Genomic DNA, 52894 nt, shown 5'->3' on the forward strand with positions numbered 1-52894 from the left:
CCCACCCACGCGTGAGCGTGGCCGGCATGGGTATCCCCGAGCGGATACCGATGGTGGGCCGGTTCACCCATGGCAACAGACCTACCCGGAACACGCATCAACGTGGAGACTTCGATCCGATGCCGACATCCTCCTCGCCCGGCGGACTGCCTCCGTATCACCAACACAACCCCACCCGGTGGTCCCACGCTGTTCACGTTGGGGTGCCTCCGACTGGTACAGGAGAGGCGGATTATCAAGGGGTGGTTCCCCTCGATAAGGTCGCGGCGATGATCGGACGCTCAATAGGCCGGGTTGTCATCTCTGACATCAGCCCCGCCGTATCATGTGGACAGTGGCCGTCGCGGGCGGTAGAGGGTGAGATCCTCACCGTCGCCGCGACGGTGTTTCGGGATGGGCACGATCTGATCGGTGCCAATGTGGCACTGTCAGGTCCGGATGGCCGCGGCACGCCGTTCACGCGGATGCAGCCGGTCGACGTGGGGACCGATCGGTACCAGGCCGAGGTACGTACCGACTCGGAGGGCCTGTGGGGCTTTCGCATCGAGGCATGGGCCGACCCCGTGGCAACCTGGCTGCACGCCGTCGAGATCAAAACGGCGGCCGGCCAGAGCCTGGACGAACTGGCGGTCGACCTCGAAGACGGGGCTCGACTGCTGCTCCGGGCGCTGCCCGGGGTCCCCGAAAGCCGCCGTGCGGACATCCAGCGGGCGGTCGACGCGTTACGCAATGACGCCCTCACAGACCCGCACGGTCGGATAGCCGCGGCATGCGACCCAGCAGTGGTAGCCCTACTCAATCGATTCCCGCTGCGGGAGCTCATCACCCGTTCACCGTTCTACCGGATCTGGGTCGACCGTCCCCGGGCGCTGTTCGGCAGCTGGTATGAGTTCTTTCCGCGATCCGAAGGGGCGAGTCTGGATCCGCCACGCTCGGGAACCTTCGCGACCGCGACGCAGCGGTTGCCCGCCGTCGCCGCGATGGGCTTCGACGTGGTCTACCTGCCACCGATCCATCCCATCGGGGAGATCAACCGCAAAGGTCCGAACAACACCCTGATCGCAGGCCCCGACGACCCCGGTTCACCATGGGCGATCGGCAGTGAGGCCGGCGGCCACGACGCCGTACACCCGGACCTGGGCACGATCGAGGACTTCGACGAATTCGTCGCCCGGACCCGGGCGCTCGGTATGGAGATCGCTCTCGACCTCGCCCTGCAGTGCGCCCCGGACCACCCGTGGGCAAAGCTGCACCCGGAGTGGTTCTCGGTGAAGAGCGATGGGTCCATCGCCTACGCGGAGAACCCGCCCAAGAAATACCAGGACATCTACCCGCTGAACTTCGACACCGATCCGGTCGGTCTTTATCATGAAGTGCTTCGCGTAGTCCGGTACTGGACCTCGCACGGTGTCCGGATATTCCGGGTTGACAACCCCCACACCAAGCCGGTCCAGTTCTGGGAATGGCTCATCGCCGAGGTGAAGTCGACCGAACCGGACGTGCTGTTCCTGTCCGAGGCGTTCACTCGGCCGCACATGATGCAGGCGCTTGCCAAGGTGGGCTTCACCCAGTCCTACACCTACTTTACCTGGCGCAACACGAAGGCGGAGTTGGAGACATACGGGCGGGAACTGCTGGAAACCGCGCACTACATGCGTCCGAATTTCTTCGTGAGCACTCCCGACATCCTGCCGGGGTATCTCCAGGACGGCAGCGATGCCGCTTTCAAGATTCGTGCGGTCCTGGCGTCGATGATGTCCCCGACTTGGGGGGTCTATGCGGGGTACGAGCTGTTCGAAAACGTTCCCGTCCGGGTCGGCAGCGAAGAGTACCTCGACTCCGAGAAATACCAGTTCCGACCCCGGGACTGGACCGGCGCCGAAGCCGCGGGACGTTCACTGGCGCCCTATCTGGCCACGCTCAACCGAATACGGAGAGATCATCCGGCCATGCACTGGCTGCGCAATCTCCGCTTTCACCACGCGGACGGCGACGAAATCCTGGCCTTTTCCAAGCGGGTCGGGCAGGCACCCGACGACGACCGCGTTCTGATCGTCGTCAATCTTGACTCCCACAACATCCGGGATACGACGGTTCGTCTCGACATGCCCGCCCTCGGCCTGCAGTGGTGGGACACATTCGATGTTCACGACGAGATCAGCGGGGCGAACTACAGGTGGGGGCACGAGAACTACGTCCGACTGGATCCGGCGACGGAACCAGCCCATGTCTTCACCATCCGGCGCCGAGGATGAGCGCCGACGACTCCCGCGCCGACGGCGTGACCGCTGACCGCGCGGCTTCCGACACCGACGCCGAGGAGCCATCGCGTGACCCGCTGTGGTTCAAGCGGGCGGTGTTCTACGAGGTCCTTATCCGTGGTTTCGCCGATTCCAACGGCGACGGCACCGGCGACCTTCGGGGAGTCACCGGCAAGCTCGACTACCTGAGCTGGCTCGGAGTCGACTGCCTGTGGCTGTTGCCGATCTACGACTCACCGTTGCGGGACGGCGGCTACGACATCGCCGACTACTTCCGCATCCTGCCGGAGTTCGGCGACCTCGGGGACTTCGTCACCCTGGTGGACGAGGCCCACCGGCGCGGCATTCGGATCATCGCGGACCTGGTCATGAACCACACGTCCGACCAGCACCCCTGGTTCCAGGCGTCCCGCACCGACCCGGACGGCCCCTTCGGCAACTTCTACGTGTGGTCGGATACGGACGACAAGTTCCCGGACGCGCGGATAATCTTCGTCGACACGGAGAAGTCAAACTGGACGTGGGACCCGGTGCGTGGGCAGTACTACTGGCACCGTTTCTTCGCCCACCAACCTGATCTCAACTACGACAACCCCGACGTCCAGGAGGCGATGCTTGAGGTCCTGCGGTTCTGGCTCGACCTCGGGCTCGACGGATTCCGCCTGGACGCGGTCCCTTACCTCTATGTGCGGGAGGGGACGAACGGCGAGAACCTGCCGGATACCCATGAGTATCTGCGGCGGATCCGCAAGGAGGTAGACGCGAAGTACGCCGATCGAGTCCTTCTTGCCGAGGCGAACCAGTGGCCCTCGGACGTGGTCGAGTATTTCGGCAACGACGACGAGTGCCACATGGCATTCCACTTCCCGTTGATGCCGCGTATCTTCATGGCGGTCCGCCGGGAGTCCCGTTATCCCATCTCGGAGATTCTGGCACAGACCCCGGAGATTCCGCCGAACTGCCAGTGGGGGATATTCCTACGCAACCACGACGAGCTGACCCTGGAAATGGTCACCGACGAGGAGCGCGACTACATGTACGCCGAGTACGCGAAGGATCCGCGTATGAAGGCGAACATCGGGATACGCCGCCGGCTTGCGCCGCTGCTGGACAACAGCCGTGACCAGATGGAGCTGTTCACCGCGCTGTTGCTGTCACTACCCGGCTCGCCGGTCATCTACTACGGCGACGAGATCGGGATGGGCGACAACATCTACCTGGGCGACCGCGACGGCGTCCGAACTCCGATGCAGTGGTCGCCAGACCGCAATGCCGGTTTTTCGACCGGCGATCCGGCCCGACTGTACCTGCCACCCATCATGGACCCGGTATACGGCTACCAGGCGCTCAACGTCGAGGCCGAGCAGCGGATGCCGACATCCTTCCTCTCCTGGACACGCCGGATGATCGAGGTGCGGAAGAGACATCCCGTCTTCGGCCTCGGTACATATGAAGAGCTGCCCGCATCGAATCCGTCCGTCTTCGCCTTCGTGCGGGAGTTCGGTGACGACCGGGTGCTGTGTGTGGCCAACCTGTCGCGTTTCGCGCAGCCGGTCGAACTTGATCTGCGCCGGTTCGTCGGACTGGTTCCGGTCGAGTTGCTGGGCGGCGTGCACTTTCCGCCGATCGGTGAACTGCCCTATCTGTTGACCTTGCCCGGTCACGGACATTACTGGTTCGCGCTCACCCGAGCGGGGGAATTCACTCCCTGACGAACCAATGCCTAAGATCGATGAATCGGATGAGGACGCACGGGAGAGCGATGACGGTGGGCGATGATTCTGACCTGGTCGACCTCCTGACCTCCTGGCTACCCCGGCAACGCTGGTTCGCGGGCAAGGGGCGAGCCTGGGGCGGCCTGCGCGTCATCGGGGACGTGCAGCTGTCCGACCTTCTCCGGCACCTGGTCGTGGAGGTCCGCTACGCCGATCGCGGACCGATCGACCACTACCAGGTGCCGCTGGTCACGAGGCAGGACGCGCCCTACGGGCACGAGAGCTTCCTGCTCGGAAAGGCCGCGGACGGTCTGGTGTACGACGGCCTGCACGACCCGGATGGCAGTGCTGCCCTGCTGGCGTTCATCCAGGGGCAGACGGCCCACGACGGTCTTGTGCCGCACACGCTGGAGGAGCTGGAGACGTTACCCGCCCACGCGGTCGGGGCCGAGCAGTCCAACACCTCGATCGTCTACGGTGACGCCTACATCCTGAAGGTCTTCCGGCGGCTGTGGGTCGGCGGCAACCCGGATCTGGAGATCACCCGTGCCCTCGCCGATGCCGGCAGCGTCCATGTGGCCCGCCCGGTCTCCTGGCTGGACGGCGCCCTCGACGGTGTCACCACCACCTTCGCGTTCATGCAGGAGTTCATGCGCAGCGGCACCGAAGGCTGGCGGCTCGCCCTCACCAGCGTCCGCGATCTCTACGCCGAGGCGGACCTGCATGCAGACGAGGTCGGCGGCGACTTCGCAGCCGAGTCCGAACGCCTCGGCGCCGCCACCGCGCAGGTGCACGATCTGCTCGCGGACGTGCTGCCCAACGCGGTCGGCGACGCTGGGAGCCTGCGGGCGGAAGCGGCGCAGATGCAGCGCCGGCTGGATGCCGCGATCGAGGCCGTGCCGGAATTACGATCATTCGAGGCGGGGTTGCGCGAGTCGTTCGACGAGCTCGCCCGTCGCCGGCATCCGGTCACGCTGCAGCGCATTCACGGGGACTACCATCTGGGTCAGGTCCTACGGGTCGACTCGGGCTGGGTACTGTTCGACTTCGAGGGGGAACCAGCGCGGCCGGTTGCCGACCGGACAGCGCTACAGTCCATTCATCGGGACGTCGCCGGCATGCTCCGGTCGTTCGACTACGCGGCCCAGTCGATGCTGTTGGAACGGGAGGGCGAGTCGGCGCTGAGCTATCGCGCGCAGGAATGGGCGACGCGCAACCGCGACGCCTTCTGCGCCGGGTACGCCGCCGTCGGCGGGCATGACCCACGCGAGGACGCGGTTCTGCTGCGGGCTTTCGAGCTCGACAAGGCCGTGTATGAAGTCGTCTACGAGGCGCGGCACCGACCGTCGTGGCTGCCGATTCCGCTCAGTTCGGTCGAACGACTGACGTCCACGAGCGGATGATTGTTTTTTCCTAAGGATGGCGTGTTGTCCATGATCATATCTGACGACGCGGTGGGTGGCCCCGGCCGGGATCATCCGCACGATCTTTCTGACAGCGACTCCACCGGCACCGACTCGCGGCGCGTCGCGGTAGCCGAGCATGCCCCGACAGCCGGGCATGGCCTGACAGCCGAGAACGACAAGCGCCCTCCCGCGTCCCTGCTCGTCGACGATATCGATCTTGATCGGCTCGTGAGCGGCGCGCATCATGATCCACACAGCGTGCTCGGCGCCCATCCCCACGGTGATCAAACGATCGTGCGGGCGCTGCGACCGGACGCGGTGGGAGTCGTCGTCCTCACCGGTGGTGAACGCCACGAATGCACCCGGCTCCACAGCGGCGGGGTGTTCGCCGTGGCACTGCCTACCAGCACGGTCCCCGACTACCGGCTCGAGGTCAGCTACTGCGACGCGACGCACGTCGTCGACGATCCCTACCGGTACCTGCCGACCCTCGGGGAGATGGACCGCCATCTCATCGGTGAAGGCCGTCACGAGCAGCTCTGGCAGGCGCTCGGCGCGCGGGTGCGACGCTACCCGAGCGCTGCCGGCGACATCAGCGGTGTCGGTTTCGCCGTGTGGGCACCGAACGCGCGCGGCGTCCGGGTGGTGGGCGACTTCGACTTCTGGGACGGCCGGGCCTACCCGATGCGCTCGCTGGGTGCCGCGGGCGTGTGGGAGCTGTTCGTGCCCGACATCGGCAGCGGCTGCCGCTACAAGTACGAGATCCTCGGCTTCGACGGAGTCTGGCGGCAGAAGGCCGATCCGCTCGCGCTGCACACCGAGATCCCGCCAGCCACGGCGAGCATCGTCTTCGAGTCGGAATACACCTGGGGCGACCAGGAATGGCTTGAGCGCCGCGGCAGCACCCCGTGGCATGCCGCGCCGATGTCGGTCTACGAGGTACATCTGGGCTCCTGGCGCCGGGGGCTGTCGTACCGGGATCTCGCCGACGAGCTGGTGGACCACGTGCGTGAGCTGGGGTTCACCCACGTCGAGCTGCTGCCGGTCGCCGAACATCCCTTCGGCGGGTCCTGGGGCTACCAGGTGTCGGCCTACTACGCCCCGACGTCACGGTTCGGTGACCCCGATGACTTTCGCCATCTCATCGACCGGCTTCACCAGGCCGGCATCGGCGTCATCGTGGACTGGGTACCCGCGCACTTTCCCCGCGACATCTGGGCGCTGGGCCGATTCGACGGCACGCCGCTGTATGAGCACCCCGATCCACGGCGCGGTGAACAGCCCGACTGGGGAACCTACGTCTTCGACTTCGGCCGTCCCGAGGTACGCAACTTCCTGGTCGCGAACGCGGTGTACTGGTTCGAGGAGTTCCACATAGACGGGCTGCGGGTCGACGCTGTCGCGTCCATGCTCTACCTGGACTACTCCAGACCCGACGGCGGTTGGGTACCCAACATCCACGGCGGCCGGGAAAACCTGGAAGCCGTGTCGTTCCTGCAGGAGACCAACGCCACGGTCTACCGGCGCGTACCGGGCGCGATCATGATTGCCGAGGAGTCGACGGCATGGCCCGGCGTCACCCGGCCGACCCATCTCGGTGGTCTGGGTTTCGGCTTCAAGTGGAACATGGGTTGGATGCACGACACGCTGGACTATCTCTCGCGAGCGCCGGTGTTTCGCGCGTACCACCACCATCAGCTGACGTTCTCCATGATGTATGCCTACTCGGAGAACTTCATGCTTCCGCTCAGCCATGACGAGGTGGTACACGGAAAGGGTTCCCTGGTCGCCAAGATGCCCGGTGACCACTGGCAGCAACTGGCCAACCTGCGCGCGCTCTACGGGTACATGTGGGCGCACCCGGGCAAGCAAGTGCTGTTCATGGGCGGCGAATTCGGCCAGGACGCCGAGTGGTCCGAAGCCCGGTCCCTGGACTGGTGGCACCTCGACGATCCACCCCACCGCGGTGTGTCCACGCTGGTGCGGGATCTGAACCGGATCTACCGGGCCACACCCGCCCTGTGGGAACAGGACACCTCACCCGACGGCTTCTCCTGGATCGACGCCAACGACGCCGAGGACAACGTGTTCTCCTTCCTGCGGTGGGCCGACCGAGGCTCGGCAGCCGAGCGCAGGCCGGCCGGTACGGTGCTTGCCTGCGTCACCAATTTCGCGGGTGTCCCGCACCGTGACTACCGGCTCGGCCTGCCGTTCAGCGGCCGCTGGCGCGAGGTTCTCAACACCGACGCCACCGACTATGCAGGCAGCGGTCTGGGGAACCTGGGTTCGGTGGTCGCCGCCGGTACCACCCACCACGGCCAACCCGCATCCGTCACGCTGACCGTGCCCGCTCTGGCGACCCTCTGGCTGGCCTACGAACGCGACGACCGGCCCTGATCCCCGGGGTCGGCGCCACGCCCCGCCGCATCACGAGTCGGGCGGTGGGGCGTGGCGGCGCTCCAGAACCGGCTGCGCACCACAGAACCGGCGGGACGCCAGACACCAACCGGCGGTCAGCTGACAGCTGATCAGAAAAGCGCGGCTGACAGCGCTCGACGCGCGGGTGCGACCGCCGGTTCCGCATCACCGAGCGCCTCGAACAGGCTGACCAGATGTGCTCGCACACGTTCCCGCTCGTCGCCCGCGGTCCGCCGGACAACGCCGACGAGCCGGGTCAGGCCCGTTTCGATCTCACCCTTCGCGACCAGGACGTCGGCCAGCATGATGGCCGCCTCGACATCATCGGGGTCGGCCGAGAGCCGGCTGCGCAACGCGGCGACGTCGATCGTGGCCACCCGTTGAAAGAGCTCAACCCGGGCGAGCCCGAGTGTGGCGTCCACGTCACCGGGGGCCTGCGCCAACCGGCGGCGGTAGGCCGCGGCCGCGGTGTCAAGGTCGCCCTTGGCAAGTGCCTCCTCGGCGGCGCTGTGGTCTTGGTCCCCCGCGACGTCAGCCGGCCCGCCGTCCAGGCCCGCGGCCGCCTCGTCGACAAGTGTCAGCAGCTGGTCGAGCCAGGAGCGAACCTCGGCTTCGGGAACCGCCCCGGTGAACTCGCCGATGATCCGGCCCCCGACGACCGCCTTGACCGCGGGGATGCCCTGGACGCCGGCTGCCTGCGCAAGCTGTGGGTTCGCGTCCACATCGATCTTCGCGAGCACCCAGCGCCCGGCGTCGGCCTCGGCGAGGCGCTCAAGGATGGGGCTGAGCTGCTTACACGGGCCGCACCACGCTGCCCAGAAATCGACCACGACCGGGACCTGTAGGGAGCGTTGCAGGACCTCGGCCTCGAACGTCTCCTCGGTGACGTCCAGAACGACGGGTTGCCCCGCGGACCCGTTGCGTGCCGGGCCTGACCCGGCGCCCGCGGCAGTCGCAGGTGATCGCGTCGGCGCGGGTTTGGGGTCGAGCGGGACCGCGCCGGCAAAGCGGAGACTGGCGAGCTCGTTGGGAACCCGGGGATCCCCGGCCGCTGCGTTCCTCGACCCGGGCGGTACCGATCGTGGCGAACGGGACCCAGGTGACATGGTTGACCTCCGTGGCATGGCTCCATCGTTGCATCTGAAGAGCGAAACCGGGCACGGCCTACGCGGACCGGATGCCTACGATGCGTGCATTTCGTGATTGCGACCCGGTTGGAACGCTGGGCTCGACTGGAACGCTGGGCTCGACCAGGGCCGGGCTCCGCCAGCGCTCCGGGGACTGCGGCCTCCGGGCGCGCGATCTACGCACCCCAGCCCCGCGCCGGCAGACCCTGGACGAACTTCCGGCGCCGACCACTTAGCCCTCCAGACGCCGTTCGATCGATGCGACCTTCGCCCGCAGCGCATCCGTGACCCCTGGGCGGATGTCGGCCTTGAGCACGAGGCTCACCCGCCCGGATCGGGCGGCAACCGCATCCACCGCCCGCTGTACGACGGCCATGACCTCCTCCCACTCCCCCTCGATCGTGGTGAACATCGCCGTCGTCTCGTTGGGCAGACCGCTGGCACGTACCACCCGTACGGCTTCGGCGACCAGGTCGCCGACGTCCTCGCCGACCCCGATCGGTGTCACGCTGAAGGCCACAAGCATGCCTCACACCTACCACACACCCACCACGGCACCGGCACGGCCCGTCGCCCAGGGGCACCCGCCGGCGCGCGGGGGCACACGCTGGCACCCGGGAGGAACGTCAGGATCTCGCATGCTTTGGGCCATCCGAAAAATGACACCCTCCGCAACAACATACATCCGTAAACGACACAGTCGGGCCTTCAACCAAACCCGGGACAACGCTCTCTGACGGCACGCCCTACCATTGCCCGCCGTGGAGTGGACGACGCGGGACGACGAGGCATAGGTGGTTCCACGGACCCTCCTTGACGCACTGACCAGCCTGGTGATGGTGGTCGGTGCGGATGGTCGCGTGCTCGATGCCGGGGTCGCGGCCAGGACCTTCCTCGGCGAGCGGCTGGCTGGAACGGAACCGGTCCACCTCGGGGACCTAGCCGACGTGGTCGAGCCCTCGACACGGGTCCGGCTGCGCGATGTCGTGCCGCGCGCGCTGGCCCGCACCGGGCAGTGGCGGGGAACCGTCGACCTCCTCGACGCCGCGGCCAACGTGGCGCCGTTCCAGGTGTCGGTACGGGTCGACCCGTCCGGCGCCATCGTGATCGTCGCTCATGACACCGAGGACGTCCGCGCCCGGCAGACCGCCGAACGGGAATCCCGGGCCAAGGACGAGTTCATCGCACGCCTCGGCCACGAACTGCGCACCCCTCTCAACGCCGTGCTGGGCTTCGCCCAACTGCTGGAACTCGAACCGCTACCGGCAGAACTGCATGAGGACGTCGAACGCATCATCACCGGTGGCCGGCACATGCAGGCCCTCATCGACGACGTGCTCGATCTCGCCCGGCTGCAGGCCGGGCGCGGTGACATCAAAAAGGGACCCGTCAACGTCCTGGAGATCGTTCATGGTGTCGTCGAGTTGGTCGAACCGCTCGCGGAGCAACGCGGCATCCGCCGGGTCATCTCGCCGGCCGAACCGCTGGTCGCCGACGCCGACCGCCGCCGACTGTGGCAGGTCCTGCTCAACCTGGTCGGCAACGCGCTGAAGTACGGCCGCGAGGGTGGCACCCTGCGGGTGGGCATCGTGCCCATCACCGGAGCCCGGGTCCGGATCGAGGTCGAGGACGACGGCAACGGCCTCCCGCCCGAGGCCATGGACCGACTGTTCCGGCCGTTTGAACGGCTCGGAGCCGAACGAACGGGCATCGAGGGTAGTGGACTAGGTCTGGCGCTGTCCCACGCTCTGGTCACGGCGATGGGAGGTGTTCTGACGGCGGCCAGCCGTTTCGGGGTGGGCAGCGTCTTCGCGGTCGTCCTGGACACCGTCGACGTCCGCTTCGATGACGATGACGATGACGATGACGACGGATTCGGACCGGGAAACGGAACCGGACCGGGAAACGGATACAGACCGGGATACGGATACGGCGGAGACGACGGGTTCGGTCCGGCCCAGAGCGTCCCGGCCGCCCGATCGGGTTCAGCGTCGCGCCATGTCGGTTATCCCCGGGTCGTCCACGTCAGTGGCGATCCCGCGACCCGAACGATGGTCACCCACGTACTACGCAACTCCCTCGGCGCGGACACCATCTCGGTGCCGCGGGCCGCGCTGGCCCTCGACGCGGTCCGGCGGTCCCGACCGTCGCTGGTGCTGCTGGACCGGGAGCTGCCGGACTGCACCGCCGAAGACCTGCTGCGGACCCTCGCGGCGGACGCTCAGGCGGGGCGGATACCCACGGTCGTACTCACCATGGACGATGACCCGCGCGACCTCGTGCGGCTGCGCCAGGCCGGTGCCGTGGACGTGGTGGGAGCGCCTCTGGACGTCGCCGCGGTGGTTGCCGCGGCCGGCTACCTCGCCGCCCCTGACACAGCTGACACCGCACCCTGACTGTCAGTCGTGCGGCCAGGTCAGGCGTGGCGCGGCTGCGTCGTGGCCAGACCGGCGACGACGCGGTCGGCGGCCGTGTAGGGATCGGTCAGGCCGGCGACGACGTCCGCGGCGAGACTGTGGAGCAGGGAACCGTCGCGCAGGTCACCCATGCGTAGCCGAAGCCGGGTGAGCGCGATCTGCTCGATCTCGTCAGCGGCACGCCGACGCCGGCGGGCGTCCAGGACACCGTGCTCGACCAGCCACGCACGATGGTCGGCGATCGCATCCACGACCTCGGCGATGCCCTCCCCACGCGAAGCGACGGCCTTGAGGACCGGAGGCCGCCATCCCCCCTGGGATGCGGCTGCCGGTCCGGCAAGGGCGATCATGTGCGTGAGCTCGCGGTAGGTGTTCTCCGCGCCATCGCGGTCGGCCTTGTTGACCACGAAGACGTCGGCGATCTCCAGGATGCCGGCCTTCGCGGCCTGGACGCCGTCACCCATACCCGGAGCCAACAGCACCAGTGTGCAGTCGGCCAGTGATGCGATGTCAACCTCGGCCTGACCCACCCCCACCGTCTCGACGAGCACCACATCGAAGCCGGCTGCGTCGAGCACCCGCAGCGCCTGCGGTGTCGCCCAGGACAACCCACCCAGATGCCCGCGCGAGGCCAGCGAGCGGATGTAGACCCCGGGGTCGGTGGCGTGCTCCTGCATCCGCACCCGGTCACCGAGCAGCGCACCGCCGGTGAACGGCGACGACGGGTCGATGGCCAGGACGCCGACCCGCAGGTCGCGCGCTCGAAACGCGCTGACCAGCGCGGATGTCGAGGTCGACTTGCCCACGCCGGGAGATCCGGTGAGCCCGATCACCTGCGCGTGACCGGCCCGCGGCGCGAGCAGGGCCATGATCTCGCGCAGTTGCCCGGACGCATCCTCGACCAGGGAGATCAGTCGTGCGACCGCCCGCGGATTACCGGCGGTGGCCGCGTCCACCAGCTCGGTGGCGGACGCGGCACGCAACCGGGTCGGGGCTGCCGCCGGTGGCGGGGTCGCCGCCGGGGCCGGGGCCGGGGCCGGAACTGCTGCCGGGGTCGGGGTCACGCCGGGACGCGCAGGATGAGGGCGTCTCCCTGACCACCGCCGCCGCACAGCCCGGCGGCACCGATACCGCCACCGCGGCGACGCAGCTCAAGGGCGAGAGTGAGGGCGATCCGGGTACCGGACATGCCGACCGGGTGGCCCAGGGCGATCGCGCCGCCGTTGACGTTGGTGACCTCCGGGCCGATACCAAGATCGCGCATGGACTGGATGCCTACCGCGGCGAACGCCTCGTTGATTTCATAAAGATCCACATCGGCAGGGGTCAGGCCCTCCTTGCGCAGCGCCGCCGAGATCGCGTTGGCCGGCTGGGACTGCAGCGAGGCGTCCGGGCCGGCGACGAAGCCGTGCTGGCCGACCTCGGCGAGTACGGTCAGCCCGAGCTCGGCAGCCTTCGCCCGGCTCATCACCACGACAGCCGCCGCGCCGTCGGAGATCTGCGAGGCAGAGCCGGCCGTGATCGTGCCGTCATCGCTGAAGGCGGGACGCAGCTTCGCCAGCCCCTGCGGGGTGGTGTCACCGCGGACACCCTCGTCCTGGCCGACGAGCACCGGGTCACCGCGGCGTTGGGGCACCTCGACCGGGACGATCTCGTCGTCGAACAGCCCGTTCTTGATCGCGGCGGCGGCACGCTGATGGGAGCGGGCTGCGAACTCGTCCTGTTCGACCCGGCTGATGTCCAGCCCCGCGTTGTACCGCTCGGTTCCCAGCCCCATCGCGATCTGGTCGAACGCGCAGAACAGGGCATCGTGTGCGGTGGCGTCCAGCAACTCGGCACTGCCGTAGCGGACGCCCTCACGCAGGGACGGCAACAGGTGCGGGGCACGTGTCATCGACTCCATGCCACCGGCGACGACGACGTCGAACTCGCCACTGGCGATGTAGGTGTCGGCGAGCGCGATCGCGTCCAGGCCCGACAGGCAGACCTTGTTCACCGTGATCGCGGGAACGGTCATGGGGACGCCGCCCCTGATCGCGGCCTGGCGGGCGGTGATCTGACCCTGACCCGCCTGAATGACATGCCCCATGATCACATAGTTGACCTGCTCACCACCGATACCGGCCCGCGCCAGCGCGGCCTTGATCGCAAAGCCGCCGAGCTCGACGGCGGGGAAGCCCTTCAGAGCACCGGACAGCTTGCCGATCGGGGTTCGCGCGCCGGCCACGATGACGGAACCAGGCATGGATGGCCTCCCGGGAGTGTGACTGCGTGTTCTGCAACGATAACGTGATCTTCATCAAGATGCTCCGGCGAGCGGGCACCTCGGAGTCGATGTGGGTGTCCGTGGGGAACGGGTATGGCAGCATCGCGTCCACACCTGCGAGAGAGAGGGCTCGAGCCCGCGATGTTCACAAGAATTGATCATGTCGGCATCGCCGTCCGGGACCTGGATACGTCCATCGCCTGGTACGAGACGACCTTCGGGCTCACCGTGGCCGCCCGGGAGGTCAACGAGGAGCAGGGCGTTCGCGAGGCCATGCTGCTCGTGGTCGACGCCGCCCCGGGTGGTTCATACGTGCAGCTGCTCGAGCCGATCCGGGAGGACTCCCCGGTCGGGAAGTTCCTCGCCCGCAACGGCGAGGGTGTCCACCACGTCGGCTACGGCGTCGACGACGTCGAAGGTGCCATGGCCGCCATCGCAGGGCAGGGCGTCCGTCTGGTCGACAAACGGCCGAGACACGGCTCGATGGGCGCGAGTATCGCGTTCCTGCACCCGAAGGACACCGGCGGCGTGCTCACCGAACTGGTACAAGCCCGTACCGAATAGCCGCTTCGCGACTATTCGGGGACCCCTGGCCCGATGGTCGGCCGCCTCAGGCGATCCCGCAGCCGGCGGTGAAGGGCGACGGCGTCGAGGCCAGGTCCACCGTGGTCTTCGCAGGCGAGCCGACCGCCGTGAAGCCCGTGCTCGCCACCTGCCATGTCGTCGATGTCACCTGGTAGATCCTGTCCGTGGTCCTGTCTCCCGCGGCGACCACGACTTTTCCGCTATCACAGCGGAAGCCATCACCGTGGGTATCGTTGACACCGGCACGCAGCGGACTGCCGGTGATGATCCGCAACTGCCCGGTCGAGGTCAGCCTGGCGACACCGTAGTTTCTGGTGTCGCCGCTGGTGTCGGTCTGGACGATCAACTCACCGTAACCGTCACCGTCAATGTCGAAGATCGAATAGGTGAACGGTGACACCACCGCCGGGAAGGTCACCGAGGTTGATCCGAACAGACTCAACGTGACCTGAACCGTGCTGTCGGACACGGTCGCCGAGTCCCTCACGCCATCCCCGTCGACATCGCCGGCCATCGCCGGGACGGACACCGGCGGCGGGAGCGTCGGCGAGTGGACGTTACTGGGCGTCCCGCTGGGATGGCTGGCCGACGCCGTCGGCGTTACCCCGTCCCCCGGGTTCGGGTTTGTGGGCGGCACCGAGGTCTCCAACCGGCTCGGCGTCACCGACGGCCGCACCTGACCGCCCCCGCCCGGCCCAGGGCGCCCCGGTGGCTGCGTGGCCGGATGGACCGCGGTCACCCCGGAAGTCGGCTGGATCAGCGGCGGCAGGGTCGGCTCGACCAGGATGGACGGGGCACGGGGTTCGATCGCCACATAGGCGAGGCCGATCAGACCGGCCAGCGCCAACCCGCCGACGGTCATCGCCGGCACCCGCATCCGCCGCCTGCGGACGACCCCGGCCCGGATCCGCTCGTAGCCTGCCGGGGAAGCCCGAACCGGATCAACCGCTTCGGTCAGTAGACGACGCAGCTCGTCAGGCTCGAGCGCGGTCACCGTAGACCCTCCAACTTGGTGCCGAGCGCGGCCAGCCCGCGGGACGTGTAAGCCTTGACCGAGCCGACGCTGCACTTCATGACCGCTGCCGCGTCCGCCTCGGAGAGGTCGGCGTAGTAGCGCAGGACCACGGCCTCGCGCTGGCGGCGCGGCAGCTCCCGCAACGCCTGTACGACCGCGGCGCGCTCGACCAGGGTGTAGGCGCCCTCCTCCGCGCTGGCCGCGTCCGGCATCGGCTTGGGCGCATGCTTGAGGGCCACCAGCCGCCGCCGCAGCGTCGAGCGGGCGAGGTTGACCACCGTCTGCCGTAGGTAGGCGAGCGCCTTGTCCCTGTCCTGCAGCCGCCCCCATGCGGCGTGGACGCGGATGTAGGCGTCCTGGACGACTTCTTCGCACAGCCCGACGTCATCCAGTAGGAGGGCGGCAAGGCGAACCAGTGACCGGTAGTGCTCTGAATACAGAGCCGTCAGGGCGGCGTCGGCATCCCGAGCGACCTCGCTGCGAGCGGCGTCGCTCCGCGCAGGCACGGGCCGCCACCCCTCCACTACTGTCATGGGCGCGGTCACGCCACGTCAGACGCTCTCCTACCCCAAATGGTTGTCTCAGGTTGTATCGCTTCCAGCGCGGACGCACACCCCCAACCGCGCGACTCATAGGCATACCCGTCAGTAGCATCTGCCCAGCGCCACCGGATGACGCACGGGAGGTCGATCGTGAAGGAAATTGTCGAGGCAATTCTCGCCTCTGACACATCCAAGGCGGCGTTCGCGGCCCTGCCGGTACCCGAGACCTACCGGGGAGCGGTGGTCCGCAAGGACGAGGTCAATATCTTCAACGGGCTCGCGTCCCGGGACAAGGACCCCAGGCGCGCCCTGCACATCGACGAGGTCAGGACCCCGGATCTGGGTCCGGGCGAGGCGCTGGTCGCCGTGATGGCCTCCGCGATCAACTACAACACCGTCTGGACGTCGATCTTCGAACCACTGCCGACGTTCGGCTTCCTGGAGCGCTACGGCCGGCTGTCCCCGCTCGGCAAACGCCACGACCTCCCCTACCATGTGGTCGGCTCTGACCTCGCCGGTGTCGTCCTGCGTACCGGTCCCGGCGTACACATGTGGTCCCCCGGTGATGAGGTGGTCGCCCACTGCCTGTCGGTCGAGTTGGAACGCCCGGACGGCCACGACGACACCATGCTCGACCCCGAGCAGCGCATCTGGGGCTTTGAGACGAACTTCGGCGGACTCGCCGAGCTGGCCCTGGTCAAGGCCAACCAGCTCATGCCCAAACCCGCGCACCTGAGCTGGGAGGAGGCCGCCGCCCCCGGGCTGGTGAACTCCACCGCCTACCGCCAGCTGGTATCCCACAACGGCGCCAACATGAAACAGGGCGACGTGGTACTCATCTGGGGCGCGAGCGGCGGGCTCGGCTCCTACGCGACCCAGCTGGCACTGAACGGTGGCGCCATCCCGGTGTGTGTCGTGTCCTCGCCACGCAAAGCCGAGATCGTGCGCCGGATGGGCGCCGACCTGGTGATCGACCGGGCCGCCGAGGACTACCGGTTCTGGACCGACGAGCACACCCAGAACCCCAAGGAGTGGCAGCGCCTCGGCAAGAAGATCCGCCAACTCACCGGCGGTGAGGATCCCGACATCGTCTTCGAGCACCCCGGGCGGGAGACCTTCGGCGCGTCCGTGTACGTCACCCGACGCGGCGGGACGATCGCGACCTGCGCGTCCACGAGTGGCTTCATGCACTCCTACGACAACCGCTACCTGTGGATGAACCTGAAAAAGATAGTCGGGTCGCACTTCGCGAACTACCGCGAGGCGTGGGAGGCCAACCGGCTGATCACCAAGGGCCTGGTCCACCCGACCCTGTCCCGCGTCTACCCGCTCACCGAGACCGGTCAGGCCGCCTATGACGTCCACCGCAACCTCCATCAGGGCAAGGTCGGAGTACTCTGCCTCGCGCCGGAGGAAGGTCTCGGGGTCCGCGACGGCGCCACCCGCGAGCGCCACCTCGCCGCGATCAACCGGTTTCGCGGAGCTTAGTGGTCGGCGCTGGAAGTTCGTCCAGGGTCTGCCGGCGCCAGGCGGCGCCTCGCGTCGTTGTCGTCAGCCCAGGTAGAACACCGCTACCTGGGCTTCCTCCGCCTCGCGACACATCCACCTGGCATCCGGCACCCCCCGAACAACTGCCAGCGCCGACCACTTAGAGCGCCCGGCAATAGGGGGCGCGGCGTCGCGGGGCCGGGGCACGCACCTCGATCCACACCCCTATCGCCGGCCCGATTTCTGTCGCGGTGCCGATTGCATACCGGCTCCTACACCTCCCGGTGGCTGGTCTGGCACTCTGATGTCCTATGAGCGAGCAAACCGATCTCATCCCAATGTCCGACGGCACGGACGCCTCGCCGGACTTCGATCTGGTTCGTCGCGGCTACGACCCTCATCAGGTCAGGGCGCACGTCAACTGGCTCGTCGAGCAACTGCGCGAGGCGGAGTCGCATCGGGCCGCTGCCGAGGCCGCGGCGTCCGAGGCCGCATCCGAAGCCGCCGCGGTACGTGATGACCTCGCCGCCAACCGACCCGCGTGGGAGGACTTCGGCGGCCGGATCACCCAGATTCTCCAGCTCGCGGAGGAGGAGGCCGCCGCCGTGCGGGCCGAGCGGACGCAGGAGGCCGATGCCGCGCTCCAGAAGGCCCAGCAGGAGCACGCTGACGCGCGGCGGACCCACGAGCGGACGATCCGCGCTGCCGAGGCGAGCGCCCAGGAGATCCTTTCGACGGCGCAGGCCGAGGCCGACGGCATCGTCGCCACCGCGCGTTCCACCGCCGAAGCCGCCGAGGAGGAGTCCCGTCGCCGCCTGGCTGATCTCGGCCGGCAGCGCGACCAGGTGACCGCCCAGCTCGGTCAGCTGCGCGACCGGTTGGCCGCGGCCATGGCTCCGCTGGACCTCGGATCGGACCCGTCGCCAGCGGACACCGGGGAACCGGCGACCGCTCGTTCGTGAGCCGCTCGTTCGTGAGCCGTCCACGCCGACCGCGGTCTGGTCCGGCTGTCAGCCCGGTGGGATCACCAGCCCGGCGGGGTGGTGCGCCGATCACGACGGGTCCAGCAGGTCGTGTGCCAATGCCTACGCTCGGCGATATGATCGTCGCGCCAGCAGACGACGTGCGGGGTCGCCGGCAGGATCTCCTGCTGGCAGCCGGGGCAGCGGTAGTACTTGCGTGCGGCCGCACCGCTGATCCGGCGCACGATCCAGTCCCCGTCCGCACTCTGTTCGATCGTCTCGGCTCCGACGACGGCCGGTGGGACGGGTGGTCGCTCCGGCCGCGCGCGCCGCGACCGTCTGCGGGTCACCGCGAACGCGACGCCGGCGGACCTTCCGGGCTGCGAGGCCGCGCCACGCGGGGCCCTGGCATGCGGGGTCGTGACATGCCACGGTCAGTGCCGGGTTCGGACGCGGCCGTCCGATGGACGCGATCAACCTCGACGACGTCAACCGTGACGAGGTCGCTTTCGATGACCTCACCCTCGATGACGCGGTGCGGATCATCCCCTATTCCAGGGCGCCGACGGGGGCCGGCGAGCCGGTCCATGGTCGACCCGGCGAGTGTCCTGGCCAGTTTCACCCGTCGAATCATCCCTCGCGGCGACGACAGCGCGGAGGACGCGCCGATCATGACCTGGAAAGTCCGATCGCTGCCACGCCAGTGCTCGCGCAGGATGGCCTCACCCGCGCCCATCTGCAGGCGACGGAACGCGAAAGCCACGAGCGCGATGTCGTCCAGCTGACCCACGACGGGAATCAGGTTCGTCAGCCGGTTGCGCGGCGAGACCAGATAGGCCAGGGATGCCGCCGCCTCCATCTTGGCCGACTGCGACACCCGCGGATCGACGAGAACCCGCCGCAACATCACCACGAGATCGGGCACGAATGTCACGATCTCGCGGCCGACCTCCCGTGCGGCGTCCTTGTCCAGCGAGACCATGGGCTTCCTCCGAAACGACAGCGGGACCAGGCGGGCCATGCCGGTACCCGGCCCGGTACAAGATCGAACCCGGCACAACATGATGTCCGGCGCCATCGTAGGCGACCAGACGCGCGTCCGAACCGACCCGGACCGGTCACCGACCCCGTCGCCGGATCAGTGGACGCGAAAGCCGCGCCGGGTCTTGCGACCGAGATAACCCGCCTTGACAAGGTGTTCAAGCAGGGGAGCCGGGGCGTATCCGGGCTCCCGGAACTCCAGGTACAGCGTGCGCACAATGGCGAGCGTCACGTCCAGGCCGACGACGTCCGCGAGCTCGAACGGCCCCATCGGATGAGCACAGCCGACCTTCATCGCCGTGTCGATGGCCTCGACATCCGCGTAATGCGCCTCCAGCATCTTCACGGCGTCGTTGAGATACGGGAACAGCAGCGCGTTGACGATGAACCCGGCACGGTCCGCGCAGAGCACCGGGTGTTTGCCGGCCGCCCGCGCAACCTCCAGGACCGTCGCGGTGACGTCGTCCGCGGTCAGAACGGTCGGCACGATCTCCACCAACCGCATCACCTGGGCCGGGTTGAACCAGTGCATCCCCACCACATCCTGGGGACGCGACGTGGCGGTCGCGCACTCGATCACCGGCAGGGACGACGTGGTGGTCGCGAGGATCGCCCCGGGTCGTGCGACCGCGTCGATCTCGGCGAACAGGGCTCGCTTGACCTCGAGATCCTCCACGACTGCCTCGATGATGAGGTCACAGTCGGCGAGCGCGGCAAGGTCGGTCGTGGCCCGCACCCGCGCGAGGGTCGCGGCCCGCTCATCCAAGGTGATCCGGCCCTTGGCGACGACCTTGTCCAACGACCACTCGAGTTTCTTGCGCACATCGGCGATCTTCTCCTCGCCGCGCGCACGCAGGACCACGTCATAGCCGGAGCGGGCGGCGACCTCGATGATCCCGCTGGCCATGGTTCCGGTACCGATGACACCGATCGTGCGCACCGGCCGGGTCGGCACGCCCGATCGTCCAGCCCCCGTCCCGGTCCCGGTCCCGGTCCCGGTCCCGGACGAGGGGACGGAGTCCGACGTGACGGCATCGACGATCTCGGATGAATCGGGAGCCGCGTAGGTGTAGAAGCCGCGGCCGGTCTTGCGACCGAGCATCCCGGCAGTGACCAGTTGCTTGAGCAGGGGCGCCGGGGCGTGCAGGTGGTCCCGGGAGGTGTGGTAGATCGAGTCGAGGATCTCGTACGCGGCGTCGAGGCCGATCAGGTCCAGCAACGCCAACGGGCCCATCGGATGACCGCAGCCGAACCGCATGGCCGCATCGATGTCCTCGCGGGTGGCGTAGTGGGCCTCCAACATCCGCACGGCATTGTTGAGGTAGCCGAACAGCAGGGCGTTGGCGATGAAGCCGGCCCTGTCCCCGGCGACAACCGCGGTCTTGCCGACCTTCGTGACCAGCGCCTCAAGATCCGCCAGTACCGCCGGGTCTGTCACCACCGTACGGATGATCTCTACCAGGCCCATCACCGGCGCCGGGTTGAACCAGTGGGTGCCAACGACCCGCGACGGCCGGGACGTGCCGGTGGCCAGCTCGGTGATCGACAGCGAGCTCGTATTCGTCGCAATAATCGTTCCGGACGGACACAGTGCGTCCAACTCGGCGAGAACCGCCCGCTTGTCCTCGATCCGCTCGGGTACCGCCTCGACGACCAGCCCACAGCCCGCCACAGCCGACAACTCGGTGCCGGCGTGGATCCGGCCGAAAAGCGCGTCCCGGTCGGCCTCGGTCAACTTGCCGCGGCTGACCGCCCGGTCGGTGGAGTGGCGGATGTGGCCGAGCCCCCTGGCGAGCGTCTCGTCGTTGAGTTCGACGCCCACCACGTCGATGCCGGCGCGCGCAAGAACCTCAGCGATCCCCGCGCCCATGGTGCCGAGTCCGACAACGCCGACTTTGGTGAAGTCCTGGGCCATGCCGACCACCCCTCTCGTCGCTGTGTCTGTGCCCACTAGCGGTGCGCGAGATACTCTCAAATCTTTGGCGCACAAGCGCACGATCGCCATCCGACGTGGCATCCACGAAAAACCGCACAACGATGTGAATCTGATGCTGTCGCAGCGACACTGATTTCACATCGTTGGCGCTGATCAGTGATCACTGATCACTGATCAGTGATCAGTGATCAGCGGTGGCAGAGCTGCCCGCCCAGCGGCGCGAGGGTCAGAAACGGCGACGCAATGGTGCAGCCGAGCGCGGCGGCGGCCGAGTCAACCCCGGCCAGTTGATCGCGCACGGCCTCCCACGAAGCGTCACTCATCAACCCCGCCACCGGCAGCGGGCACGCCGCCAACACCCATCCGCGGTCGACCACCACAAAGCCGCCGCACATTCCCTCCAGTGCCCGCACCGCGGTCATCATGTCCTGGTCCGCGACCCCGATGACGGCCAGATCGCCGGGAGCCACACTCGTGGTCATCGCGATCGCACCCTGGCGCAGACCGATCCCGCGGATGAAACCCACCCGCATTCCGCCGGCCCGGTCCGCACCCCGCGTGACCAGGGCGACCTTGAGCAAATCGTGCCCGGGATCGGCCACCACATGACCGGTACCGCCGGTTGTAGGGCCGGGCCGCACCGCGACGATCTCGACCCCGGCAGTCCCGTCCGCCGCGACGCTCACCTGCACGCCCCTGACCGTGCCGGCGGACTCCCGGCCGGCCGCAGTCGCCGCAACGGCGAACGAACCGCTGAACAGACCGGGCGGCAGGGTCACCCGCTCCCGACCCCAGTCCGGGAGCACATCGAGGTTGTCGAACAGCGGACGGCCACGCTCGGCGGCCATCCGCCCGTTGACGAGAACGATCTCCGGCGGCCTGGATCCCGCGATGTCGCTGACGATCTGGATGTCAGCCAGATGCGCCGGCGCGAGCGATCCGAGCAGGTGGTCCAGGCCGTACCGGCGGGCCGGATCGAGGGTTGCCATCCGGATGGCGGTCATCGGCTCCACCCCGGCCCCGACCGTACGGCGGACAACCCGGTCGAGGTGGCCGTGGTCGACGATGTCGGTGATCTTCCATGCGCCGGAAAGCTCCAGCGGCGCGTCAACGGCCAGATCGTCAACGGCCAGATCGGCAACGGCCAGACCGTCGACACCACGATCACCCGCGGCACGATCACCCACAGCCGTGCCGTCCAGGTCGGGCAGCCCGGATACAGCGCCGGTACCCGCCATCCCGGGCAGCGAGAGGTCGGCGGGCCCGATTAAAGGAACGGATTGACGGGGCAGCCACGTCCTGGTGTCCGGGAGGCTCGCGTCAGCCCGAGTGCCCGTACCGGCGCCTGCCGGGGAAGTCCTGGCAAGCAGCCGCACCGGGGTCCCGGAGGTGGTCACGAGCGGCGCACCGCGCGGTCCGCAGAGCGCGACCGGCAGGCCGGCGTCCACGAGCAGAGTGACCGTCCCTCGTGGCACTACGAGACGAGCAAGCTCACCAGGCGTCAGCAAGGTCTGTTCTAAGCGGACGTACGGATCGATATAGGCCGGCAGGAGGTAACGGCCGGAGGCGTCCAGGGAGCGGCGGGCACCCAATGTCCCGGGACGTGTCACCGCAGCTATGAACCGACCGGCGATGAGCAGGTCACGACGCCGCAACTCGCCGGTCTGGACGACGACCATCATGCCGCCTCGGATGACCAGATCCGCCTCCTGCGCACCGTTCGCGACCCGCCGCAGCTGCTCGAGCTCCGTCGCGGTCGGCGCCAGGTGGGACGCGCCAACGGCATCGAACCGGGTACGGCGGGCCGGAGACGTGGCACGGGCCGTCCCGCCAGCCGGCACCGCTGGCGCCGGCACTGCTTCGGGCGAGCAGAGCGCAGGCGCGGACACGAGCCGCAGCCGTTCACGGTCACGCTCGGCGGTCATAGAGCCTCCGAAAACCCAGTTCTGGCGAGCACGGTCTAGGGCGCAACGCAACGCTCCCGCTCGATCCGGCTCAGCGACGTCGCCCGAATGCCACCGCGCACCAACCTCACGGCCTCGGGCCGGGACGCACGCGGCCGAGCAACACCCGGTGAAGAGTCGAGCAGCGGTACGGAACGGCGGAACAGCAGGACAGCAGGATTAGCGGCGTGGCGTCATCACTCTGCCGCCATGCAAGCCGACTGTGCCCACGAACCCGCGGCTTGTAACGCTTCCGTAACCGAGCCGTCCCGGGCGGACACAACCGGGACCCCCAGCCATGCGGATCGACCACCGTGTGTCCCTGTTGCCGGGCGCTCTATGCTTCCAGGTGTGCAGCTGAGCCCGCATGAGCAGGAACGGCTGCTGATCCACGTCGCGGCCGGCCTCGCCCGGGAGCGACGCGCCCGTGGCCTGCGGCTCAACTACCCCGAGGCGACCGCCGTTATCACGTCCTTCCTTCTGGAGGGCGCGCGTGACGGGCGTACCGTCGTCGATCTGATGACGGCCGGCCGCAGCGTACTAACCCGCGAGGATGTCATGGACGGCGTCCCCGAGATGCTCACCGAGGTCCAGGTCGAGGCGACCTTCCCAGACGGCACCAAACTGGTGACCGTGCACCAGCCGATCCCGTGAACGGCATCAGGCCGGGCGAGATCCGCCACAGCGACGACCCGGTGGAGATCAACCCGGGGCGCCCCATGTTGACGCTACGGGTTCGCAACCTCGGCGACCGTCCAGTCCAGGTTGGGTCGCACTACCATTTCGCCGCGGCCAATCCGGCACTCGACTTCGATCGGAACGCCGCCTGGGGGTACCGGCTCGCCGTACCCGCCGGCACCGCCGTCCGCTTCGAACCCGGGGTGGACCGCGAGGTGGATCTGGTGCCGCTCGCCGGCCGACGGATCGTGCCGGGCCTGCGGGCCGAATCGGCCGGCCCGCTGGACACGGCCAGGCCGGACACGGCCAGGCCGGACGAAACGGGGCCGGACGGGACGGGGCCGGACGGGACGATCCGGTGAGCCGGTATCTGGACCGCGCCCGCTACGTCGACCTGTACGGTCCGACGGTCGGTGACCGCATCCGGCTGGCGGACACTGACCTGTTCATCGAGGTGACCGAGGACCGCAGCCGCGGTCCGGCCGGCGCCGGCACCGGTGACGAGGCGGTGTTCGGCGGCGGCAAGGTGATCCGGGAATCCATGGGGCAGGCCCGCGCCTCGCGCGCGGAAGGCACCCCCGATCTGGTCATCACCGGCGCGGTCGTGCTCGACCACTGGGGCGTGGTCAAAGCCGACATCGGCATCCGGGACGGCCGGATCGTCGCGCTCGGCAAGGCCGGCAACCCCGACACCATGGACGGTGTCCATCCCGATCTGGTGATCGGGCCGGGCACGGAGATTCTCGCCGGAAACGGGAAGATCCTCACAGCGGGCGCGGTGGACTGCCACGTCCACCTGATCTGTCCGCAGCAGGTCCCCGAGGCCGTGGGCGCCGGCATCACCACACTGATCGGCGGCGGCACCGGGCCAGCCGACGGCACGAGGGCCACCACTGTCACCCCCGGCCCGTGGAACCTCGCCCGGATGCTGTCGGCGATGGACACGCTGCCGGTGAACGTCGTCCTGCTCGGCAAGGGCAACACGGTGGGTGAGGCCGCGCTGTGGGAGCAGCTGCGCGCCGGTGCCGCCGGCTTCAAACTGCACGAGGACTGGGGGTCGACGCCCGCCGCGATCGACGCCTGCCTGCGGGTCGCCGACGCCGCCGGGGTGCAGGTGGCGCTGCATTCCGACACGCTCAACGAGGCCGGTTTCGTCGAGGACACCCTCGCCGCGATCGCGGGACGGACCATCCACGCCTACCACACCGAGGGTGCCGGCGGCGGGCATGCACCGGACATCATCACCGTGGCCGCGGCGCCGAACGTCCTACCGAGCTCGACGAACCCGACCCGGCCGCACACGGTCAACACCCTTGATGAGCACCTCGACATGCTCATGGTCTGCCACCATCTGAACCCGACGGTGCCCGAGGACCTGGCCTTCGCCGAGAGCCGGATCCGGCCGTCCACCATCGCCGCCGAGGACATCCTGCACGACCTCGGCGCCATCTCGATGATCGGCTCAGACTCGCAGGCCATGGGCCGCATCGGCGAGGTCGTCCTGCGGACCTGGCAGACCGCGCATGTGATGAAGGCGCGGCGCGGTGCGCTGCCCGGGGACGGCCGGGCGGACAACGCCCGTGCCCGGCGTTACGTCGCCAAGTACACGATCTGCCCGGCCGTCGCGCACGGCCTGGACGCCGAGATCGGCTCGGTGGAACCGGGCAAACTCGCCGACCTCGTCCTCTACGACCCCGCGTTCTTCGGCGTCCGGCCGTCCGTGGTCATCAAGGGTGGATTTGTCGCCTGGGCGGCGATGGGCGACGCCAACGCATCCATCCCGACTCCGCAGCCGGTGCTGCCGCGTCCGATGTGGGGGGCGGCGCCCGGCCCGGCGGCGGCGTCGTCGCTGACGTTCGTCGCCCCGGCCGCCCTCGACGACGGCCTGCCGGAACGGCTCGGCCTGGCCAAGCCGATGGTTGCCGTGGCCGACGTACGCCGGCGCGGCAAGGCCGACCTGCCCGAGAACACCGCGACACCCGACATCCGGGTGGACCCGGAGACGTTCACCGTGAGCATCGACGGGGATGCCGTGGATGCCGCACCCGTGGCCGAGCTCCCGATGGCCCAGCGCTACTTCCTGTTCTGAGTTCCTGTTCTGAAGTTCCTGTTCTGAGCGTTGTCCGGACGAGCGGTCCGGGAAAGCAGTCCGGAAGGATGCTGAATGCCAGACGCGAGCCGGGCGGCGTTGCTGTTGCTCGCGGACGGCCGGTTGCCGGCCGGTGGGCATGCCCATTCCGGTGGCGTCGAGGCCGCGGTCGTCGATGGCAGCGTCCGCGATCTCGACGATCTCGAACAGTTCCTGCGTGGACGGCTGGCCACCGCTGGTCTGGTCGCCGCCGCCTTTGCCGCGGCCACCTGCCGGTCGTACCCGGCGTCCGGGGCTCCCCCGAACAGGATCATCATCGAGCTGGACGCGGAGCTCGACGCCCGGACGCCGTCACCGGCGCAACGGTTCGCGAGCCGTGCGCAGGGCCGTGCGCTGCTGCGTGCGGGTCGCGCCGCCTGGCCGGGAATGCACTGCCCGATCCCGGCGCCGCATCATCCGGTCGCGTTCGGCCTGGTCGCCGGGCACGCCGGCATCTCCCCCACCGATACTGCGCTCGCGCTGGTCTACGGCGCGGTCAGCGGACCCGCGTCGGGCGCCACCCGCCTGCTCGGGCTGGACCCCTTGGCGGTCACCGCCGTACTCGCGCGGCTATCGGCCGACCTGGAGCTCACCGCCGCCGAAGCCGCGGCATCCTGCGACCGCCTGCCCGCAGACCTGCCTGCGCTCACCGGACCGCGCCTGGATCTCCTCGCCGAGCGTCACCGTGCTGCCGAGGTCCGCATGTTCGCGTCCTGACCCGAACGGCGTTCCACCCACCGGCCGACCCGAATGATCTTTCGAGGTTTGTACGATCAACAGGGCCACGATCGGCCTACAAACCTCGAAAGATCACTAACGATCGGCGAGGCGACCTGCCGCCAGCGCTCGGCGGGACAGCCGATCGGCGGCGCGGGTGGTTTCTGGTAGACGATGACGCGGCGTGAGATCGAGAATGCACCGGCATGCGGTGTCCAGGTCGATTCCGTGCCCCACGGAGACGAAGACCTCCTTGACCCCGGTCTGGGTACGTAGCGCCCGGCCGACCGTGTCACCGCCGTCGACAATCGGCGACCACGAGCCACGCTGCTCCCCCGGGCGACGGTAGCGTCCGATGAACGGCGTTTTCGCGACGCCGACCGTCGGCAGGTCGAGCGTGACCCCGAGATGGCAGGCGAGACCGAACCGGCGTGGATGCACAAGGCCGTAACCGTCACAGACCAGCAGATCCGGAGGATTGCCGGTGGGGAGCTCTGCCCACGCATCCAGCAGCGACGGCAGCTCCCGGAAGGACAGCAGACCCGGCACGTACGGGAAGGCGGCCCGGCCCGCGGCGGTGGCGTGACCGATCGGCCGCCAGTCGGGAGCGGCCAGCAGGACGACCGCACCTGCGACGCGGTCGGTGGCCGTGTCATATGCAACGTCAAAGCCCGCCACGGTGCGTACCGTGCGCGGTCCCGGACCCACCGCGTCCACCTGATCGCGCAGCTTTTCCTGGATGGCTACCGCATCCTCGATCCGCATCGACTCTCCACCCCGTCAACCACGGTCAACCACTCAACGATGTGATTCTGATGCTGGTATCACAGCACCAGAATCACATCCTTAGAGCGCCCGGCAATAGGGGCGTGGATGAAGATGCGGGGTTGGGTGCGGAGCCGGGAGAGTGCCTGAGAAGGTGTAGCGATGCACCGCGAGCACGACATCCAGACGTTCCCTGTTACGGGCGGCGGCCCCGCGCAGATGGCCGACAGCTGGCAGGTACCACGGACGGCGGCACCGGTCACGCTCCCGACCAGCCGGGCGGTACGGATCGGTATCGGCGGGCCGGTCGGCAGCGGCAAGACCGCGCTGGTCGCGGCCCTGTGCCGGACCCTCGGTGAGACGCTGCGGATCGCGGTCGTGACCAACGACATCTACACCACCGAGGACGCTGACTTCCTGCGCGCGGCCGGCGTGCTCGACCCGACGCGCATCCGTGCGGTCGAGACGGGATGCTGCCCGCACACCGCCATCCGGGACGACATCACCGCGAATCTGGACGCCGTCGAGGACCTGGAGTCGGCCTGCTGCCCGCTTGACCTGATCTTCATCGAAAGCGGCGGGGACAACCTGACCGCGACCTTCAGCTACGGCCTGATCGACCGACAGATCTTCGTCGTCGACGTGGCCGGCGGCGACAAGGTGCCCCGCAAGGGCGGTCCCGGGGTGACAGGTAGCGATCTGCTCGTCGTCAACAAGACCGACCTCGCTCCGCTGGTGGGCGCGGACCTCGGCGTCATGGCCCGGGATGCCGAACGCGTCCGGCGCGGACGCCCGGTGCTTTTCACCTCGCTCGCCGCCGAACCGCAGGCGGCGGCGGTGGCCCAGTGGGTGCTACTGCAATGTCCGCGACAGGCTCCGGCTCCGGAGCCGGAGCCGGAGCCGGAGCCGGAGCCGGGTCCGGCTCCGGGCAGGCGGATCTGAACACGTTGCCGGCGACGGCCACGAGCGACCGCACCGGCCGGACGTCGATCAGCGCGCACGCGGCCGTACGGGTCGATCCGACACCGGACGGCGGGATCCGTGTGAGCGAGCTGCGGTCACAGGTACCGCTGGTGCTGCGCCGCACCGGCACGGCGGACGGACGCACGGCGGACGGATACTGCGGCTCCGATACGCTCCCGTACCGGTACGTACCGACCGCGACCGTCCATCTGGTGAATGCCGCGGCTGGTCCGCTGGCCGGTGACCGGCTGCGGCTCGACATCAGCGTCGGAGCCGGGGTGGCCCTGGTGCTACGCACGGTGGCGGCAACCGTGGCCCTGCCCGGCCGCGGGGACCGCGCCGGTGGCGGCGATGGGGACGACAGCGGCCGTGGGAACCGTGCGGATCTGCCGTCATTGTTCGACGTACACGCCGACGTGGGGCCGGATGGCGCGCTCGCGTACCTGCCCGAACCGACCGTGGCCGCCCGCGGCTGTCGCCACCACATGCGGGCGCGGATCCGGCTGGCATCGACCGCCCGGCTGCTGTGGCGGGAGGAAATCGTCCTCGGACGCTTCGGTGAACCAGCGGGCTCGATTTCCTGCGCGCTGCACGTCGATGTCGATGTCGATGTCGAGGGCCGAGGCCACGACCGCCACGACCGGGCGGGTCGCAGCGCGATGGTGCGCCCGCTCCTGCGCCAGGAGCTGCGCCTCGATCCGGGTACGCCCGGCCTTGACGGGCCGGCTGTCCTCGGCGGCGCCCGCGTGACCGGTTCGCTGCTGATCGCGGGCCCCGGGCCGGACGGGCTCGGGGTTGCCCCGGCGGTCACGGACACCTTCGCCCTGCTCCCCCTGGCCGGGCCGGGGGTTATGATCAGTGCGCTGGCGCCCGACACAGTCACACTCCGCCATGCTCTGAACACAGGCCGAGCCATGGTCGCCCACTGGTGAGCGGCCGTGCGATGCCCACGACTGTCAAACCGCCGGCGGGGCCGGGCTTTCAAGCGGAAACACCAGGCAGGTGCTGCTCGCGGTGGCGACTTTCCTGCCGTCGGCGCCGCAGACATCCCCCTCGGCGAAGACGATGCGGCGACCAGGTCGGACGACCCAACCGTGCGCAGTCAAGCCGCTTGGACGATCGTCAACCACCTGGATCGGCCGCAGATAGTTGACCTTAATCTCAATGGATGTGTATCCGACTCCGGCCGGCAACGTGGTGTGCACGGAACAGCCTGTGACTGTATCCAGGAGGGTGCAGACGAGACCACCATGGACCATGCCGATCGGGTTATATGCGGATTCATCCGGGGTGCAGTGAAAGACCACGTCCCCCTCGGTGACCGCACCGATCTCGAAATCAAAATGCGTGGCGATCGGCGGGGGTGGGACCACGCCGTCACGCATCGCCAGGAGGAAGTCGAGACCGCTCATGGTCCGTCCGATCGCAGCAGTGATCATTGGATCATGCCAGGTGATTGTCCTGCTGCGGGGCTCGCCCCACTCAGCAGCCGGTGGGCGCGACTCGGTCGTGGTCATGGCCGCAAGGGTAGCCGCATCACACCGGCCGACCGCGAACTTCGGGCGGCCCTGTCCGCTTTGCAGAGGCAGCACCCTGGCGATACCGGCCGCGGCCGCTCCGGCCCGGACCTGACAGACTGACTCCGCACAGACCGACCCACCGACCCGCGGGGAACCCCGACCCGGACGCGACTCAATGATCATTGAACGTGTCGGCACGGCCAACCAGGTATAGTTATGGACATTTCCGCCACCGAACAAGCCCACTAGAAGACTGAGTGCAACATAATCAGCGAATGAGCAGGATCCGCGGGAGCGAGCACCCGGCCGCCACCCGAGAGGTTCTCCTGGCCGCGGCCCGGCACCGATTCGGGACCCAGGGGTACGCGGCGACCGGCACCGAGGAGATCGTGGCCGACGCGCAGGTGACCCGCGGGGCGCTTTATCATCACTTTCGCGACAAGGCTGATCTCTTCGGCGCGGTGATGGAACAGGTCGCCCTTGAGGTCGCCGAACAGCTCGTCACCACGGAACTCAAACGCGCCACGGACGAGCCGACCACCGACGCCTGGGAGCAACTGCGAACCGGCTTCCAGTCTTTTCTCGACATCTGCACGGACAGCGACTTCCAACGTATCGTGCTGGTCGACGGCCCGGCGGTACTCGGCCACGACGCGTGGGACGTCCTGGTCGAGCGTCACGGCTACCGCCTGCTCGCTGAATGGCTGAGCAAGGCGATCGAGGACGGGCGGATCGACCCGCTGCCGATCGCACCCCTCACCCGGGTGCTGGCGGCCGTCCTGTCCGAGGCGAGCCTGCTGATCGGCCGGGCCTCGGAACCGGCGACCGTCCGACGCGAGGCCGGCGAGGTTCTCGATCGGCTGCTTGTCGGCCTGGAAACGAAAAAATAGCAAGAACGGAGCGAGCCGGCCACCTCGATGGTGGCCGGCTCGCTCCGTAGTACCAAGCGGTTGCGTACCAAGCGGTTGCGTACCAAGCGGTTGCGTACCAAGCGGTGGCGGCGAACGGTAGGGGACGAACCGTCACTGAAACCGGACGTGCAGCTACCGCGCCTCGCGCCTCAGACGCTGCGCATGGCCCGCAGGGACTCCTTCAGCGACGACGTGGTGGCAAGAACCGCGGAGGTCTCGTACCCGCAGTGAGCCATGCAGTTGGCGCAGCGGGGGTCCTTACCCCGACCGTAGGCGTCCCAGTCGGTGGTCTCCACCAGCTCCTTGTAGGACGACACGTAGCCGTCGCTCATCAGGTAGCACGGCTTCTGCCAGCCGAACAGCGAGTAGCTCGGGATACCCCAGGCCGTGCACGAAAGATCGCGCTTGCCCTCCAGGAAGTCCAGGAAAATCGGCGAGTGGTTGAGCCGCCACTTCTCGCGCCGGCCGTCACCGAAGACCTTGGCGAACAGCTCGCGGGTCTGCGAGACGCCGAGGAAGTGCTCCTGGTCGGGCGCCTTCTCATAAGCGTAGGCGGGCGAGAGCTGGATCTGGTCGACCTTGACCTCATCGTTGAGGTAGGACAGAACGTCGATCACGTCCTGCGGGCTGTCGTTGTTGAAGAAGGTGGAGTTGGTGCCCACCCGAAAGCCGGCTGCCTTGGCCGCGGCGATCGCCTCGATCGCCTCGTCGAACGTGCCCGCCTTCTCCACCACCGTGTCGTGCCGCTCGCGCAGCCCGTCGATGTGGACGATGAAGGTGAAGTACGGCGACGGTGTGAACTTCGCCATCTTCTTGCGGAGCAGCAGCCCGTTGGTGCACAGCAGGACAAACTTCTTGCGGGCGATGAGCTGACGGACGATCTCGTCGAGCTGCGGGTGCATCAGCGGTTCACCACCGGCGATCGCGACCACCGGTGCGCCGCACTCCTCCACCGCGGCCATGGCGTCCTCAACGCTCATCCGCTGCTTGAGTACGGACGCAGGGTGCTGAATCTTGCCGCAACCGGTGCATGACAGATTGCAGGCGAACAACGGCTCGAGTTCGAGAACAAGCGGAAAGTGCTTACGACGCAGCACTTTCTGCTTGGCCAGGTACATCCCGATCCGCAACGAGTACCGCCACTCCACCGCCACGGCAATACCGCCCTTCGGCGTCGACGTCGTGCGGCCGGACGGCCGCTCCACCTCGACAACATACAGGGTGTACGTACAGCTTGTATGTTCGTCGAGAACGTTGGATCGGCCACTTCTCCCCGTCGTACCCGGCCGACCCCGACCCGCATCTGACATCCGCCACCGCAGGTCAGCGACATAGTCGGAGTTTTTGACCAGAAACCCGGACGGAGACGTGTCGGGAACCGGACAGCGGGAAAGAAACGATCAACAGAGGGCGGCGGCACTGGACCAGCAGGCCCAGCGACCCCGTGCCGCGGTCCGACCGGGACCGGCCCACGGTGCTCCTGACCGGGCCCGGCGGGGCGATGCCCGGCAGGCATTGGACCCGTACTCCACAGTCGATCGGTGTTGTGCCGCCGGTGTTACACCGTCGATGTTGGACGAACCTCACATCGCCCGCCAACAACTGGACATCCACCGCCGGTGCCCGCCGTGGCGCCGGCGATCCGGCCTTCGCAACCGCCCGGGAGTGACGAAGGCCATTCCCAGGACGCCCAGGTTCGCCAAATCCACGACATCAGGCCGGGTATGACCGGCCCGACGGCAAACCGAGCGGGGATTGTGTGTAGACCTGACTGGTGAGTCCCGCACCGGCCAACCAATGGCTGCCCCTGGCTGCGCCTAATATCGGCGAAAAAGACAGTGGGCAACAGCGCGGAGGTCACATGGGGTTGGGCACGCGTTGCAGGGTGAAGGCGGGCGTATGACGCGAGGCGGGCACACGGTCACGCACCTGATCGGCGGGCGGTTCCGGCTGGTCGAGCGGCTCGGCTCGGGTGGGATGGGGACGGTCTGGCGGGCCGTCGATACCGGCACCGGTGTCGAACGTGCCCTCAAGGAGATCCGCATTCCGGACAACCTCTCAGCCCAGGACCGCGAACTGCTGATCGAACGTGCCCGCCGCGAAGCGCGCAACGCCGCCCGACTCGGTGCCCATCCCCATGTGGTCACCGTGTACGACCTGGTCGAGGACCACGGTGCGCAGTGGATCGTGATGGATCTGGTCCCAGGACGTTCGCTGGCGGCGGTGATCGCGCAGGACGGTGCGCTGGACGAGCCCGAGGTCGCCCGGATCGGTATCGCGCTGCTGGACGCGCTCGTGCACGGACACCGCAAAGGAGTTCTGCACCGCGACGTCAAACCGTCGAACGTCATGATCACCGCTGACGGTACCGTCAAACTCGCGGACTTCGGCGTTGCGGCCTACGAAACCGATCACCGGATCACCGCGGCCGGCGGCGTGGTCGGCACACCCGCCTATATGGCTCCCGAACGTATCCGCGGAGAGGAAGCCGGTCCGGCCAGCGATCTTTTCTCGCTCGCGACGACCCTGCTGCATGCGGCGGAAGGCGTCTCCCCGTTCGGTCGGGATACCACCTTCGCGACCATGCACGCGGTCGTCTACGAAGGGCCGAGCGCACCTGTGCACGCAGCCCGGACATTTTCGATACTCCAACCGATTCTGGCCAAGGATCCGTCCGCTCGGCCCACGACGGAGCGGATTCGCCGCCAACTGCAGACCGTCGTGTCGGCGCCGGCGGCAGAGCCGCCCGCACGACCGGCCCCGGTTCCGATGGCGCCACCGGTGGCGAGCCCGATGGCGCCACCGGTGGCGAGCCCGAATGCCTGGCCGACCGCCAACGCGTTCTACGAAGCACCGACCATGGTCGCCATGGTTGCCGACGGGACCGACATCGGCGAACAGAATGGCGATGACCTCGATACCGTCGGCCTGGACGTCCTGGCTCCCGGAGTACCACGGCCACGCCGGCCACGATCACAACCCGACATCGACCCCGCCACGATCGAACAGCCGGTGTGGGTCAGTCCAGACGCGCGGCGGGCCGCGAACGGTTCCGGGAAGGCAGCGCGCCCGGGCAAGGCCCGGCCGTCCCGCCGGGGCCTGCTACTGGCCGCCGTCGCCGTCGCAGGTCTGGGCGCCGGCGCAGGATCGGCGGCCTGGGCCGCCCGGCGGATCGGCCGGGCGGCCAACCCCGCGCCACCGACGCTGGACCTCGGTCCGCTCGCGTTCTGGCTCCCGGGAAAGCCCGACGTCGAGTTCGCCGGTTCCTTCATCGCCGACCACCGCGGTTATCACCGACAAGCAGGGTTCACCCGGACAGAATTCCATGACGGTGGGTCGCGGGCCCGGAGCGTGGTGGCATCGGTCGCTTCGGGTGCGGCATTCGTCGGGGTGACCGCGCCGGACATCCTTCCGAAGGAAATCTCCAACGGCGCGCGGCTACGGGTGATCGGCGCGCAACGGCAGAAGTCCGCTTGGGCCATCGTCTCACCTGCGGACAAGCCGATCAGAACACCGCACGACATGACCGGCATGAAGATCGGAATGGCTGCCGGCAGCACGGCCGTGTGGACCTCCTTCCTGGCCGCCGCGGGAATCGCGGAGACGGCCGTCACCCAGGTTGTCACGCCCGACCACCTGCGGGCGGTCGCGGACCGCCAGGTCGACGGGGCACTGTCGTCGGTAATCGACGCTCCGACGGCCCTCGCCCGCCAGGGCGTCGCCACCTCGACGTTCCTGCTTGCCGACCACGGCTACCAGCTGGTGTCCAACGTGTACGTGGTGAGCGCGGACGCGGTGGTCACGTCGAGGAAAAAGGTCAAGGCGTTCCTGGCCGCCGAAATCCACGGCTGGAAGGACGACCTGGCCGAGCCGATGCTCGGCCCCCAGCTGCTCACCGACGTCTATGCCCGGTCGTCCGGGCTCGACGTCACCGAACAGTTGACGAAGAACAAGCGGCTGAGCACCCTCGTCGAGAGCGCGGACACACATCGCAACGGACTGTTCACGATGACTGACGCCCTGATCGAGGCCAATGTCCGGATGCTGGCGGACAGCGCCGCCCCCGCCGCCGCCAGGCGGATGTTCGACCTGTCGATCATCCGCGAACTGTATACAGAGCAGCCCGGCCTGGTGTGACGCGGCGCCGCGACAGCCATCCGATCAGCGCTCTTAACGTTTCGGCTCGAGGGCGACACGCAAGGCGCTGGTAATCGTGGCCTGCACCCAGGCGTTGTCGTAACGGCCGGGGACCAGCCGCCAGCCTGGCCCGGGGCCCAACGCGACCAGCGCTCCATCTGCATGCCGCTCCAGGGGAACCCGCTCCTCCCAGCGCCAGGCCCCGGTGAGGTCCGGCGTCAGCCCGGCGGCCAGGCCGACGGTGAGCTGCGTCGGCAGGACGGCACCCGCGAAACCGAGCTCCTGCACCGAGGCCGGCGGCACCGAGACCGCCATGGCCGAACCACCCGCCGGCGATGCCACCGTGACGAGCTCGCGGGCTCCGTCCAGGATCGCGACGATGCTCGTCGCCGTGCCCGGGGTTCCCGTGACGGGCAGCGGGCTGGTCACCGTCTGCTCGCCGATGCGCAGGTAGAACGATGCGTACCGCATGTTCTCCGGGACCGCCACGGACACCCGAACCTCGATCTTCTTTCCCTCGACGGGGTGGAGCTCGACAAACGAGCCCTGTAGGCTCCACGACTTCTCCGCCTCGATCACCTCGTCGGGGCGGAGCTGATACAGCCGCCGACCCGGCATCCTCGCAGCGAGCTGCACATCGGCCGCGCCGAGGTCGGCCGCGTACAGCACATCGTCCGACAGGTCCGGACGGTTGCGCAGGAACTGGTAGGGAACCTGCGTGTACCGACTCGGGGTCGGCGGGGTGACGATGACGACCGCAGGCCCATCGAGATCGTCCGGGATGAGATCGAGCACGTACCCGTCGACGGCGTTGACATAGCGTTGCACGTTGACCTTCGGGGGCACCCCGACCGCGGTCACAGCCACCAACGCCAGCCCGCAGACGCCCGCCACCGGGATGCCGACCGGCCGCGGGAGTCGCCCGGGGACCGCCCGCCACAGCCGAGACGCGCCGCTGCCGGCGAGGATGACGACAGGCGACAGCGCCACCATGTGGTAATGCGGACCGAGGCCGTTGCGAAGGCTCGGAACCGCCATGGCACTACCCCACCAGAAGAAGTAGGCGGCGAAGACTCCCAGCGCGGTGATGGCGAGCAGCAGATGCCCGCCACGCCGGCCCCCCGCCGCAAGGCCCGCGAGGAGACCGATCCCGGCGAGGACGACCAGCGCCATCCCACCGAACAGCCAGCCCGGGGCGGCGGCAAGAGTCTCCCGCAGCGCGTCGAGCGAGACATGCCTGGTGAAGGCGAACGTCGGTTCGGACGGCAGCATCCGCCGCTCACCGAAACCGAAGCGGTCCAACGGATCGGAGGCGGCAAGCGGCAAGATCCGCATCGATCCGGTGACGTGCCGACAGAAGGCGGCCACCGCCACAACGAACGGTAGTCCCCCGAGCCCGACCCACCCGATGTCCCGCAGTATCGCCGAGCGCGGCCGCGGGGGTTGCCGGGCCAGCACGAACCGGACCGCCACGAACAGGACACCGACGACGGCCACCAGCACGGCGTCGAACGGGCGGGCCATGGCGGCGAGGCCGAACGCCGCGCCGGCGGCCACCAGCGACCGGCGGGCGCCGGTGCGGGTGCCACGCAGCAGCGCGGCCATCGCGGCGGTCAGCGCGGCGGCGGTGAACGCATAGGCCATCGGCAGAGCGGTGTGCAGGAGAAGCAGCGGCGACAACGCGAGAAAGGCTGCGGAGGTGAGCGCCGTCGCCGCATCATCGAGCAGTTCGCGGGCCAGTCGGTAGGTTGCAACCACCCAGGCTGCGGCCACCAGCGCGGGAGCGATCACCATCGTCCCGAACAGCAGTTGAGACACGGCCAGCATTGCCGGCCACCCGGGCAGATACTTGGTGAAGACCCGTCCGTTGTGGACGCCGGTCAGCCAGGGACGGAAGAACGGGTCCACCAGGTTCTGATCGAGGGTCAACCGCCCATGCAGCAGCATCCGGGCCTGGAGCACGTAGGCGGCCTCATCCGCGTCACCCGAACCATGGCGGAACAGCGTCTCCTGCAGCAGCACGCTCACGGTGAACGACAACGCGCCAAGGGCGAACGCGGCGAAACCCGGCCCGGATACGGACACCGCAAGCCGTCGTACCCGGCCCCGCGACGACGGTGCGGGGCCGGGCGTCCCGGAAACCGCACCGGGGGGCTTGTGATGATCGAGCCGCTGCTGATCGGCCAGCTCAGCGAGCACCGTATCGGTCGATACCTGACGCATCGGGTGGACCGTAGCAGGAGTCGTACCGCGTGCTTTTCACCGCATCCACCAGTTACCGACCGGAAATGCGACACGAGCGCCGGGTAGCCGGATAACGCTCCGAACTACCCGGCGCCTGCGCCCGCAGCGTGGTGATCAGCGACGCGTACTACTTGGGCTGGCGGCGCAGTTCCTTGGGCAGATGGAACGAGATCGTCTCGGTGCCGACCGAACGGACCGCGACCGCTGTCGGGCCGAGGCCGGAAAGTGCCCTGGTCAGCTCATCGACAAGGGTGGGAGGCGCGGACGCCCCCGCGGAGATGCCGATGGTGTCGGCACCGACCAACCACCGCATGTCCACCTCACCGACGTCACCGACGAGGTAGGCCGGCACGCCCTCGCGTTCGGTCACATCGACCAGCCGGCGTGAGTTAGCGCTGTTCTGCGACCCGACGACCAGCACCAGGTCGGCCTCGATGGCGACCCGCCGGATGGCGTTCTGCCGGTTCGAGGTCGCGTAGCAGATGTCCGCCGATCCGGGTCCGACCACGGACGGGAAGCGGTCCCGCAGCGCGTCGACGACTTCTTCGGCCTCGTCCACCGCAAGCGTGGTCTGCATGAGGTAGGTCACCCGCTCGGGATCGTCGACATCGAGCCTGGCGACGTCCGCGGGCGACTCCACCAGCTTGATCTTCCCGGGCGCCTCCCCCAGTGTTCCGTCGACCTCCTCGTGCCCGGAATGCCCGATAAGCAGAACGGTGTCCCCGCGTGCGGTGAACCGGCGAGCCTCCGCGTGGACCTTCTCCACCAGCGGACACGTTGCGTCGATCACCGACAGCCCACGGTCGTCGGCCTGCTCCCAGACGGCGGGGGCGACCCCGTGCGCGGAGAAGACCACGGTTGCCCCGGCCGGTACCTCGTCGAGTTCCTCGACGAAGATGGCGCCACGACCGGCAAGATCAGCAACGACATGACTGTTGTGGACGATCTGCTTGCGCACGTAGACCGGCGACCCGTGCAGCTCCAGTGCCCGCTCGACCACCTCGATCGCCCGTTCGACCCCGGCGCAGAACGCCCTGGGCTCGGCAAGCAGCACCTGGCGTGATCCGACAGCCGCTGACCAGCGCTCCAGCACCGGTCCGAGGGTCATCATCGTCCGCAATCCGGCGATCCCCCGGCGGGCCAGGTCAAAACGCCCCAGCGGCTGCTCGTCGGTGTCAACGATGACGCGGACGATCGCCAGCGGCACCCCGGTCGCGCCCGGCGCGATCTGTGCGGATTCCATGTCCACGGCGATCGCCCCGGTCGCCGCCAGCTCCGCACGCGCGGTTCCGATCGCCAACCGCGACACGGACACGACCGGGCCGACGTGGACGGTCAGGCCCGCCCGGCGCAGTTCACCGGCCAGCAGGGGCGCGGACGGACAGCGCGCGCTGACCGAACCGTCGGAGGTACGGACCTCATCAGCCACCACGACGTGCCCGGGTTTCACCCCCGGACCGAGGCCACCGCCGAGACCGACCAGGGCCACGGCGTCGGCCCGAGCCTCGCGGATGATGCGCGTGGACCGGCTGGCCTGGTCGGGTCCCATTCCGGTCCGGATGAGGATCGTGCCCCCGGGCAGGCCCGAGCGGCCCGCGGCCCATGCCTCCAACCGCAGTGGCGCGGCCACGACCAACCTGGGCCGGCGCCGGACCGCGGCGGGCAGGCCCGGCGCGGTGTCCCGGCCCGGATCCACCCCGGCCGAGGCGCCGTCAGCCGTCGACGTCCGGGCCGCTGAGGTCCTGATCGTCGACGTGCCAGCCGTCGAAGCAGCCGCCGAAGCAACAGCGGTCATGGCGTCTGTCTCCGGTACCGCCGGCGGTACCGGCGGTACCGGCGAAGCCTGCGGCGTCCGGGATGCCGGGAGCGCCGATGGCTTGGACGCTTCGGCGGGACCCGCCGTCCGTGATGTGTCCGGTGCCGAGAAAGTCATGATGCGGACCCGCCGCTCAGGTATCGGCCGAGCGCGGTCAGCGGAAAACTCAGCCGATACAGGTGGTAGTTGATCGAAAAGTCCCCGGGGAAACCGGTGCCCGTGTGGTGCGGCTCGTCCCAGGTTCCGTCCGGCCGCTGCGTGTCGACCAGCCACCGCACCCCCCGTTCGACCGCCGGGGACGCCGGATCGGCGGCGAGGAGCGCGAGGAGCGCCCACGCCGTCTGAGACGCGGTGGGCTCACCGCGTCCGATCCAGGCGTCGTCGGTGTAGGAACGAAAGTCCTCGCCCCAGGCACCGTCAGGTCTTTGATGCTCGACCAGCCACTGGACGGCCCGAGTGATCGCCGGATGGTCGGCGGACACCCCCGCGTCGATCAGAGCCGGGACGACCGCGCCGGTGCCGTAGATGTGGTTGACACCCCAGCGGCCGAACCACGACCCACCCGGTTCCTGGTCGGCCAGCAACCAGCCCACCGCCCGTTCGGTGATGGGGTTGCGTGCCTGGCCCACTTCGGCGAGCATTTCTACTATATGAGCCGTCACATCCGCGGACGGCGGGTCGATCACCTCACCGAAGTCACAGAAAGGCAGCTTCGTGGGAAGGGTCCGGGTGTTGTCGGCGTCAAAGGCCCCCCATGCACCGTTGGCCGAGCGCATCCCGATGGCCCAGTCCACGCCGCGGCGTTCGGCCGCCCGCAGCCGGGCTGCGAGCCCGGGGTCCACCGCGTCGATTCCGCCCGTCTGATTCCCGTCGACGCCGCCGTTGGGTTTCAACAGGCGACGGATGGCCAGCACGACCTCGGCGGTGTCATCGACGTCGGGATACCCGTCGTTGTCGAACTCGAACGCCCAGCCGCCAGGGGCCAATGCCGGCCGTTTGACCGCCCAGTCACCGGTCAGCGTGACCTCCTCGTCCGCCAGCCACCGGGCGGCGCGCACCATGGCGGGATGGTCGGCGGCAAGACCCGCGTCACGCAGGGCGACGACGGCGAGCGCGGTGTCCCAGACCGGGGACTGACAGCACTCCAACCGGCGGACCATCCCCGCGGGTGTCCGCTCCCGGATCGTGTAGCGCTCCAGGCCACGTAGCCCGGTCGCGATCACCGGATGGTTCATGGGGTAACCGAGCAACGTCAGCGCCATGATCGAGAAAACCCACGGAGGCTGGATGCCGCCCCAGCAACCGTCGGCCTCCTGCCGAGCGATGATCCATTCGGCGGCCCGGCGCATCGCGTGCCGGCGGATCATCTTCAGCGGGCGGCGCTCGTATCGGTGCAGCACGGCGTCCAGGCGCTGGAACGCGCCCGTCCACGAGCGCAGCGGTGCCGGCGGCCGGGCCGGGAACTCGACCTTGAGCTCGTCGATGCCGAAACCGAGCGAGCGCTTCGGCCGAAACGTCCCGACGATCGTCAGCGGAACGATCGACTGCCGGGCCCAGCAGCCGAAGTCGTACACGTTGAGCGGGAACCACGACGGCAGCAGCACGAGCTCGGGCGGCATCACCGGCAAGTCGTCCCAGGACCACTCGCCGAACATCGCCAGCCAGATCCGGGTGAACACCCGGGTGGCGGCGGGACCGCCGTTCTCCCGGACGTAAGCCGCTGCAGCTCGCATGTGCGGGGCGTCCGGGCTGTCCCCGGCGAGCCGCAACGCGACGTACCCCTCAAGAGTCGTGCTGAGATCCGGCGGGCCACCGTAGTAGATCGCCCAGGTGCCGTTCTCGGTCTGCCTCGAACGGATCCAGCGGGCGGCCTCCTCGAGCACATCCGGAGTGAGGATGCCCATGAAGACGCGGAACAGAAGGTCTGCCGCCTCGATCGTGATATTGGTCTCGAGTTCGCCCTTCCACCAGCCCTGGTCGGACTGCAGCGACAGCAGGTGGTCTCGGGCCCGGACGGCGGCTGCCGTCACCGTGTCGGAGGAGACTTGGGATTCCCGGTAGTCGGTGGTCGAGCTCATCAGCGGCTCCCGTCCACATGTCGGTCCCGGTGCGGTATGAACTCCCGGTCCAGTACGAACAGCAGTGTCACAGCACACTCACCGATCCCGTTCGGTAACAAAACGGGCAAGGGCGAGCAGTTCGGCTTCGACCAGCGACGGCAGGGCCAATGACGCCAGCAGATCGGCGCACGCCTCGAGCTGGCGGTCGGCCTCGGCCGTGGTCCACTCCCGCCCACCAGCGCGTTCGACCAGCCCAGCGGCGCGGTGCAGGTCAGCTTCGGACGGCTCCCCGGTCGAGGCGAGGAAGGCGCGCAGCTCGTCGGCTTCGGGGCCGCCGGCCTCCAGCGCCACCACGACCGGGACCGACTTCTTGCGCGAGCGCAGGTCCGACAGGACCGGCTTGCCGGTCACCGCCGGGTCACCCCAGATACCGAGCAGGTCGTCCACCAGCTGGAAGGCGGTTCCCAGCCGTGACCCGAACTCAGCGAGGCCGTCGACGAGTCGGGCCGGGCCGTCCGCGAGCACCGCGCCGATGGCGGCCGAGCAGGACAGCAGTGCGCCGGTCTTGCCGTCCTCCATCGCCAGCGTGTCCGCGACGGTGATGTCGTTACGGGTTTCGAAGTGCAGGTCCTCGGCCTGGCCCCGGACGAGGTCCTGGACGCCCGCCCCGAGCATCACCGCGGCACGGCGACCAGCATCCCGGTCGACCTCGAGCAGCACCTGGGTGGCCAGCCCCAGCAGGGCGTCGCCGGCGAGGATCGCGCCGTCCGCGCCGAACACCGTCCAGGCCGTGGGTCGGTGCCGGCGCTCGGTGTCGCCGTCCATGAGGTCGTCGTGCAGCAGCGAGAAGTCGTGGACGAGCTCGACGGCGACCGCGCCGGGGAGCCCGACCTCGACGGCGGCGCCGGCTGCCTCGGCCGAGAGCAGTGCCAGCGCCGGACGCAGCAGTTTTCCGCCGCTGCCTGCGAGCGGGTTACCTTCCGCGTCGATCCAGCCGCGGTGGTAGGCAACGACGCGACGCAGCCGGGGGTGCAGCCGGTCGACAGCGGCGCGAAGCGCCGGCACTGCCAGAGTCCGGCCCCGCTCGATCGCATCGGGAACCAAAGTGGTCATGCCGGAAATCTCCCTGTCGGTGACGCCGCCGAAGGCGTGGTCGTGGTCGTGGTTGATGTTGAGGTTGAGGTTGATTGCTCGGATGGCGTCGGAAGCGGTGTCGGTCGCGGGGCGGCGGTCAGTGCGGGCTGGGCGCCCGGGGTACCCGCCGTCCCGGGGGTCGATGATCCCGACGGGTTAGAAGACGACGGTCCCTCGTCCGGGACGTTGGTCTCAGGCATCCGGGAAGATTGTGAGGTTTTGCACGAATTGCCCGAAGACGATCCGCATCCTCCCGTACGCGTTGGGGAACCCCCCGGCGTGTCGACCACAGGTAGCAACCTGCGGGCCGGGCCGGGCGAAGGCGGACCCGGCCGCCAGCCGCCCAGCGCCACCTTCGCAGCGGCCAAGCCGCTGCGGACGGCGCCCTCCATGGTCGCGGGCCAGCCCGTATCGGTCCACGCGCCGGCGAGCGCGAGTCCCGGCAACGCCGTAGCCGGGCCAGGACGCAACGCGTGGGTGCCCGGCGCCTGGCGGAACGTTGCCGTGCGTTCGCGGGTCACGAACACCTCGATCGCCTCGGCGCCTCGCGCGGCCGGCAGCAGCCGGCGCATCTCCTCGACGAAGATGCCGCGAATCTCACTCGCAGGGCGGTCGATCCACTCGTCCGCCGCTGACAGGGAAATCGCCAGATACTGCGTGCCCGGGCCCGGGCCCGGCGGGCCGGCCGGCCCGGACCCTGCCGCGGACCCCGTGTCAGGCCCCGCCACGGCGGAAGACGCGGTGATCCCGCTCGACGCGATGCTCCGGCTGGACGCGGTGCGGTCGAAGACCCACTGGACCGGGGATCCGACCACGGCGAGGAACGGCCCCTCCAACACCTTGCGGTCATAGACCATGTGGACGTTGACGATCGGCGCGGAGCCGAGCTCGCCAAAGCGCTCCTGGTCCTCGACCGCGCCCGCCGGCAGCAGCGCGACGGCCGCTGGCGGGGGCACGGCGAGAATCACCGAATCGGCCTCGATGGAGCCGCTGTCGGTGACCACACGCCAACCGGTCGCTGTTTTCGTCAGCTCACGGACCTTCACGCCGGTACGGACATCCGCCCCGAGGTCAGCAAGCTCCGATGCGGCGGCTTCGCCGTGTAGCCGCTGGAGCGGCACGTCCGCCCAGCCGATGTCTCCGGCGTCGGCCCGCTCCAGCAGGCCGGTGCGCACAACCGTGGCGGCGAGACCGAGCGAGGCCGAATCCGCCGGGGCATTGAGGGTGGCAACGGTCAAGAGCTCCCAGAGCGCCTCGATGGCTGCCGGTGACTGGCCCTGACCGGCCAGCCAGCTACCGAACGAGGCACCGTCGACCTCGGGTCGGTTCGGGTCGAGCCGACCGAGCCGGTAGGCCGCGAGCGCCGCCCGTAGTCGCTGACCGATCGGGAACGCCCGGTATCCCAGCAGGGCCGGGGTCAGATGCAACGGCGCCGGCCACGGGATGCGGGTGCGCCGCAGCCGGGCGCGCGTGCCGGACCCGGCGAGCAGCACCGGGACGTCCAGCCGGTCCTGCAGCGTCGTCAGGTGCTCGACCCCGAGCCGACGCAGGAACGCCCGGTAGGCCGTGCAGCAACGCATGAAGACGTGCTGGCCAGTGTCGACCCACATGCCGTCCCGGGCGAATGAGGACGTCGCCCCGCCCAGGCGTGGCCGTGCCTCCAGCACGGTCACGTCAGCACCGGCGTCAGCTGCCACCAACGCCGCCGACAGGCCGGCGAGGCCGCCGCCGACCACGACCAGCCGGTGTCCTCCCTGACCAGGGCCGGCGATGACGGGCAAGGATGTCACGGACACGCTCATACGACCGACACCTCCGGACGGCCCGCCAGACTGCGGGCGGCGACCACGACCTTCTCCCAGCCGGGCAGCGAGAGCCGTTCCGCCAGGACAGGGGTCGGGTCCGTTCTGATCCGGCGGTTGAGCCGCAGATAGATTCCGGCCATCGCGCCGCAGCATGCGGCGCTTCGACGGTCGAGCATGCCCAGGAGCTTCAGGCCCCGCCCGTACCACTCGTCGGCGCGTTGCGCGCAGCCGCGCAGGTACTCGACGAGCGCGTCCGATGGACCACCGAGCTGACCATCCGGGCCCAGCACGAGAGTGATGCCAGCCTTGTCCAGTTCGGCCCGCGGCAGGTAGATGCGGCCGGTAATCAGATCCTCCCGGACATCTCGCAGAATGTTGGTCTGCTGCAGGGCGATCCCGAGTTCGTCGGCGACCGTGGGGGCATCGGAGTTCGCGTGCGCCGCCTCGGTGCCGAAGATTCCCAGCGACAACCGCCCGATGGTGCCGGCCACCCGCCGACAGTATCCGACAAGATCGTCAAAAGTTTCGTACGTCACCCCCTGCAGGTCCATCTCGACGCCGTCGATCAGCTCGCAGAAGGCGTCGACCGGGATGGGGAAGCGCCGGCACGCGTCACTGAGCGCGACCAAGACCGGATCCGTGCTGGACGCGCCGAGGGCCGCGATGTCGGCTCGGGCCGCGGCCAGGCGAACGACCTTCTCGACCAGGGGCAGGTCACCGTCGCCGATGTCGTCAAGTCGGCGGGCGAAGGCGTAGACCGCGGAAAGAGCTGCCCGCTTCTCTGCCGGGAGCAGCCGGATGCCGTAGGAGAAGTTACGCGCGGCCTCCCGGGTAAGGCTTTCACACGATGCGTACGCCTCGGTAACCGTGGGCGACCACAATGGCCCGTTGACGGTCATTCGCCACCTCCGTGCCCACTGGGCTTCGCGATGATCCCGCCGCCGGTGACCAGCGGGGGGAGCCCGAACCGGGCCGCGCGGGCGGCCCGGCGGGCGGAGGGTGCAGCCGACCCGAGTGCTACGGCCGCGCTGTACCGGGCGATGCGCGCCTTCGGCGCGGTGGGGGTACCGCGCAGGACGTCGAAACGGGCTCGCGCGATCGCGTCCAACGCGGCGCGACCACCGCCGACGAAACCCGCGAGCACAAAGCGCAGCCGGCCGTTCACCCGCCCGACCAGCGGGGTGCCCTCGTCGAGGATGCGGCGCGCGCGCAGGACCTGAAAAGCCATCAGGTCCCGTACCGCGGGCCCCGCGCTGGGACGCGCCAGATCCTGCTCGCGCACCCCGAAGTCGGCGAGGTCTTCGCGGGGCAGGTAGATCCGCCCCGCCGCGAAGTCCTCGGCCACGTCCTGACAGTGCTCCACGATCTGGAGCGCCGTACACACCCGGTCCGACAGGGCGACCCGGTCGGGCGTATCGACCCCGAAGATTCCCAGCACCATGCGGCCTACCGGATCAGCGGACAGGGTGCAATAACGCAGCAGGTCGTCGAAGGTGTCGTACCGAGTGACGAGCTGGTCCTGACGGTTGGCCGCAACGAGCCGGTGGAACGGCTCGGGATCCAGCCCGCACTCCCGAACGGTCGGTACCAGCGCCTGGTTGATCGGGAAAGTCGGCATGCCCGTCCAGACCTTCTCAAGATCGACTTCGAGAGTGTCGAGCAGAGCGAGCCGGTCGCCGGTCGCCTCGTCTCCGATGTCGTCGACGAGCCGGGCGAATCCGTAGATGGCGAACAGATGCTGCCGCTGCCGAGCCGGAAGGATCAGCGGGGACACCGTGAAGTTCTCAGCGGAAGCCGCCCCCAGCACATCCTGGGGCGAGGAATCCAGGGCCGCCCCCGGCAGCGGCGCACCGGATGTTCCCGTCGGCCCGCCTGGCGGTGGGTCGATCTTTGCGTCGCTAGCAGTCATGCGCCTCCCCCTCGTCAGCGGTTGGGCCTGACGCGAACCGCCGGACCAACCCGGCGGCGCGCTCGAACCGGTCAATTTTCTGGATCCATCGGGCCTCCGGCCTTAGGGCGTGTCTGATGGATCTTCGATCGCGCGAATCGATGCCCAGAAGGCGTCCTGCGGCGTTGTCGTCGGTCGCCACCACCGCGAAGGCGTCCAGCCAGCGACCCCCCCGCCGGTCGCATGGCCGATGAACGGGGTCCGTCCCGGTGCCGGGGGGCCGACCCACGCCCCGGACAACTTAGAGCGACCGGCAATAGGGACGTGGCGTCGCGGGGCCGGGACACGCACCTCGCCACGTTGTCGTCGGTCGACACCCAACACCAGGGTGCCTCCCTCCGCCGCCTCGCGATGCACGCACCCCAACCCCGCTCCTTGATCCACACCCCTGTTGCCGGGCGCTCTTACGGTAGCGATGCGCCTACCCGAAGACACTCGCCAACCGCCGGTAGAGCGGCGGCGCGGCGCCGTGTACGCGTGCGGCAAGCGACAACCAGCGTGGAACCCACACTTCGGCCTGCCCGCGTCCGGTCGCGAACAGCATGCGCTCAGCGACGAGGCGGGCCGGCTGGGGACGTGGCCACTTTCGGACGTACGGCGCTCCACGGCGGTTGAAAAAAGGCGTGTCAACGGCCCCGGGGAAGCACAAAGTAACCGAAACACCCCGACCGGAAACCTCGGAACGCAGCGCGTTCGCGAACCCGACCAGCGCCGCCTTGGTCGCCGAGTACGCAACCTCACCACGGACACCAAGCGCGCCGGCAATGCTTCCGACCAGAAGGATGCGACCGTGCCCGCGCTCAAGCATGGCCGGGAGCACTGAGCGGACGAGTGCCATCGGCGACAGCACGTTGATCGCCACCAACTCGGCGAGAGTTTCGTGGGAAAGCTGGTCATAAGGACCCGCGGAACCGAGACCGGCCGCACACACCAGCAGGTCCAGGTCACCGAGGAGATCCTCACCACGGCGGGCCACGGTGGCCTCGGATCCCGGGACCGACAGGTCCACGGCGATCCGGTGGCCCTCTGTCGATGCCGCGACCTGGTCGAGCGCCACCCCGTTACGACCGACCAACAGGACCTGACAGTTCATCGCGGCGAGGAGCAGCGCCGCCTCTCGGCCGATGCCGCTGCTGGCGCCGGTGACGATCGCAGTCTTGGGCGGCCACCCCCGACTGCCCCCGAAACGGGACGGCTCGGCGACAACGTGCAAACGGCTGTCCGGAACGGTGGGACGGGCCGGTGTGTGCACAACAAAACCCTCCGGTCGCGCGGTGGTCGCCTCCTCCCGGGATGGGAGACGGTCGCGGTCAGGCCTTCGGAACCTGGGTGTCGACAGCGCTGGCGACAAACGGTAGGCCACGTTCGGCCTAGCCCTATTTCATCGCCCCACGGCCGGAACGTCCATCGTCAGCTGGACGACACCAGGCCGAAAGCCTTGTCGAACCCGTCACGTCACCGACGGATCCACCCTGCAAGCACTACATGGCATCCCGTCGGCATTCACCCAAAATAGGATTGTCGATTTGTAGGTCTTCTCACATCGGAACATAGATTTTGCATCGCCGACACGACACCGCGCTGATGTGACTAGTCGAATTCGATCATGTCACCTGGACGCGTGCCGGCGTTTCTGAAGGTACCCTCGGGCGCTTCGACGGCCTCGGTGTAGGCCGAGTCGGCACGATAGATCTCACAACGTTGTGGGTCGACTTCGGAACACGGCGTCATCTCACGAACCATGACAACCCGCCCGGACCTGACGAAGGCGATCGACAGTGGCAGCAACGTCCGGTACATGTAAAAACCATCCGAGGACTCACCGTTGAAGACGAAGAGCATCCCGGTCCCGGCGGGCAGTGACGTACGGCCCATGAGGCCACGCGCACGCAGCGTCGGTGTGTCCGCGACCTCCGCGGTCAGGGTCACCGTGCCGACCCGTACCTTCCGCGTCGCCGCAGGTCCGCCGGGCGCGTCGGAACCCCCCGCCGCGGTCAGGCATGCGGCTGTCCCGACAAGCGGTAAGGCTACCAGGACGAGCACGTAACGTGATCGGAACACTATCCGGACGTTACTCCACCAGTACCGAAAGGTTACCCGCGACGCCGGGCCCCGGTCGCAGAGCGCCGCCCGCCGGCCGCCGGCCACTCTTAGAATCCGAGCGCGGCGAGAGCGGCTTCAACGACCTCCCGCCGGACGTCGTCAGGAACCAGCGGCTCGCTGACATCGTCACCAGCCGGTACCGGATGCGCCCCCCCTGTGCCCGTTCCGTTGGTCGGGCCGGCGGCATGCGCCACTGCTCGGCGTGCCAGCGCGGTCCCGAGGATGCCGGCCTGGACGCACCCCACGGCGCATCGCGCCCGCAATAGCCGTAACGGAGTGGGATCAGGACCAGCAAGAGCAGTCACAATCGCATCCTGGTGAGATGCGATGTCACCCTTACCGATCTGTCGATGGATCACCGACGGATCGTTGACGAAGGCGAACAGCACAGCACCCGGCCCTGCCATCGCCTCGACCAAGCCCTCGATGATCGTCCGCGCCGAAGCCGGCGGATCAACGCGCGAGAGATCCCTCACATGACTGAACGCCTCTACGAACGGCTGCACTACTGCGTCCAGAATCATGTCCTTGGACGCGAAGTGGTAGTAGAGAGCGGCTTTCGTCATACTGAGCCGCTCCGCAATGTCACGAATCGATGTCCCCGCGTAGCCTTGCTCGTTGAAGAGCTGCACAGCGACGGCGAGAATCCGGTCGCGCGTGTCCACCGCGCTAGCACGCGGCGCACGGCCGGACATCGTCGCCCCACACCCCTCTCGCCGGGAGGTCGGTAGCGAAGAACCTATACCCTCGCCCCAACCGGATCCATGTCTACTGACCGTTCGGTAAACTACCCCGACCGACCGATCGTTCAGAGCGCCCGGCAACAGGGCTGCGGATCAGCGAGCGGAGGTCCAAGCGGACGAGACCGAGGCCGCGGGCCGGGCAGCTACCAGGTTCATCAAACCTGCCCGGCCCGATCGCGCCGGGGATCGCCGCATGGGCGCCGCCCACCCGAAGCTCCTGCTGCCGGTCGCACGTCCAGACCCCCGGGCCTGCGAGCGCGCGAAACACACCACGATCGCGCGCTCTCCGGCCACGCATCCAGACCCACCGGGCCTGCGAGCGCGCGAAAAGCACCACGATCGCGCGCTCTCCGGCCACACGTTGACCCTGACCCGTCCATCGGCCCAGACCGGGGGGAAACCCGTGGCATCGCTCGCGCGTTGGTGCTTCCGTCACCGCTGGATCGTCCTATTCTTGTGGTTTGGCGCCCTGCTCGGCTTCGGCGGGGCGGCCTATGCCGCCGGTACGGACTACAAGAACAACTTCTCGCTCCCCGGAACCGAGTCGCAGCAGGCTATCGACCTGCTCAAACGGGAGTTCCCCGCTGCATCCGGCGAGACCACCAGCGTCGTGCTGCACGCCCGCTCCGGCACCCTCTACAACCCTGTGGTCGAAGCCGACGCCGCTGCGATGCTCCAGCGACTTGCCGACCTCCCTCACGTCGTCGACGTGACAAGCCCGTTCGAACCGCGGGGCGCGGAACAGTTCACCAGGGATGGAACGACGGCATTCGCCACCGTCGCGCTGGACGACCAAGCGGTTGAGATCCCCCGCGACGAGCTCACGGCGATCATAGACACCGCCCGCGCGGCCGATGGCGGGGCGCTCCAGGTGGAACTGTCCGGCACCGCGGTGTCCATTGTGGAACAGCCCCAGCAGAACACGAGCGAACTCCTCGGCGTCGCAGCCGCTGCGGTCATCCTGTTCATCGCGTTCGGGACCCTGCTTGCGATGACGCTGCCCCTGGTGGCCGCGGTCATCGCCCTTGGCGTCGGGATGGCCTGCATCGGCCTGGTGTCACATGTGATGTCCATCGCCCAGTTCGGACCGACGCTGGCGACCCTGATCGGCCTGGGCGTTGGCATCGACTACGCCCTGTTCATCGTCAACCGGCACCGTATCGGCCTACGAGCGGGCAAGACGCCGGAGGAAGCAGCCGTCACCGCGATCAACACGTCCGGTCGGGCCGTCCTGTTCGCGGGGCTCACCGTGTGCATCGCCCTGCTCGGCATGTACGCCCTCGGTGTGACGTTCCTCTACGGCGTCGCGATCTCCGCGACCCTCACCGTCTCGCTGACCATGGCCACCGCGGTGACCCTGCTGCCGGCGCTGCTCAGCTTCTACGGGATGAAGGTGCTCGGTCGGGCCGAGCGCGTCCAGCTCACCCACAAGGGTCCGGAGCCCGCCCATCCGTCCGGATTCTGGTGGCGTTCGGCACGCCGGATCGAACGGCGCCCGGCCATGTACGCGGCGGTGTCCGCCACCGTGATTCTGATCACTGCGCTGCCGTTCTTCGCCCTCCGGCTCGGTAGCGGAGACGAGGGCAACGGCTCGCCGTCGCGGACCTCCCGACGCGCATATGATCTTCTCGCCAACGGATTCGGACCCGGCTTCAACGGCCCGTTCACCCTCGTCGCCGCGATCCACTCCCCCGCTGACACGCATGCTCTTGAGACGGTCGTGACCGCGCTGCGCACCGTGCCCGGCATCGCGTTCGTCACACCGGCGCGGTCGAGCCCCAACGGTGCGGCCGCGACGGTGGCGGTGTTCCCGACGACGAGCCCACAGGACGCACGAACCGCGGCGTTGCTCAAGCGACTACGCAGCACGATCATCCCGCAAGCGACCGAGGGCAGTGCCCTGGACGTCAAGGTGGGCGGCACGACCGCGACCTTCCAGGACTTCTCCGACGTGCTGACGAGCAAACTCCCGCTGTTCATCGGTGTGGTCGTGGCCCTGGCGTTCAGCCTGCTCGTGGCGGTGTTCCGCAGTGTCCTCGTCCCGCTGACCGCATCGGTGATGAACTTGCTGGCGGTCGGTTCGGCGTTCGGTGTCATCGTCGCGATCTTCCAGTGGGGATGGTTCGCCGGGATCGTCGGGGTCAAGGGCGGGCCGATAGAGCCGTTCCTGCCGGTGATGCTGTTCGCCATCCTGTTCGGCTTGTCCATGGACTACGAAGTGTTCCTGGTGAGCCGAATGCACGAGGAGTGGCTGGTCCGGCGGGACAACCGGATCGCGGTCTCCCTCGGCCAGGCCGAGACGGGACGGGTGATCACAGCCGCAGGCGCCATCATGACAGTGGTCTTCGCCTCCTTCACCCTCGCGGACGACCGGGTGATCAAGCTTTTCGGCATGGGACTCGCGGTAGCCGTACTGATCGACGCCTTCGTCGTCCGCGCCCTGCTCGTGCCGGCGCTCATGCACCTGTTCGGGAAGGCGAACTGGTGGCTGCCACGCTGGCTGGATCGCCTACTGCCGAGCGTGTCCGTGGAGGCACCCGAAGAGATCGAGGAGATTCGCAACACACCGGTACCCGCCGAGGTCATCACGCCGGCGGACGAGGACACCGGAGCGGACCAGGCAGCCGCTTCCACGCGCATTCCACCGATCCGGCGAGCTGACAATCACGCCTAAGCGCTCGGCAATAGCGGCGCGGCGTCGCCGGATGGTCTGGTGACACGGGGGCACCCCGCAGCGGCGCGGAGTGCCCCCGTGTCGGCGGTCCGAGGAGCCCTTGTGATCATCTCGTCGGACCAGCCGGGTCACACCAGGTCTGGCGCGCGGCGGTAGCCGCGGTTCGGCGTGAACCGGACACTACCGATCATGTTCGGCGCAGACACGACCAGGGCACCGTCAGCCGGCATGAGCAGTGTCGGCGCGAAGTTCGCCCGGTCGCGGACCATGGTGGACAAAGTGATCACCCCCGCCGTTGTCCGATCTCCTGACGCACACCCTACAGACACTCAGCGTGTTCATAACAACACTCTAAGTAGTCAGAGTGTTGCGGCGGCCACCAGTGCCCGAGGATCGGGCGTTCGATCAGGTGTGATCGAACAGCTGGTCAGGCGAGCAGATCGAGGTCGGCGACGGTGATGTGGCCAGCGGCCAGCACCCATTCGCCGAGCCGGACGATGTAGTCCGGCAGCCGCCGCGAAGCGGGACCAGGCTCATCGCGAAGCAGTCCCGGGATCCCCTGTCCGGCGAGGTTGCTCCGGACCGTGGCCAGACGGGAACGAACGTAGTTGTCGTCACGGTTGACCCGGCGGGCGATTTCCCGGTAGGTCGCGAACGGCGCATGGTTGTCCCCCGTGCGCAGGCGGGGTTCGCAGAGTGCGACCAACAGGAGGCGTTCGGTCTGGGTCAGCCGGACGGAAAGCTGCATCGTGTCCTGCTCCCGGTGTACCGGCTGGCGGCGATAGTGCACAACGCCGATCTCATGCCGCTGACCATCCGCACCGACTGCCACGATCTGGAACTCGGCGAGACCCGCCGAGACCGCCGTCGCAGGGGACAGGATGCGATGGGTATCCCCGTCCGCGGTCAACAACAGGAGCGGATGCCGACCGGTGTTGCCGATGACGATCGCGCCTTCACTTTCAGCCAGGGTTCCAGCACGGCGGGACACCAACAGGTCCTGCGGGTCGGCCCCGAAGGGGATGTCGCAGCCGGCGCGGCCGAACGTCAGTCGACGGCCCGACCCCAGCGCCCAGCGCCGCCCGCTGGCGGTGATTCTCGCGACGACGACCGCCGGCGGTGCCGCATCCGGTACCCCTCTTGCGACCATGCGTTCCCGCCGCCCCTTTCATGCCAACCACCCGATGAGCGTAACTGTGAAAAGGCCTGCCGGCTGTCATCTCCAGGTCACGGGCCCAGGTGAATCCGCGCAGGTCAACAGGGTCGCGCTGGCTCTTTCGGCAGGGGAGCACCCCTGCTCCGGTGCGGGGGCGCTCTGTTCGGCCGTTCGCAGGGCCGGCAGGATCTGTTTTGCGCCCACCGGTAGAGCACGATCGGATGCCGCGGGCGCACCTCGGCTGGGGGGCCGAGGTGCGCCCGCGGCATC

At 68.6% G+C, this 52894-nt stretch carries 42 protein-coding genes; 17 read left to right on the forward strand and 25 right to left on the reverse strand.

All coding sequences use genetic code 11. The features are described from left to right. Positions 1-269 precede the first annotated feature (269 nt). The 4 genes from U9978_RS09710 to glgB are packed head-to-tail and all read left to right on the forward strand — an operon-like array spanning position 270 to position 7779. Positions 270-2255, forward strand: a complete 1986-nt coding sequence (locus tag U9978_RS09710; protein ID WP_322760747.1) for an alpha-1,4-glucan--maltose-1-phosphate maltosyltransferase — start codon at positions 270-272, stop codon at positions 2253-2255. After that, complete coding sequence (treS, locus tag U9978_RS09715; protein WP_322760748.1) at positions 2252-3973, forward strand: maltose alpha-D-glucosyltransferase; 1722 nt, start codon at positions 2252-2254, stop codon at positions 3971-3973. The genes U9978_RS09710 and treS overlap by 4 nt, the downstream gene beginning before the upstream one ends. Before the next feature lie 50 nt (positions 3974-4023). Next, positions 4024-5379: a maltokinase N-terminal cap-like domain-containing protein gene (locus U9978_RS09720; protein ID WP_322760749.1), complete on the forward strand. Its 1356-nt coding sequence runs from the start codon at positions 4024-4026 to the stop codon at positions 5377-5379. A gap of 30 nt (positions 5380-5409) precedes the next feature. Continuing rightward, positions 5410-7779, forward strand: a complete 2370-nt coding sequence (gene glgB, locus U9978_RS09725) for a 1,4-alpha-glucan branching protein GlgB (protein ID WP_322760750.1) — start codon at positions 5410-5412, stop codon at positions 7777-7779. Between the two features lie 131 nt (positions 7780-7910). On the opposite strand, the gene U9978_RS09730 is transcribed toward glgB, so the two are convergent. Together U9978_RS09730 and U9978_RS09735 are read right to left on the reverse strand one after the other, a co-directional pair. Further along, complete coding sequence (locus U9978_RS09730; protein ID WP_322760751.1) at positions 7911-8906, reverse strand: tetratricopeptide repeat protein; 996 nt, start codon at positions 8904-8906, stop codon at positions 7911-7913. 253 nt (positions 8907-9159) lie between these two features. Then, a complete protein-coding gene (locus tag U9978_RS09735) occupies positions 9160-9453 on the reverse strand; it encodes an MTH1187 family thiamine-binding protein (RefSeq protein WP_322760752.1) in 294 nt (97 codons plus the stop codon). A 268-nt stretch (positions 9454-9721) separates the two neighbouring features. Between U9978_RS09735 and U9978_RS09740 the strand changes: the two genes are divergently transcribed. After that, a complete protein-coding gene (locus U9978_RS09740; protein WP_322760753.1) occupies positions 9722-11323 on the forward strand; it encodes a hybrid sensor histidine kinase/response regulator in 1602 nt (533 codons plus the stop codon). Positions 11324-11343: 20 nt separating this feature from the next. On the opposite strand, the gene meaB is transcribed toward U9978_RS09740, so the two are convergent. Together meaB and U9978_RS09750 are read right to left on the reverse strand one after the other, a co-directional pair. Further along, entirely contained in the window at positions 11344-12327 is a 984-nt protein-coding gene (gene meaB, locus U9978_RS09745; protein ID WP_322760785.1) for a methylmalonyl Co-A mutase-associated GTPase MeaB, read from the reverse strand. A 77-nt stretch (positions 12328-12404) separates the two neighbouring features. Further along, positions 12405-13589, reverse strand: coding sequence for an acetyl-CoA C-acetyltransferase (locus U9978_RS09750; protein WP_322760754.1), 1185 nt, complete (start codon positions 13587-13589; stop codon positions 12405-12407). 162 nt (positions 13590-13751) lie between these two features. Between U9978_RS09750 and mce the strand changes: the two genes are divergently transcribed. After that, entirely contained in the window at positions 13752-14174 is a 423-nt protein-coding gene (gene mce / locus U9978_RS09755) for a methylmalonyl-CoA epimerase (protein ID WP_322760755.1), read from the forward strand. Between the two features lie 46 nt (positions 14175-14220). On the opposite strand, the gene U9978_RS09760 is transcribed toward mce, so the two are convergent. After that, positions 14221-15189, reverse strand: a complete 969-nt coding sequence (locus tag U9978_RS09760; RefSeq protein WP_322760756.1) for a VCBS repeat-containing protein — start codon at positions 15187-15189, stop codon at positions 14221-14223. After that, the gene (locus tag U9978_RS09765; protein WP_322760757.1) at positions 15186-15743 is read right to left on the reverse strand and encodes a SigE family RNA polymerase sigma factor; all 558 of its coding nucleotides are present in this window, start codon (positions 15741-15743) and stop codon (positions 15186-15188) included. The genes U9978_RS09760 and U9978_RS09765 overlap by 4 nt, the downstream gene beginning before the upstream one ends. A 159-nt stretch (positions 15744-15902) precedes the next feature. On the opposite strand from U9978_RS09765, the gene ccrA reads away from it, so the two are divergent. Next, positions 15903-17240, forward strand: coding sequence for a crotonyl-CoA carboxylase/reductase (gene ccrA, locus U9978_RS09770; RefSeq protein WP_322760758.1), 1338 nt, complete (start codon positions 15903-15905; stop codon positions 17238-17240). A gap of 311 nt (positions 17241-17551) precedes the next feature. Next, a complete protein-coding gene (locus tag U9978_RS09775; protein ID WP_322760759.1) occupies positions 17552-18202 on the forward strand; it encodes a sugar-binding protein in 651 nt (216 codons plus the stop codon). 62 nt (positions 18203-18264) lie between these two features. On the opposite strand, the gene U9978_RS09780 is transcribed toward U9978_RS09775, so the two are convergent. From U9978_RS09780 to U9978_RS09795, 4 genes are all read right to left on the reverse strand, one after another. Then, the gene (locus U9978_RS09780) at positions 18265-18552 is read right to left on the reverse strand and encodes a hypothetical protein (RefSeq protein ID WP_322760760.1); all 288 of its coding nucleotides are present in this window, start codon (positions 18550-18552) and stop codon (positions 18265-18267) included. Further along, a complete protein-coding gene (locus U9978_RS09785; RefSeq protein WP_322760761.1) occupies positions 18549-19184 on the reverse strand; it encodes a YkvA family protein in 636 nt (211 codons plus the stop codon). The genes U9978_RS09780 and U9978_RS09785 overlap by 4 nt, the downstream gene beginning before the upstream one ends. Before the next feature lie 156 nt (positions 19185-19340). Beyond that, positions 19341-21158 (reverse strand): 3-hydroxybutyryl-CoA dehydrogenase, encoded by a 1818-nt coding sequence (locus tag U9978_RS09790; protein WP_322760762.1) that lies wholly within the window; start codon positions 21156-21158, stop codon positions 19341-19343. A 209-nt stretch (positions 21159-21367) separates the two neighbouring features. Then, entirely contained in the window at positions 21368-23104 is a 1737-nt protein-coding gene (locus tag U9978_RS09795; protein WP_322760763.1) for an adenine deaminase C-terminal domain-containing protein, read from the reverse strand. A 369-nt stretch (positions 23105-23473) separates the two neighbouring features. Here U9978_RS09795 and U9978_RS09800 point away from each other — a divergent pair, with 369 nt between their 5' ends. The 4 genes from U9978_RS09800 (at position 23474) to U9978_RS09815 (ending at position 26645) form a co-directional block, all read left to right on the forward strand. Continuing rightward, the gene (locus U9978_RS09800; RefSeq protein ID WP_322760764.1) at positions 23474-23776 is read left to right on the forward strand and encodes an urease subunit gamma; all 303 of its coding nucleotides are present in this window, start codon (positions 23474-23476) and stop codon (positions 23774-23776) included. Between the two features lie 5 nt (positions 23777-23781). After that, a complete protein-coding gene (locus U9978_RS09805; protein WP_322760786.1) occupies positions 23782-24162 on the forward strand; it encodes an urease subunit beta in 381 nt (126 codons plus the stop codon). After that, positions 24159-25889 (forward strand): urease subunit alpha, encoded by a 1731-nt coding sequence (locus tag U9978_RS09810; protein ID WP_322760765.1) that lies wholly within the window; start codon positions 24159-24161, stop codon positions 25887-25889. Before U9978_RS09805 ends, U9978_RS09810 begins: the two co-directional genes overlap by 4 nt. 75 nt (positions 25890-25964) lie before the next feature. After that, positions 25965-26645, forward strand: coding sequence for an urease accessory protein UreF (locus U9978_RS09815; RefSeq protein ID WP_322760766.1), 681 nt, complete (start codon positions 25965-25967; stop codon positions 26643-26645). 96 nt (positions 26646-26741) lie between these two features. On the opposite strand, the gene U9978_RS09820 is transcribed toward U9978_RS09815, so the two are convergent. After that, a complete protein-coding gene (locus U9978_RS09820) occupies positions 26742-27410 on the reverse strand; it encodes an endonuclease V (protein ID WP_322760767.1) in 669 nt (222 codons plus the stop codon). 162 nt (positions 27411-27572) lie between these two features. Here U9978_RS09820 and ureG point away from each other — a divergent pair, with 162 nt between their 5' ends. Next, entirely contained in the window at positions 27573-28352 is a 780-nt protein-coding gene (gene ureG / locus U9978_RS09825) for an urease accessory protein UreG (protein ID WP_416210911.1), read from the forward strand. Beyond that, positions 28271-29305, forward strand: coding sequence for an urease accessory protein UreD (locus U9978_RS09830; protein WP_322760768.1), 1035 nt, complete (start codon positions 28271-28273; stop codon positions 29303-29305). Before ureG ends, U9978_RS09830 begins: the two co-directional genes overlap by 82 nt. Before the next feature lie 24 nt (positions 29306-29329). Here the strand turns inward: U9978_RS09830 and U9978_RS09835 are convergent, their stop codons facing one another. Continuing rightward, entirely contained in the window at positions 29330-29890 is a 561-nt protein-coding gene (locus U9978_RS09835; protein WP_322760769.1) for a PaaI family thioesterase, read from the reverse strand. Positions 29891-30168: 278 nt separating this feature from the next. Here U9978_RS09835 and U9978_RS09840 point away from each other — a divergent pair, with 278 nt between their 5' ends. Further along, positions 30169-30783, forward strand: a complete 615-nt coding sequence (locus U9978_RS09840; RefSeq protein WP_322760770.1) for a TetR/AcrR family transcriptional regulator — start codon at positions 30169-30171, stop codon at positions 30781-30783. A 170-nt stretch (positions 30784-30953) separates the two neighbouring features. On the opposite strand, the gene hpnH is transcribed toward U9978_RS09840, so the two are convergent. Beyond that, positions 30954-31958, reverse strand: a complete 1005-nt coding sequence (hpnH, locus tag U9978_RS09845; protein ID WP_322751030.1) for an adenosyl-hopene transferase HpnH — start codon at positions 31956-31958, stop codon at positions 30954-30956. 745 nt (positions 31959-32703) lie between these two features. Between hpnH and U9978_RS09850 the strand changes: the two genes are divergently transcribed. Further along, complete coding sequence (locus U9978_RS09850; RefSeq protein WP_322760771.1) at positions 32704-34941, forward strand: protein kinase domain-containing protein; 2238 nt, start codon at positions 32704-32706, stop codon at positions 34939-34941. Between the two features lie 33 nt (positions 34942-34974). Here U9978_RS09850 and U9978_RS09855 read toward each other — a convergent pair whose 3' ends face one another. The 10 genes from U9978_RS09855 to U9978_RS09900 all read right to left on the reverse strand — a co-directional run bounded on the left by U9978_RS09855 (position 34975) and on the right by U9978_RS09900 (position 48716). Further along, positions 34975-37164, reverse strand: a complete 2190-nt coding sequence (locus U9978_RS09855; RefSeq protein WP_322760772.1) for a glycosyltransferase family 39 protein — start codon at positions 37162-37164, stop codon at positions 34975-34977. Positions 37165-37312: 148 nt separating this feature from the next. Next, positions 37313-38980: a 4-hydroxy-3-methylbut-2-enyl diphosphate reductase gene (gene ispH / locus U9978_RS09860; protein WP_322760773.1), complete on the reverse strand. Its 1668-nt coding sequence runs from the start codon at positions 38978-38980 to the stop codon at positions 37313-37315. 134 nt (positions 38981-39114) lie between these two features. Then, on the reverse strand, positions 39115-41079 hold the full coding sequence (gene shc / locus U9978_RS09865; RefSeq protein WP_322760774.1) for a squalene--hopene cyclase: 1965 nt from the start codon (positions 41077-41079) through the stop codon (positions 39115-39117). Positions 41080-41157: 78 nt separating this feature from the next. Further along, positions 41158-42174, reverse strand: coding sequence for a polyprenyl synthetase family protein (locus U9978_RS09870; RefSeq protein ID WP_322760775.1), 1017 nt, complete (start codon positions 42172-42174; stop codon positions 41158-41160). After that, positions 42171-43997, reverse strand: a complete 1827-nt coding sequence (gene hpnE / locus U9978_RS09875) for a hydroxysqualene dehydroxylase HpnE (RefSeq protein ID WP_322760776.1) — start codon at positions 43995-43997, stop codon at positions 42171-42173. Before hpnE ends, U9978_RS09870 begins: the two co-directional genes overlap by 4 nt. Further along, positions 43994-44899 carry a presqualene diphosphate synthase HpnD gene (gene hpnD, locus U9978_RS09880; protein ID WP_322760777.1) on the reverse strand — a complete coding sequence of 302 codons (906 nt, stop codon included), beginning with the start codon at positions 44897-44899 and terminating at the stop codon, positions 43994-43996. The genes hpnE and hpnD overlap by 4 nt, the downstream gene beginning before the upstream one ends. Next, on the reverse strand, positions 44896-45909 hold the full coding sequence (gene hpnC / locus U9978_RS09885) for a squalene synthase HpnC (protein ID WP_322760778.1): 1014 nt from the start codon (positions 45907-45909) through the stop codon (positions 44896-44898). The genes hpnD and hpnC overlap by 4 nt, the downstream gene beginning before the upstream one ends. A 460-nt stretch (positions 45910-46369) precedes the next feature. Continuing rightward, positions 46370-47200 (reverse strand): SDR family NAD(P)-dependent oxidoreductase, encoded by an 831-nt coding sequence (locus U9978_RS09890; protein ID WP_416210912.1) that lies wholly within the window; start codon positions 47198-47200, stop codon positions 46370-46372. Positions 47201-47538: 338 nt separating this feature from the next. Beyond that, positions 47539-48009: a DUF192 domain-containing protein gene (locus tag U9978_RS09895; RefSeq protein ID WP_322760779.1), complete on the reverse strand. Its 471-nt coding sequence runs from the start codon at positions 48007-48009 to the stop codon at positions 47539-47541. Between the two features lie 89 nt (positions 48010-48098). Continuing rightward, complete coding sequence (locus U9978_RS09900; RefSeq protein ID WP_322760780.1) at positions 48099-48716, reverse strand: helix-turn-helix domain-containing protein; 618 nt, start codon at positions 48714-48716, stop codon at positions 48099-48101. Positions 48717-49197: 481 nt separating this feature from the next. Between U9978_RS09900 and U9978_RS09905 the strand changes: the two genes are divergently transcribed. After that, on the forward strand, positions 49198-51468 hold the full coding sequence (locus U9978_RS09905) for an MMPL family transporter (protein ID WP_322760789.1): 2271 nt from the start codon (positions 49198-49200) through the stop codon (positions 51466-51468). Positions 51469-51596: 128 nt separating this feature from the next. Here the strand turns inward: U9978_RS09905 and U9978_RS09910 are convergent, their stop codons facing one another. Together U9978_RS09910 and U9978_RS09915 are read right to left on the reverse strand one after the other, a co-directional pair. Continuing rightward, positions 51597-51746, reverse strand: a complete 150-nt coding sequence (locus U9978_RS09910) for a hypothetical protein (protein ID WP_322760781.1) — start codon at positions 51744-51746, stop codon at positions 51597-51599. Positions 51747-51895: 149 nt separating this feature from the next. Further along, positions 51896-52618: a hypothetical protein gene (locus U9978_RS09915; protein ID WP_322760782.1), complete on the reverse strand. Its 723-nt coding sequence runs from the start codon at positions 52616-52618 to the stop codon at positions 51896-51898. Positions 52619-52894: the final 276 nt, after the last annotated feature.

This window comes from Protofrankia sp. Cr2, assembly GCF_963555885.1.
GTDB lineage: Bacteria > Actinomycetota > Actinomycetes > Frankiales > Frankiaceae > Protofrankia.

Bases quoted from the DNA above. Each gene is read 5' to 3' on its own strand.
- U9978_RS09730 (WP_322760751.1), bottom strand. From the start codon at position 8,906: ATGTCACCTGGGTCCCGTTCGCCACGATCGGTACCGCCCGGGTCGAGG.
- U9978_RS09915 (WP_322760782.1), bottom strand. From the start codon at position 52,618: ATGGTCGCAAGAGGGGTACCGGATGCGGCACCGCCGGCGGTCGTCGTC.
- U9978_RS09840 (WP_322760770.1), top strand. From the start codon at position 30,169: ATGAGCAGGATCCGCGGGAGCGAGCACCCGGCCGCCACCCGAGAGGTT.
- hpnC (WP_322760778.1), bottom strand. From the start codon at position 45,909: ATGACTGCTAGCGACGCAAAGATCGACCCACCGCCAGGCGGGCCGACG.
- U9978_RS09815 (WP_322760766.1), top strand. From the start codon at position 25,965: ATGCCAGACGCGAGCCGGGCGGCGTTGCTGTTGCTCGCGGACGGCCGG.
- U9978_RS09835 (WP_322760769.1), bottom strand. From the start codon at position 29,890: ATGACCACGACCGAGTCGCGCCCACCGGCTGCTGAGTGGGGCGAGCCC.
- ispH (WP_322760773.1), bottom strand. From the start codon at position 38,980: ATGACCGCTGTTGCTTCGGCGGCTGCTTCGACGGCTGGCACGTCGACG.
- U9978_RS09720 (WP_322760749.1), top strand. From the start codon at position 4,024: ATGACGGTGGGCGATGATTCTGACCTGGTCGACCTCCTGACCTCCTGG.
- U9978_RS09750 (WP_322760754.1), bottom strand. From the start codon at position 13,589: ATGCCTGGTTCCGTCATCGTGGCCGGCGCGCGAACCCCGATCGGCAAG.
- U9978_RS09775 (WP_322760759.1), top strand. From the start codon at position 17,552: ATGAGCGAGCAAACCGATCTCATCCCAATGTCCGACGGCACGGACGCC.
- U9978_RS09870 (WP_322760775.1), bottom strand. From the start codon at position 42,174: ATGACCACTTTGGTTCCCGATGCGATCGAGCGGGGCCGGACTCTGGCA.
- U9978_RS09820 (WP_322760767.1), bottom strand. From the start codon at position 27,410: ATGCGGATCGAGGATGCGGTAGCCATCCAGGAAAAGCTGCGCGATCAG.
- U9978_RS09785 (WP_322760761.1), bottom strand. From the start codon at position 19,184: ATGGTCTCGCTGGACAAGGACGCCGCACGGGAGGTCGGCCGCGAGATC.
- U9978_RS09735 (WP_322760752.1), bottom strand. From the start codon at position 9,453: ATGCTTGTGGCCTTCAGCGTGACACCGATCGGGGTCGGCGAGGACGTC.
- treS (WP_322760748.1), top strand. From the start codon at position 2,252: ATGAGCGCCGACGACTCCCGCGCCGACGGCGTGACCGCTGACCGCGCG.
- U9978_RS09710 (WP_322760747.1), top strand. From the start codon at position 270: ATGATCGGACGCTCAATAGGCCGGGTTGTCATCTCTGACATCAGCCCC.
- hpnE (WP_322760776.1), bottom strand. From the start codon at position 43,997: ATGAGCGTGTCCGTGACATCCTTGCCCGTCATCGCCGGCCCTGGTCAG.
- U9978_RS09795 (WP_322760763.1), bottom strand. From the start codon at position 23,104: ATGACCGCCGAGCGTGACCGTGAACGGCTGCGGCTCGTGTCCGCGCCT.
- U9978_RS09765 (WP_322760757.1), bottom strand. From the start codon at position 15,743: ATGACAGTAGTGGAGGGGTGGCGGCCCGTGCCTGCGCGGAGCGACGCC.
- U9978_RS09850 (WP_322760771.1), top strand. From the start codon at position 32,704: ATGACGCGAGGCGGGCACACGGTCACGCACCTGATCGGCGGGCGGTTC.
- U9978_RS09790 (WP_322760762.1), bottom strand. From the start codon at position 21,158: ATGGCCCAGGACTTCACCAAAGTCGGCGTTGTCGGACTCGGCACCATG.
- U9978_RS09830 (WP_322760768.1), top strand. From the start codon at position 28,271: ATGTCCGCGACAGGCTCCGGCTCCGGAGCCGGAGCCGGAGCCGGAGCC.
- glgB (WP_322760750.1), top strand. From the start codon at position 5,410: ATGATCATATCTGACGACGCGGTGGGTGGCCCCGGCCGGGATCATCCG.
- ureG (WP_416210911.1), top strand. From the start codon at position 27,573: ATGCACCGCGAGCACGACATCCAGACGTTCCCTGTTACGGGCGGCGGC.
- U9978_RS09855 (WP_322760772.1), bottom strand. From the start codon at position 37,164: ATGCGTCAGGTATCGACCGATACGGTGCTCGCTGAGCTGGCCGATCAG.
- shc (WP_322760774.1), bottom strand. From the start codon at position 41,079: ATGAGCTCGACCACCGACTACCGGGAATCCCAAGTCTCCTCCGACACG.
- mce (WP_322760755.1), top strand. From the start codon at position 13,752: ATGTTCACAAGAATTGATCATGTCGGCATCGCCGTCCGGGACCTGGAT.
- hpnD (WP_322760777.1), bottom strand. From the start codon at position 44,899: ATGACCGTCAACGGGCCATTGTGGTCGCCCACGGTTACCGAGGCGTAC.